This window comes from Synechococcus sp. ATX 2A4 (assembly GCF_024346375.1).
Classification (GTDB): domain Bacteria; phylum Cyanobacteriota; class Cyanobacteriia; order PCC-6307; family Cyanobiaceae; genus MW101C3.
Window position 1 is genome coordinate 340,552 of the sequence record NZ_JAGQCV010000001.1, and the last position, 52,163, is coordinate 392,714.

Annotated in this window: 47 protein-coding genes (2 of these 47 only partly in view); 24 read left to right on the forward strand and 23 right to left on the reverse strand. The window is 68.0% G+C overall.

What is annotated here, in order from left to right; translation table 11 throughout:
* Nucleotide 1, forward strand: a 1-nt sliver of a protein-coding gene (locus tag KBY97_RS01635) for a UvrD-helicase domain-containing protein (protein WP_255144892.1). It extends 3,923 nt beyond the left edge of the window; just 1 of its 3,924 coding nucleotides falls inside the window; its start codon lies beyond the left edge, outside the window; its stop codon straddles the left edge of the window (only 1 of its three bases is visible, at nucleotide 1).
* On the forward strand, nucleotides 1-1,704 hold the 3' portion of the coding sequence (locus tag KBY97_RS01640) for an AAA family ATPase (protein WP_255144893.1). 3 nt of this gene lie to the left of the window's left edge; 1,704 of the gene's 1,707 nt are visible here — the last part of the coding sequence; the start codon falls outside the window, past its left edge; its stop codon occupies nucleotides 1,702-1,704. Before KBY97_RS01635 ends, KBY97_RS01640 begins: the two co-directional genes overlap by 4 nt.
* Nucleotides 1,701-2,975, forward strand: a complete 1,275-nt coding sequence (locus KBY97_RS01645) for an MFS transporter (RefSeq protein WP_255144895.1) — start codon at nucleotides 1,701-1,703, stop codon at nucleotides 2,973-2,975. The genes KBY97_RS01640 and KBY97_RS01645 overlap by 4 nt, the downstream gene beginning before the upstream one ends.
* 173 nt (nucleotides 2,976-3,148) lie before the next feature.
* On the opposite strand, the gene KBY97_RS01650 is transcribed toward KBY97_RS01645, so the two are convergent.
* A complete protein-coding gene (locus tag KBY97_RS01650; RefSeq protein WP_255144896.1) occupies nucleotides 3,149-5,317 on the reverse strand; it encodes a glutamine synthetase III in 2,169 nt (722 codons plus the stop codon).
* Nucleotides 5,318-5,588: 271 nt separating this feature from the next.
* Here KBY97_RS01650 and KBY97_RS01655 point away from each other — a divergent pair, with 271 nt between their 5' ends.
* From KBY97_RS01655 to KBY97_RS01670, 4 genes are all read left to right on the forward strand, one after another.
* Nucleotides 5,589-5,813, forward strand: coding sequence for a hypothetical protein (locus KBY97_RS01655; protein WP_094511015.1), 225 nt, complete (start codon nucleotides 5,589-5,591; stop codon nucleotides 5,811-5,813).
* Nucleotides 5,806-6,213, forward strand: a complete 408-nt coding sequence (locus tag KBY97_RS01660) for a phosphomannose isomerase type II C-terminal cupin domain (RefSeq protein ID WP_255144897.1) — start codon at nucleotides 5,806-5,808, stop codon at nucleotides 6,211-6,213. The genes KBY97_RS01655 and KBY97_RS01660 overlap by 8 nt, the downstream gene beginning before the upstream one ends.
* Before the next feature lie 153 nt (nucleotides 6,214-6,366).
* On the forward strand, nucleotides 6,367-8,349 hold the full coding sequence (locus tag KBY97_RS01665) for a DEAD/DEAH box helicase (protein WP_255144898.1): 1,983 nt from the start codon (nucleotides 6,367-6,369) through the stop codon (nucleotides 8,347-8,349).
* 38 nt (nucleotides 8,350-8,387) lie between these two features.
* The gene (locus KBY97_RS01670; RefSeq protein WP_255144899.1) at nucleotides 8,388-8,672 is read left to right on the forward strand and encodes a hypothetical protein; all 285 of its coding nucleotides are present in this window, start codon (nucleotides 8,388-8,390) and stop codon (nucleotides 8,670-8,672) included.
* Between the two features lie 4 nt (nucleotides 8,673-8,676).
* On the opposite strand, the gene KBY97_RS01675 is transcribed toward KBY97_RS01670, so the two are convergent.
* The gene (locus KBY97_RS01675; protein ID WP_255144900.1) at nucleotides 8,677-8,877 is read right to left on the reverse strand and encodes a hypothetical protein; all 201 of its coding nucleotides are present in this window, start codon (nucleotides 8,875-8,877) and stop codon (nucleotides 8,677-8,679) included.
* Nucleotides 8,878-8,992: 115 nt separating this feature from the next.
* Between KBY97_RS01675 and KBY97_RS01680 the strand changes: the two genes are divergently transcribed.
* From KBY97_RS01680 to KBY97_RS01705, 6 genes are all read left to right on the forward strand, one after another.
* On the forward strand, nucleotides 8,993-10,825 hold the full coding sequence (locus tag KBY97_RS01680; protein WP_399217091.1) for an ABC transporter ATP-binding protein: 1,833 nt from the start codon (nucleotides 8,993-8,995) through the stop codon (nucleotides 10,823-10,825).
* A gap of 220 nt (nucleotides 10,826-11,045) precedes the next feature.
* Nucleotides 11,046-11,675, forward strand: coding sequence for a ParB/Srx family N-terminal domain-containing protein (locus KBY97_RS01685; protein ID WP_255144902.1), 630 nt, complete (start codon nucleotides 11,046-11,048; stop codon nucleotides 11,673-11,675).
* Nucleotides 11,676-11,879: 204 nt separating this feature from the next.
* Entirely contained in the window at nucleotides 11,880-12,725 is an 846-nt protein-coding gene (locus KBY97_RS01690; RefSeq protein WP_255144903.1) for an LCP family protein, read from the forward strand.
* Nucleotides 12,726-12,800: 75 nt separating this feature from the next.
* Nucleotides 12,801-13,805, forward strand: coding sequence for an aromatic acid exporter family protein (locus KBY97_RS01695; protein WP_255144904.1), 1,005 nt, complete (start codon nucleotides 12,801-12,803; stop codon nucleotides 13,803-13,805).
* Nucleotides 13,802-14,881, forward strand: coding sequence for an FUSC family protein (locus KBY97_RS01700; protein ID WP_255144905.1), 1,080 nt, complete (start codon nucleotides 13,802-13,804; stop codon nucleotides 14,879-14,881). The genes KBY97_RS01695 and KBY97_RS01700 overlap by 4 nt, the downstream gene beginning before the upstream one ends.
* Before the next feature lie 80 nt (nucleotides 14,882-14,961).
* The gene (locus KBY97_RS01705) at nucleotides 14,962-16,665 is read left to right on the forward strand and encodes a TolC family protein (RefSeq protein ID WP_255144906.1); all 1,704 of its coding nucleotides are present in this window, start codon (nucleotides 14,962-14,964) and stop codon (nucleotides 16,663-16,665) included.
* A gap of 50 nt (nucleotides 16,666-16,715) precedes the next feature.
* On the opposite strand, the gene KBY97_RS01710 is transcribed toward KBY97_RS01705, so the two are convergent.
* From KBY97_RS01710 to psbP, 4 genes are all read right to left on the reverse strand, one after another.
* Nucleotides 16,716-16,910, reverse strand: a complete 195-nt coding sequence (locus KBY97_RS01710) for a hypothetical protein (RefSeq protein ID WP_255144907.1) — start codon at nucleotides 16,908-16,910, stop codon at nucleotides 16,716-16,718.
* Complete coding sequence (locus KBY97_RS01715; protein WP_255144909.1) at nucleotides 16,907-18,307, reverse strand: NHLP bacteriocin system secretion protein; 1,401 nt, start codon at nucleotides 18,305-18,307, stop codon at nucleotides 16,907-16,909. Before KBY97_RS01715 ends, KBY97_RS01710 begins: the two co-directional genes overlap by 4 nt.
* A gap of 32 nt (nucleotides 18,308-18,339) precedes the next feature.
* The gene (locus KBY97_RS01720) at nucleotides 18,340-19,548 is read right to left on the reverse strand and encodes an FAD-dependent oxidoreductase (RefSeq protein ID WP_255144910.1); all 1,209 of its coding nucleotides are present in this window, start codon (nucleotides 19,546-19,548) and stop codon (nucleotides 18,340-18,342) included.
* A gap of 70 nt (nucleotides 19,549-19,618) precedes the next feature.
* Entirely contained in the window at nucleotides 19,619-20,203 is a 585-nt protein-coding gene (gene psbP, locus KBY97_RS01725) for a photosystem II reaction center PsbP (RefSeq protein WP_255144911.1), read from the reverse strand.
* Nucleotides 20,204-20,330: 127 nt separating this feature from the next.
* Here psbP and recR point away from each other — a divergent pair, with 127 nt between their 5' ends.
* Both recR and lipA read left to right on the forward strand, forming a co-directional pair.
* Complete coding sequence (gene recR, locus KBY97_RS01730; protein WP_255144971.1) at nucleotides 20,331-20,909, forward strand: recombination mediator RecR; 579 nt, start codon at nucleotides 20,331-20,333, stop codon at nucleotides 20,907-20,909.
* A gap of 75 nt (nucleotides 20,910-20,984) precedes the next feature.
* Nucleotides 20,985-21,893: a lipoyl synthase gene (gene lipA / locus KBY97_RS01735; RefSeq protein WP_255144972.1), complete on the forward strand. Its 909-nt coding sequence runs from the start codon at nucleotides 20,985-20,987 to the stop codon at nucleotides 21,891-21,893.
* A gap of 28 nt (nucleotides 21,894-21,921) precedes the next feature.
* On the opposite strand, the gene KBY97_RS01740 is transcribed toward lipA, so the two are convergent.
* The 4 genes from KBY97_RS01740 to KBY97_RS01755 all read right to left on the reverse strand — a co-directional run bounded on the left by KBY97_RS01740 (nucleotide 21,922) and on the right by KBY97_RS01755 (nucleotide 27,482).
* Nucleotides 21,922-23,079, reverse strand: a complete 1,158-nt coding sequence (locus tag KBY97_RS01740; RefSeq protein ID WP_255144912.1) for a diguanylate cyclase — start codon at nucleotides 23,077-23,079, stop codon at nucleotides 21,922-21,924.
* Complete coding sequence (locus KBY97_RS01745) at nucleotides 23,079-24,839, reverse strand: bifunctional diguanylate cyclase/phosphodiesterase (RefSeq protein ID WP_255144914.1); 1,761 nt, start codon at nucleotides 24,837-24,839, stop codon at nucleotides 23,079-23,081. Before KBY97_RS01745 ends, KBY97_RS01740 begins: the two co-directional genes overlap by 1 nt.
* A 262-nt stretch (nucleotides 24,840-25,101) precedes the next feature.
* Nucleotides 25,102-26,367 (reverse strand): pyridoxal phosphate-dependent aminotransferase, encoded by a 1,266-nt coding sequence (locus KBY97_RS01750; RefSeq protein WP_255144915.1) that lies wholly within the window; start codon nucleotides 26,365-26,367, stop codon nucleotides 25,102-25,104.
* A gap of 2 nt (nucleotides 26,368-26,369) precedes the next feature.
* Nucleotides 26,370-27,482, reverse strand: coding sequence for an NAD(P)/FAD-dependent oxidoreductase (locus KBY97_RS01755; protein ID WP_255144917.1), 1,113 nt, complete (start codon nucleotides 27,480-27,482; stop codon nucleotides 26,370-26,372).
* Between the two features lie 353 nt (nucleotides 27,483-27,835).
* Between KBY97_RS01755 and KBY97_RS01760 the strand changes: the two genes are divergently transcribed.
* Nucleotides 27,836-28,108, forward strand: a complete 273-nt coding sequence (locus tag KBY97_RS01760; protein ID WP_255144973.1) for a glyceraldehyde 3-phosphate dehydrogenase NAD-binding domain-containing protein — start codon at nucleotides 27,836-27,838, stop codon at nucleotides 28,106-28,108.
* Here the strand turns inward: KBY97_RS01760 and KBY97_RS01765 are convergent.
* From KBY97_RS01765 to lysA, 7 genes are all read right to left on the reverse strand, one after another.
* Complete coding sequence (locus KBY97_RS01765) at nucleotides 28,060-28,620, reverse strand: hypothetical protein (protein ID WP_255144919.1); 561 nt, start codon at nucleotides 28,618-28,620, stop codon at nucleotides 28,060-28,062. The genes KBY97_RS01760 and KBY97_RS01765 overlap by 49 nt on opposite strands.
* On the reverse strand, nucleotides 28,617-29,657 hold the full coding sequence (locus tag KBY97_RS01770) for a DUF952 domain-containing protein (RefSeq protein ID WP_255144920.1): 1,041 nt from the start codon (nucleotides 29,655-29,657) through the stop codon (nucleotides 28,617-28,619). Before KBY97_RS01770 ends, KBY97_RS01765 begins: the two co-directional genes overlap by 4 nt.
* Nucleotides 29,654-30,649, reverse strand: a complete 996-nt coding sequence (locus tag KBY97_RS01775; RefSeq protein ID WP_255144921.1) for a rhodanese-related sulfurtransferase — start codon at nucleotides 30,647-30,649, stop codon at nucleotides 29,654-29,656. The genes KBY97_RS01770 and KBY97_RS01775 overlap by 4 nt, the downstream gene beginning before the upstream one ends.
* Before the next feature lie 19 nt (nucleotides 30,650-30,668).
* The gene (gene bioB / locus KBY97_RS01780) at nucleotides 30,669-31,688 is read right to left on the reverse strand and encodes a biotin synthase BioB (protein ID WP_255144974.1); all 1,020 of its coding nucleotides are present in this window, start codon (nucleotides 31,686-31,688) and stop codon (nucleotides 30,669-30,671) included.
* Between the two features lie 125 nt (nucleotides 31,689-31,813).
* Nucleotides 31,814-32,608: an isoprenyl transferase gene (locus KBY97_RS01785; RefSeq protein WP_255144922.1), complete on the reverse strand. Its 795-nt coding sequence runs from the start codon at nucleotides 32,606-32,608 to the stop codon at nucleotides 31,814-31,816.
* Nucleotides 32,605-33,468 carry a diadenylate cyclase CdaA gene (cdaA, locus tag KBY97_RS01790; protein WP_255144923.1) on the reverse strand — a complete coding sequence of 288 codons (864 nt, stop codon included), beginning with the start codon at nucleotides 33,466-33,468 and terminating at the stop codon, nucleotides 32,605-32,607. The genes KBY97_RS01785 and cdaA overlap by 4 nt, the downstream gene beginning before the upstream one ends.
* Before the next feature lie 24 nt (nucleotides 33,469-33,492).
* Nucleotides 33,493-34,854 (reverse strand): diaminopimelate decarboxylase, encoded by a 1,362-nt coding sequence (gene lysA, locus KBY97_RS01795; RefSeq protein WP_255144925.1) that lies wholly within the window; start codon nucleotides 34,852-34,854, stop codon nucleotides 33,493-33,495.
* 35 nt (nucleotides 34,855-34,889) lie between these two features.
* On the opposite strand from lysA, the gene KBY97_RS01800 reads away from it, so the two are divergent.
* The 5 genes from KBY97_RS01800 (at nucleotide 34,890) to KBY97_RS01820 (ending at nucleotide 41,055) form a co-directional block, all read left to right on the forward strand.
* A complete protein-coding gene (locus KBY97_RS01800; RefSeq protein WP_255144927.1) occupies nucleotides 34,890-35,414 on the forward strand; it encodes a GNAT family N-acetyltransferase in 525 nt (174 codons plus the stop codon).
* Between the two features lie 186 nt (nucleotides 35,415-35,600).
* The gene (locus tag KBY97_RS01805) at nucleotides 35,601-38,153 is read left to right on the forward strand and encodes an ATP-dependent Clp protease ATP-binding subunit (RefSeq protein ID WP_255144928.1); all 2,553 of its coding nucleotides are present in this window, start codon (nucleotides 35,601-35,603) and stop codon (nucleotides 38,151-38,153) included.
* Nucleotides 38,154-38,356: 203 nt separating this feature from the next.
* Nucleotides 38,357-39,505 carry an iron-containing alcohol dehydrogenase family protein gene (locus KBY97_RS01810; RefSeq protein ID WP_255144929.1) on the forward strand — a complete coding sequence of 383 codons (1,149 nt, stop codon included), beginning with the start codon at nucleotides 38,357-38,359 and terminating at the stop codon, nucleotides 39,503-39,505.
* On the forward strand, nucleotides 39,502-40,389 hold the full coding sequence (locus KBY97_RS01815; protein ID WP_255144930.1) for an alpha/beta fold hydrolase: 888 nt from the start codon (nucleotides 39,502-39,504) through the stop codon (nucleotides 40,387-40,389). Before KBY97_RS01810 ends, KBY97_RS01815 begins: the two co-directional genes overlap by 4 nt.
* A 24-nt stretch (nucleotides 40,390-40,413) precedes the next feature.
* Complete coding sequence (locus tag KBY97_RS01820; RefSeq protein WP_255144931.1) at nucleotides 40,414-41,055, forward strand: DUF2993 domain-containing protein; 642 nt, start codon at nucleotides 40,414-40,416, stop codon at nucleotides 41,053-41,055.
* Nucleotides 41,056-41,155: 100 nt separating this feature from the next.
* On the opposite strand, the gene KBY97_RS01825 is transcribed toward KBY97_RS01820, so the two are convergent.
* Genes KBY97_RS01825 through KBY97_RS01835 form a run of 3 tightly spaced genes read right to left on the reverse strand, consistent with a single transcriptional unit; the run spans nucleotide 41,156 to nucleotide 44,064 of the window.
* Nucleotides 41,156-42,058, reverse strand: a complete 903-nt coding sequence (locus tag KBY97_RS01825; RefSeq protein ID WP_255144932.1) for a phosphatidate cytidylyltransferase — start codon at nucleotides 42,056-42,058, stop codon at nucleotides 41,156-41,158.
* Nucleotides 42,055-42,687 (reverse strand): precorrin-6Y C5,15-methyltransferase subunit CbiT, encoded by a 633-nt coding sequence (gene cbiT / locus KBY97_RS01830; RefSeq protein ID WP_255144933.1) that lies wholly within the window; start codon nucleotides 42,685-42,687, stop codon nucleotides 42,055-42,057. The genes KBY97_RS01825 and cbiT overlap by 4 nt, the downstream gene beginning before the upstream one ends.
* Nucleotides 42,688-42,699: 12 nt before the next feature.
* Entirely contained in the window at nucleotides 42,700-44,064 is a 1,365-nt protein-coding gene (locus tag KBY97_RS01835; RefSeq protein ID WP_255144935.1) for an aminotransferase class I/II-fold pyridoxal phosphate-dependent enzyme, read from the reverse strand.
* Nucleotides 44,065-44,282: 218 nt separating this feature from the next.
* On the opposite strand from KBY97_RS01835, the gene KBY97_RS01840 reads away from it, so the two are divergent.
* Together KBY97_RS01840 and KBY97_RS01845 are read left to right on the forward strand one after the other, a co-directional pair.
* Nucleotides 44,283-45,896 (forward strand): AarF/ABC1/UbiB kinase family protein, encoded by a 1,614-nt coding sequence (locus tag KBY97_RS01840; protein WP_261356236.1) that lies wholly within the window; start codon nucleotides 44,283-44,285, stop codon nucleotides 45,894-45,896.
* Nucleotides 45,897-45,959: 63 nt separating this feature from the next.
* Nucleotides 45,960-46,415: a hypothetical protein gene (locus tag KBY97_RS01845; RefSeq protein WP_255144936.1), complete on the forward strand. Its 456-nt coding sequence runs from the start codon at nucleotides 45,960-45,962 to the stop codon at nucleotides 46,413-46,415.
* Nucleotides 46,416-46,538: 123 nt separating this feature from the next.
* Here KBY97_RS01845 and KBY97_RS01850 read toward each other — a convergent pair whose 3' ends face one another.
* On the reverse strand, nucleotides 46,539-48,233 hold the full coding sequence (locus KBY97_RS01850; protein WP_255144937.1) for a PhnD/SsuA/transferrin family substrate-binding protein: 1,695 nt from the start codon (nucleotides 48,231-48,233) through the stop codon (nucleotides 46,539-46,541).
* Nucleotides 48,200-48,490: a hypothetical protein gene (locus tag KBY97_RS01855; RefSeq protein ID WP_255144939.1), complete on the reverse strand. Its 291-nt coding sequence runs from the start codon at nucleotides 48,488-48,490 to the stop codon at nucleotides 48,200-48,202. The genes KBY97_RS01850 and KBY97_RS01855 overlap by 34 nt, the downstream gene beginning before the upstream one ends.
* 169 nt (nucleotides 48,491-48,659) lie before the next feature.
* On the opposite strand from KBY97_RS01855, the gene KBY97_RS01860 reads away from it, so the two are divergent.
* Nucleotides 48,660-51,596 carry a hypothetical protein gene (locus KBY97_RS01860; protein WP_255144941.1) on the forward strand — a complete coding sequence of 979 codons (2,937 nt, stop codon included), beginning with the start codon at nucleotides 48,660-48,662 and terminating at the stop codon, nucleotides 51,594-51,596.
* A gap of 4 nt (nucleotides 51,597-51,600) precedes the next feature.
* Here KBY97_RS01860 and KBY97_RS01865 read toward each other — a convergent pair.
* Nucleotides 51,601-52,163 (reverse strand): sigma-70 family RNA polymerase sigma factor (locus tag KBY97_RS01865; RefSeq protein WP_255144943.1); only part of this gene is annotated, 563 nt, incomplete at its 5' end.

The following is a 52,163-nucleotide window of genomic DNA, read 5'->3' on the forward strand; positions in this document are numbered from 1 at the left end:
ACGCAACCCGCGGGAGGGGCACCGGGCACGGCGGCCAGCCCCGGCTGGACGCTGGGGATGGCCCTGGCCGAAGCCTTGCCCCGCCTCTATAGGGTGGAGCGCGATCCGTTGGTGGAGGAGCTGATCCTAGCGCTGGCGCTGGCGGTGCAGCGCGGCGAGCTGGAGCTGCCGCTCGCTGGACCAGCGCCGGAAGGGATCGGAACAGAGAGCTTGGCCGCCGGCCTCTGGCCGGAGGGCCACCGGGCGGCGCTGGAGCGCTCGCCCCTGCTCGACGTTGGCCGGGAACCACCGCAGGCGGGCCCGGCGCCGCTGGTGCACACGGCGGCCGGTGGCCTGGCCTGGCGCCGTTGGCGCGACCAGCTCGATGACGTGCTGGCCCAGCTGCGGCAACGGGCCCTGAGCCCGCTGGAGCCAGCGCTGCCGCTAGAGCATCGCCAACGCCTGCGCGATGTGGCCTGCCGCCGCGGAGCGCTCGATGCTCAGCAAGTGCGGGCGGTGGAGGCCCTGCTCTCCCAGCGGCTGGTGCTGCTCGGCGGTGGTCCGGGCACCGGCAAAACCACCACGGTGGTGCAGATGCTGGCCGCGGCGCTGGAGGCCCGCCCCGACCTGCGCGTGCACCTGGCGGCCCCCACCGGCAAGGCCGCCACGCGGCTGCGGCAGGCGATCCGTGAACGCGGGGACCGCCTGCCCGACGACCTGGCCGAACGCTGCATGGCCCTGCCCTGCACCACCTTGCACCGCTTGCTGGAAAGCCGCGGCGATGGCTTCGCCCGCAACCACCGCCACCCGCTCGCCCTCGATCTTCTGGTGATCGATGAGGTGTCGATGCTGGATCTGGCGCTGATGGCGGCCGTGCTCGACGCCCTGCCGCAGCAGGCCCAACTGCTGCTGGTGGGCGATCCCGCCCAGTTGCCGCCGGTGAGCCCCGGCGCCGTGCTGATCGCCCTTGAAGGGGACCACCGCCGGGCCTCCCTGGGGGACGCGATGGTGCAACTGGCCACGCCCTACCGCAACGAAGGGGCGATCGCCGCCGTGGCCGCCCAGCTGCGCAACGGCGCCGGTGCCCGGCTGCAGCGAAGCCTTGCCGCACTGACCCCCCGCGACAACCTGCACTGGCTGCGCTGCGAGCCGCCGCGGCTGCCCGAAGCACCGCTGGGGCGGCTGCGCGCCCATCAGGAACGGCTGGGCGCGCTGGCAGCGGCCTTCGATCCCAGCCAACCGGCGACGGCCCAGGCGCTGCTGAACGAGCTGGAGGCCTGCGTGCTGCTCACGCCCGTACGCAGCGGCAACTGGGGGGTGGAGGCCCTGCACCGCCGCCTGTTGGGAGAGGCCGCCGAGCGGGGCGCGGCAGCCTGGCCGCTCGGCACGCCGGTGCTGTGCAGCCGCAACCTGGCGGAACAGAACCTGGCCAATGGCGATGTGGGCGTGGTGGTGCGGCAGGGACGCGACACCCTGCTGCTGTTCGGCGACGACACGGCCGGCCCCCGGTTGCTCCATCCCGCCCGCCTGCCGGGCGCGGAACCGGCCCTGGCGCTCACGATCCATAAGTCGCAGGGCAGCCAATACCAGGAGGTGGTGGTGCTGCTGCCCAGGAGTGAGCGCTGGGATGGGCGCCTGCTGTACACCGCCCTCACCCGCGCCCGCCAGGAGGCCTGGCTGGTCACCCCAGCGGTTCCGCCCTGGGCGCCGGCGCCGGGCCCGTGATCTCTGGCGGCAGGCCCACCCTCACGGCTGCGGACTGGCGGATCTGGGCCCTCACCGCCGCCGGCAAATACCTGGAAGGGCTGGTGGTGTTCATGGGGGGCATCAGCCTGCCGCTGGTGCAACGGGAGCTGGCGCCGGCCACTGACCCGGCAGGTCTGCTGGCGGCCGCACCGCTGATCGGCATCCTCGTAGGCGCGCCCCTTCTGGGCACCCTGGCCGACCGCTGGGGCCGTCGGCCGGTGTTCCTGGCCGAGTTGTTGCTGCTGCTGGCGGGACTGCTGGGGGCCGCCGCCAGTCCGAATGTGACCTGTCTGGTGGCGGCGTTGCTGGTGATCGGGCTGGCGCTCGGCGCCGACTACCCCACCGGCCATCTGGTGATCTCCGAGCAGTTACCGGCGCCCTGGCGCGGCCCGCTGGTGCTGGGCGCCTTCGGCTGCCAGGCCGTAGGGGCACTGAGCGGCAGCCTGCTGGGGTTGCTGCTGGCCGCTGGCGGTGGCACGGGGCAGCTGGGCTGGCGCAGCCTTTATCTCTTGCCGGTGCTGCCGGTGCTGCTGCTCACCTGGGCGCGGCTGGGGGTGCCGGAAAGCCCAGGCTGGCGACCGCCGGGTTCTCTCCAGCGCCACGCCGCTGGAGACGGGGAATCGGCCAGCCCGTTGGCGCCCCCGTTGCTCCGCCCCCTGCTGCTGGCCGGGCTGCCCTGGTTTGTGCAGGACATCAGCACCTACGGGGTGGGCATCTTCCTGCCGCAGCTCCTGGTGGAGGGCGGCGTTGCACAGCACAGCCTGGGCTGGGCCACCGCCGCCGATGGGCTGTTCGTGGCCGGGATCGGCCTGGCGATCGTGCTGGTGGATCGGTGGGGGCGAATCGGGCTGCAGGTGGCCGGCTTCGCAGGCTGCGCCGCCGGGCTGGCGCTGGCGGCGTGGGGCTGCAGAAGCGCGGTGCAGGCCCCCAGCCTGGTGATCGCCGGGATGGGACTGTTCCTGTTCACGACCAACGCCGGCCCCAATGCCACCACCTATCTGCTGGCGGGGGAAGTGTTCCCAATGGCCCAGCGCGGCCAGGGGGCGGGCCTTGCGGCTGCCGCAGGCAAAGCCGGTGCGGTGCTCGCCGCCTTCACGTTGCCGGGGCTGCTGCACCGTTGGGGAGCCGGGCCGGTGCTGGCAGGCCTGGCGCTCAGCTCGATGATCGGTGGGCTGCTCACCGGCTGGTTGCAGCTCGACCCGGCGCTGGAGCATGCCCAAGCCGGCGCGGGCGCAGCGCAGGAGCGGTAAGCAGCCCGCGCAGGAGCGTTCCACAAAAAAGGGGCCTCGGCGCGCGTTGTAGCGGCCAGGACCCCAGACATGGACCATTCAGAACAACGTTCGGTGCAGCGCTGCGTGCAGTGCTGCGTGCAGTGCTCAGAACGCACAGGGGACAAGAGAGAGCCCGCCCCCCAACGCGCTGGCTACTTGATGAACAGCATCTCCTGGTAGGTGGGCAGGGGCCAGGCGTTGTCGTCCACCAGGGTTTCGAGCCCATCAACGGCTTCGCGGATCTTGTACATCAGCGGCAGCAGGGTGTCGGCGCAGTGGCGCATGTGGGCAGTCTCCCCATGGGGCGGGCTGGCCAGAGCGGATTCCAGGGCCACGGCGTTGGCCAGCAGCTCCTGGTTGAGGGTGGCGATGCGGCCCGCCATGGCCCGATCGGGCGGCAGACCCAAGGTTTCCTGGTAGTGGAGGGAATTGGCCAGCTGGCCGAGGTAGGTCATCACCGCCGGGTACACCTGGGTGCGGGCCATCTGCAGCACCAGCTTTGCCTCCACTTCCACCGCCAGCACGTACTGCTCTGCGTACACCTCGAAGCGGCTGTGCAGCTCCACCGGGGTGAGCACACCGGTGCGCTCAAACAACGCCTTGATGTCGTCGCGCTCAAGCACCAGCAGCGCATCGGCGGTGGTGGGGAGGTTCTCCAGGCCCCTTTCGCTCACGGCCTTTTCATGCCACTCGCTGGAGTAGCCATCGCCGCCAAACACCACATTGCCGTGCTGCTGCATGATCGTCTGCAGCACTTCAGCGGCTGCCGACTCCAGCGACGCACCGGCGCCCATTTTGGCCTCCAGTTCGTCAGACATGTACTTGAGCGAATCGGCCAGGATTGTGTTCATCGCCACCAGCGGGCCGGCCACGGATTGATTCGAACCCACCGCGCGGAACTCGAAACGGTTGCCGGTGAAGGCGAACGGGGAGGTGCGGTTGCGATCGCCCGGATCCTTGGGGAACTCGGGCAGGGTGTCGACACCGAGCTGCATCAATCCACCGTGGTCGGTGCTGCCGAGGTTGCCATTCTTGATCATCGTGAACACCTCTTCCAGCTGGCTGCCGAGATACATCGAAATGATCGCGGGAGGAGCTTCGTTGGCACCAAGGCGATGATCATTGCCGGCCGTGGCCACCACTGCACGCAGCAGCGGGCCATAGAGATGCACGCCGCGAATCACAGCGCCGCAGAAGAGCAGGAATTGCATGTTCTCCTCGGGGCTGCTGCCGGGATCCAGCAGGTTGCCCTGGGTGCCGTTGCCCACCGACCAGTTGACGTGCTTGCCGGAGCCGTTGATGCCTGCGAAGGGCTTCTCGTGCAGCAGGCAATTCATGCCGTGACGGCGCGCCGTATTCTTCAGCAGCGTCATGGTGAGCTGCTGGTGGTCGGTGGCCACATTGGCCGCCTCAAAGAAGGGTGCAATCTCGAACTGGCCTGGTGCCACTTCGTTGTGGCGTGTTTTGGCGGGAATGCCCAGCTTGTACATCTGGCGTTCCACGTCCTGCATGAACACCTGCACCCGCTGGGGGATCGCACCGAAGTAGTGGTCGTCGAACTGCTGACCCTTGGCAGAAGGATGGCCGAAAAGGGTGCGGCCCGCCAGCAGCAGGTCGGGGCGGAGCGTCACGAAGGCGCTGTCAACAAGGAAATATTCCTGCTCAGCACCACAGCTGGAATTGACCGGGGCGACCTCCGTGTTGCCGAGCAACTTGAGCAGCCGCTGGGCCTGCTTGTTCATTGCTGCGTTGGAGCGCAACAACGGTGTTTTCTTGTCGAGGGCTTCACCCGTCCACGAGACGAACACCGTGGGGATGCAGAGGGTGATGCCGTTGGGCGTCTCCATCAGGAAGGCCGGGCTGGTGATGTCCCAGGCCGTATAACCGCGGGCTTCGAAGGTGGAGCGGATGCCGCCGTTGGGGAAGGAGGAACCATCAGGCTCGCCCTGCACCAGCACCTTTCCGGTGAATTCGCAGATGGCCGAACCATCGCTCTGGGTGGAGATGAAGCCGTCGTGCTTCTCAGCGGTGGAGTTGGTCAGCGGATAGAACACGTGGGCGTAATAGAGGGCTCCACGGCCCACCGCCCAGTCCTTCATGGCCTGGGCCACCACATTGGCCACGGAAACATCAAGTTTGCCGCCTTCTTTGATCGTTTTCTGAACCGATTTGAAAATTTCCTTCGGCAAGGACGACTTCATCTTGGCCAGATCGAAGACGTCAGAGGCCCACAACTCCGAGAGGGGCGCAATGGGAGGAAACTCCGGTGCTGGCCGTTCCTGGATGCACTGGATGGCGGCGAGACGCTGCGAACTGGGCATGGGAAGCAGAAAAGATCCGCCCAGCATCCAACCCCTCAGCCTTGTCTGCAGGTGAATCCGTTGCTACAGATCATTTGGTGAGCACGTTCTCGGTCCTGAATTCCTCAAGGCTCGGGCCGTTCCCAGTCGAGGGTTGAGCAGCACCGAACCAACAGCCAACAAGCACCGAACCAGCAGCCAATGGCATCTGCGGCTCCTGCCGCTGCGGTCCTGCCGCCCTTGGCAGACCACGTGATGCGACAGACTGGAAACGCATTCCGCTGCAGCGTCGATGGTTCGCTACTACCTCCTGCTGCCGGATCCGAAAGCCGGCGCCGAGGCCACGCTCGGGCGCATGCTCGACGACCGATCCGAAGCTTGCTTCGACGCCACCACCACACCCCCGGGCTGGCAGAACTGCACGAATCAGATTCAGCGCCGGCTGCACGCCCACGACAAAATCGCCGAAATCAGCCTGGAGCGCGCCCAAGCCTGGCAACCCTCCGCCTTTGCCTGAGTCCGGCCACGAGCCTCCAACAGGCCTAGAGCCTGAGGCTGACGCCGGCGTCGGCCGGTGTGAGCGCCCGTGGGGCTGGTTCGAAACTCTCGCCGACGGCAACACCTACCGGGTGAAGCGGCTGCTGGTGCTGGCTCACCGGCGCATCAGCCTGCAGCGGCATCGCCACCGCTGCGAGCACTGGGTGGTGGTGGCCGGCAACGGTTGGCTGGAGCTGGAGGGGGAATCAATGCCTGCCCAACCGGGCGCCACCCTGTTCATCCCCGTGGGCGCGATGCACCGGCTCACTGCCGGCTCCAGCGATCTGGTGATCGTTGAGGTGCAGCGGGGCAGTCGCCTCGAAGAAAGCGACATCGAGCGGTGGCAGGACGATTACGGCCGAACTGTCAGCAGCACATGAGCGGGACTTCAGCCGTTCAGGTGTTACATTGTGGGTTCACCCTTTAATGAAGGGCAAGGCAGGCGTGCTACAGGCCATCAAGGCCATGAGCTTCGGGTTGCTGCCGGCCTGTGTTGAAGGAACTCCTCAGGCCCCAGCCACCCACCCAGATTCGTGACCCAGCCTTCTGCTTGCGAGAGCTTCGCGTGCTCCGTTGACACCAACGCGTCCCTCGCCGCCTCCGATTCCACCCCGACGAGCCCCCCCATCACCACCATTTCTCTCTCCGCTGACCCAACCGTCACCGATTCCTCCGAACTGCCGCTGACAAGCGTGGATCTCACTGCGCTGGAAACCTCCTGCAGCAGCAGCACCGTGGCGGAAGCCATCAATGAGGCCAGCACTTTGACCGTGCCGGTGAGCACCACCGAAGCTCCTGCTGAGCCGAAGAACGGCTTTGCCAGCTTCGGCTTCTCCGCCGAGTTGCTTGAAGCCGTCGAAGGCTGCGGCTACACCGAACCTTCCCCGATTCAGAAAGCCGCCATTCCCGAGCTGCTGCTGGGCCGCGATCTGGTGGGCCAAGCGCAGACCGGCACCGGCAAGACAGCCGCCTTCGCCCTCCCCCTGCTGGCCCGCCTCGATCCAGCCCAGCGCACCCCTCAGGTGCTGGTGCTCACCCCCACGCGCGAGCTGGCGCTGCAGGTGGCGGAATCCTTCAACAGCTACGCCACCAAACTCCCGCAGGTGCGGGTGCTCCCCATCTACGGCGGTGCCGATTTCCGCGACCAGATCGTGCGTTTGCGCCGTGGTGTGCAGGTGGTGGTGGGCACTCCTGGCCGGGTGATGGATCACATGCGCCAAGGCACCCTCGATCTTTCCGGCCTGCGCAGCCTCGTGCTCGACGAAGCCGATGAAATGCTGCGCATGGGCTTCATCGACGACGTGGAGTGGGTGCTGGGGCAGTTGCCGAGCGAGCGCCAGGTGATCCTGTTCTCTGCCACCATGCCGGCCGAAATTCGGCGGCTCTCAAAGAACTATCTCCGCAGCCCGGCGGAAGTGACGATCCGGCAGAAAGGGGCTGAATCCAGCTCCATTCGCCAGCGCCATCTGGTGGTGAACGGATCGCAGAAACTTGAAGCGCTCACCAGGGTGCTTGAGGCCGAAAGCAGCGAAGGTGTGATCATTTTCGCCCGCACCAAGGCCATCACCCTGGCGGTGTCTGAAGCCCTTGAACAGCAGGGCCACGATGTCGCCGTCCTCAACGGCGATGTGCCGCAGGCCCAGCGGGAGCGCACCGTGGAGCGGCTGCGCAGCGGCAAGGTGAATGTGCTGGTGGCCACCGACGTGGCCGCCCGCGGCCTCGACGTCGATCGCATCACCTTGGTGATCAACTTCGATATCCCCTTCGACAGCGAGGCCTATGTCCACCGTATCGGCCGCACCGGCCGGGCCGGTCGCAAGGGCGACGCGATCCTCTTCCTCACCCCACGGGAGCGCCGCTTCCTCTCAGGCCTTGAGCGCACCGTCGGCAAGCCGATCGACCTGATGGAGGTGCCCAGCAACGCCGATATCAACCAGAGCCGGCTCGACCGCCTGCGTCAGCGCCTCACCACTGCCGTGCAGGAACCTGCCAGTGAGCCCCAGGAGCTGGCCCTGCTGAGCGAAATCCTCTTGCGCGTCGGGCGCGAGATCGAAGCCACCCCTGAGCAGCTGGCCCTGGCCGCGCTGCAGCTTGCCGTGGGCGAGCGCCCGCTGCTGGCCCAAGGCGAAGAAAACTGGCAACAGAGCGGCGGCCGCGACCGTGACCGCCAACGGGACGGCGATGGCCGCCGCGGCGAACGCGGCGACCAACGGCGACCCCTCGGCCAGGGCCGCAGTGGCTCCGGGCTTCGCGATGAAGGCAGCGCCCCCCCCGACGACCAGATGGACCGCTTCCGCATCGAAGTGGGCTGGCGTGACCGGGTTAAGCCGGGCAACATCGTCGGAGCGATCGCCAATGAGGCCGGTCTCAACGGCCGCAGCATCGGCAGGATCCAGATCTTCGACACGCACAGCGTGATCGATTTGCCCAAGGGAATGCCTGAAGATGTGTTCGCTGCTCTCGCCCGGCTGCGGGTGATGAACAAGGAACTGCAGATCTCCCGCCACGAGGGCTGATCCCCTCGGCCCTTCCAGCCATCGCCTTGAGGCCCTCCATGCGCCAGGTCTTCGCCTTCACCTCGCTGGCCGCCCTCACGCTCTTCCCCGTTCCGGTGGAAGCCGAAACGCTGAGCGCGTCGGCTTCCAACCGTAACGACAGCGTCACGAGGTTCTGCCTGGCGGGGTTTCAAGCCGCGTTTCAGGCAGCCCGGATCGTGCCCCCGGACGGGATGGGGGCTTACACCTGCAGCTGCTTCGTGGAGCAGGTGAACAAAGGCTCCAGCATCCAGGGAGCCACTGACATCTGCCGGCAGCTCGCCACCACGAAATACCGACTCTGAGCGTTCAGCTCCAGAGGCTGGTCACGCCGTCGGTGCAGAGCAGGCTCACCTGCTCCAGGGCCAGCTTTTCAAGCGTGGCGATCAACGTGGCCTGCACCTCACTGGACTCGGTGAGCACGAGGGATTGCAGCAGATCGAAACGGTCCTGAGGGGCGAGCTCGCCGTTCTCGCACCAGGCCAGACTCCAGGGAACAGGGGCAGACATTGGTTCGGGATCGCTGGGTGTTGGTTCCGTGACAATCAGATGGCCTTCGCCCTTTTCCTCTCTTCTTCCCTTTTCCTTCTGTTCTGCTTCACGCTTTGCCACGCCTGCCCAGGCCATGCCGCCACTCGTTCCGCCCCCGTCACCATCCTTGCAAGCGCAACACCCCGCTTCCCCCGCGCTGAAGCGACTGTTGCGGGCCCTGCGGCCGCACCGCCGGAGGGTGTGGCAGGCATCGCTCTGTTCGGTGCTCAACAAAATCTTCGATCTGGCGCCCCCGGTGCTGATCGGCCTGGCGGTGGATGTGGTGGTCCGCCAGCAGACCTCCAGCCTCGCCTCGCTTGGCTTTCGCAGCGTGCCGAGCCAGCTGGGCCTGCTGGCCCTGCTCTCGTTTGTGATCTGGAGCGCTGAATCCGGCTTCGAATACCTCTACGGCGTGCTGTGGCGCAACCTCGCCCAGACTGTGCAGCACGAGCTGCGCCTCGAGGCCTACGGCCATCTCCAGCAGCTGGAGATGGCCTTCTTCGAGTCGAGCAGCAGCGGTCGGCTGATGGCGATCCTCAACGACGACATCAACCAGCTCGAGCGCTTCCTCGACCATGGCGCCAACGAGCTGCTGCAACTGGTGACGACCGTGTTGGCGGTAGGTACAGCCATGGCCGTGCTCTCCCCCAGTGTGGCGGGAGTGGCGTTTCTGCCGATCCCGGTGATCCTCTGGGGCTCCCTCAGTTTCCAGAAGCGGCTGGCTCCGCGCTACCGCGAGGTGCGTGATCGGGCCGGTGATCTCAACAGCAGCCTGGCCAACAACCTCGGCGGCATGCTCACGATCAAGAGCTTCGCCGCCGAAGCCTGGGAGCTGGAGCGCCTGCGCGGCGAAAGCGAGGCCTATCGGGTCAGCAATCGTCGGGCGATCCGCCTCTCAGCCGCCTTCATCCCACTGATCCGCTTCGCGATCCTGTTTGCCTTCCTGGCAATCCTGGTGATCGGCGGTCTGCAGGCGTGGCAGGGGGCGATCGCCGTAGGGAGCTACAGCTTCCTGGTGTTCATCACCCAGCGCCTGCTCTGGCCCCTCACCACCTTGGGCCGTACCCTCGACGACTACCAGCGGGCCATGGCCTCCACCACCCGGGTGCTGGATCTGCTTGAAACCCCGGTGAGCATTCCCGGCGGGTCCCGGCCGCTGCCGCTCCAGCAGGTGCAGGGCCGGCTGGAGTTCCGCGCTGTGGGCTTCGCGTACGGCGGCCGCGATCCCCTGCTGAGCGCTTTCGAGCTCACCGTGCCGGCCGGCAGCACCATAGGGATCGTGGGCGCCACGGGCTCGGGCAAAAGCACAATCGTGAAGCTGCTGCTAAGGCTTTATGAGGTGCAGGCCGGCGAAATCCTGCTCGATGGCCAGCCGATCCGAGAGCTGCGGCTTGGGGATCTGCGCCGGGCCATCGGGCTGGTGAGCCAGGAGGTGTTTCTGTTCCATGGCACCGTGGCCGAGAACATCGCCTACGGCAGCTTCGGGGCCAGCCGCAGCGCCATCGCCCGAGCCGCAGCCCTGGCCGAAGCCGCCGCTTTCATCGATGCCTTGCCTCAGGGCTACGACACCGTGGTGGGCGAGCGGGGCCAGCGGCTCTCGGGCGGTCAGCGGCAGCGGATCGCCCTGGCCAGGGCCATTCTCAAGAATCCCCCCGTGCTGATCCTCGATGAGGCCACCGCCGCGGTGGACAACGAAACCGAGGCGGCCATCCAGCGCTCCCTCGACCACATCACCGCCACCCGCACCACATTGGTGATCGCCCACCGGCTCAGCACCGTGCGCCACGCCGATCGGATCGTGGTGATGGACCAGGGCCGCATCGTCGAGACGGGGCGCCACGAGGAGCTGATCGTTCGCTCCGGCGCCTACGCCAACCTCTGGCGCGTCCAGGCCGGGCTGCGCCGCGAAGAACCGCTGTTGGCATGAAAGCAGGCCCAAAGCAAGCGGCTGGCATGAAAGCAGGCCCAAAGCAAGCGGCTGGCTTGAAGATGCCAGAACGAACGCTGCTGGCCTGATGCAACTTCGCCGCAGCCGCAGGACCACAAGAGAGGCAAATGTTCGGCCTTCGCTGGATCCGCCACGACGGGGCCGCCGGGAATGTTGCAGCATGGACAAAACATTCAGGGCCCCCTGCTGCCCCCTGACGATGGCGCAGAGCTCCGGACCCCACGAACTGCCGCCGACGTCCCAGACGGAACTGCTGGAGCTGCCGCTCGACCGCCTACAGCCCACCCAGCTCTGCCTCGGTCTGGCGGAAGTGCGGGCCCGGGCTTGTGATTTCCGCCTTGAATCCCCAGCCAGCCGCCGCCGCTACCTGCGCAGCCGTCCGGTGCCGGTGGCGGTCAGCAGCGCCGGGGAGCACTGGATGATCGACCGCCATCACCGGTTGCGGGCCCTGCTCGATGTCGACCCGGGCGTGAGCGTGTACTGCGCCGTCGTGCTGCGGCTGGAGGGCGCCAGCCGTGCCCACTGCCTCGAAGAGCTCAACCGCCGCGGTTGGCTGTATCTGCACGATGGCGAGGGGCGCGGACCGCACCCACCGGAGCGCTTGCCGAGGCGCTTGGAGGCGCTTGGCGACGACCCCTACCGCAGTCTGGTCTGGAAGCTCAAGCAGGAGGGGCTGATCCGCGCCCAACCAACCCTGCCCTTCCATGAGTTTCGCTGGGGCGCCTGGCTCCGCCAGCAACCGCTGCCACCGTTCAGTTCGATCGAGCTGGATCCGGCACTGCCGGCGGCGCGCGAATTGGTGCGCCAACGCCGCGATCAGGGCCGCTGAGCACACCAGCTCAGGAACTGACTCACCTTGCTGAACCTGGGGTAGAAATCCGCCGGCGGGATGAAATAAGGTTTCAATATGAAGACATCGGCAGCAAAGCGCCAGAGATCCACATCGGTTCCTTCGGCGCCTGTAGCCGGACGCCAGAGCGCTCCACCGCCCAAGCGACGTTCCGGCGGCCTTGGGCCGATCCTGGTCGCCGTCATGTGCGGGCTTGGCGGCGGGCTGGCCTTGGCGGTGCCGTTGGCCGATCTGATCAAGGGCAACACCACCGTGAAGCTGGAAGGCTTCCGCAATCCTTTCGGCAGCTGGGTTGACACCGACCGCGATCTGCTGGTGCTTGGATCTGATGTGGGCGGTGGCAACACCGATGTGATCTTTACCCTGCGGGTGGAGAACGGCAAAACCCAGATCACCCAGGTGCCGCGCGACACCTACATCGATTCCGCTCGCTTCGGCCCGATCAAGGCCAACGCCCTTTTCGCCTACGGCGGCATTGAGGCCGTGAAGGAGGAGCTTTCCGAGCGCCTCGGCCGGCCGATCGGTCACCACATCAGGGTGAACCTCAGCGCGATCCGGCGCATGGGCGATGTGCTGGGTGGCGTGGAAGTGGATGTGCCGAAGCGCATGTACTACGTGGACAACAGCCAGGGCCTCACCATCGACCTGCAGCCGGGCCTGCAGACGCTCAAGGGCCGCGATCTGGAAGGCTTTCTGCGCTGGCGCCACGACGAGAACGCGGATATCGGCCGCATCGAGCGGCAGCAGCTGGTTCTGGCGGCGGTGTTCCGCAAGCTGATCCGGCCGGACAACCTCATGCGCCTGCCCACCCTGCTCACTGCCGCTGGGGAAGACGTCAAGACCGATCTGGGACCCATGGAAATCGGTGGCCTGATCACCGCCATGGCCTCCACCCAGCTCAGCACCGAGCGACTCGGTGGCCGGCCGTTCGATCGCAACGGCATCAGCTACTGGGAGGCCGACTGGCCCAGCACCGCCAGCACCTCCCCAGAGCCGGCCGACAACGGCCGCTACCGCTTCCTCTTCTGAGCCACGGCGCCAAGACAGGAACCAGCCGCCATGGACGGGGCCGGTACCGTGCCGGCAATGCGCCGCAGCGCTGCTATGGCCCCACTCTCCCCTTTGCTTCAGCAGAGCCTCCGCCTTGGCCTGGCCAGCCTGATCACCGCCGCGATCGCGCTCTGGAGCGATCGGATCGCGTTCGTGTGGTACCCGCTGCTGGCCGTGATCTTCGTCATCGATGACAACGACGAGCTGACCGTGAAAGCGGCCATGGCCCGGGTGCTCGGCACCGCCAGCGGCGGCCTGGTGGCCTTTCTCGTGCACACGATCATGGACGGCTGGCCCGCGGTGCTGGTGTCCCTGCTGCTGACCGTGCCCCTGCTGCGCCTGCTGGGCTGGCAAGGGGGGCTGTCCACCGCCGTGACGATCAGCCTGATGTTCCTGCTGATCCCCCGGTACACCGAACTCAACTGGGATTACGTGTTCAACCGCATGGTGGACACCTCCGTGGGAATCGTGGTTGCACTGCTGACGGCCCTGCTGTTCTGGCCGAAGAACAGGCTGCAGCGCATCGGAGCCCTGGAGCGGCAGTTGCACACCAACTTGCAGTTGCAGCTCGTCGCCCTGGTGGCATGGACACAGCTGGGGCAGGCACGACCCGCGCCGCTCTCCCGAGCCGACTTCACCGCCCGCCTGCTCGCCCTGGAGCAACTGGTGCAGCAGGAACAGGCGGGCCATGCCCGGCACCTGCTGCGGCAGGCGCGCTGGCGGCAGCGGCTGCTGATCTGGCAGACCATTCACCACCACTGGGTGCAGTTCGAACGCCTGCTCGGCCAGCTCCCCGCCCACCTGGGCAATGAGCCGGCCGTCGCCGCGTTGGCGCCGCAGCTGCAACGGGCGCTTCAGCATCTGCAGTCGCCGGCGGCAGGCGGCGATGGTCCCCTGCACCTGCAGCCGGTCCAGGGGGTGCTGGCCCTGCCAGCGCTGCTGCTGCTCTCGCTGGAGGAGGAACACCGCCGGCTGCGGCGGGCGCTGCTGTCGCTGCAGTTCTGCGAACGGAGCACCCTGGCTCGGGCCGGCACCGCCAGCCTGGAGCCGGCCCGATGAAGCTGCCGCCGCGGCAGGAATGGCGCCTGGCGGTGGTGACCGGGCTGAGTACCGGCTTTGCGGTGCTGAGCCCGTTGCCGGATGGGTACTACATGCCGATGGCGATCACCGCCGTGATGGCCGGCAGCTACGGCGGCTCCTATGCCCTGGGCCGCCAGCGGCTGCTGGGCAGCCTGATGGGGGTGGCCATCCTGTTGGTGTGCCAGAGCGGCCTGCGCCTGCCCTTGCCCCTGGCCCTCGGCGTCGCCCTGACGCTCACCCGCCTGCTGGGCGGGGCGCTGGGTCTGCAGAGCGGCTACAAGGTGGCTGGCTTCATCGTGGTGATGGGCTGGCTGGTACACAGCTCCAACCTCTCCAGCTGGATTCCGTTGCGCCTGGGCTGGACCTGCCTGGGGATCGTGGTGGGGTTGCTGGCCGTGCGCTGGATCTGGCCCAGCAGGGCGATCCAGCAGCAGAACGACGGCTGCCGGTGCCTGATGGGCACGATCGCCGCAGGCTTGCGCGAGGAAGGCCAGCGGCTCAGCAGCCCGCTGGCCCCCGCCGCTTCGGTCGGCGAGCGGCGCCGGCGCCACCGCCAGGACCTGGCCCAGCTGGTGGCCCTGCGGCAAGGCCTGCCTGCGGCGATCACGGAGCTGGGACTCAATCCGGCCAGGCAGCCCCTGCATCACCTGTGGCAACTCTGCGATGCCACCTTTTCGCTGTTGCTTGGAACCCTCGACGGGCTGCGCAGCCTGCCGCCTCCACTGCTGTCACCGCCGGCGCTGGTAGAGCTGAGAATGGCGGAAGTGAGGCTGCTGGACGCCATGGCCCAGCGGCTGGAGGGATGGCAGACCTGCCGCTTCGAGCAGGACGAGGCGTTGCCGTCAGTGGCGGCCAGCGGCAGGGCGCAAAGCGCGCAGAGCCAGGCCCTGGCCGTCGCTGCCCTGCGGGCCTGCCGCGAGCTGCTGCACAGCCCGGCCTTCGAGCAGCTGCCGACCGTTCGCCAGCGCCACGTAGCCCGCCGTCTGGTGCTGCTGGAGCATGCGGCCGAGGGGCTCGAAGCGATGGAGCGGCGGTGGCAGGCGCTGCAGGCATGACCAGACCCACCGCCAGACTTGCGACCGTCGCCAGGCGTTCCATCACCAGGCGCTCCATCGCCGCCAGACTCGCTTTGAGCGTGGCGCTGCTGACCATCACGCTGGAGCATGGACGGGCCGTGGCGGGGGCGGCAGGCGGGCCTGGCGCAGCCCGCGCCGGCCAGCAACATGCCGCTGCCCTGGAGCGCTCCTGGAGCCGCCTGGACGCCGAGCTGCGCCTGCTAGATCAGCTGTTGCCTGGAACGGAAGACGGAGAAACCGGTGGCGCCGCTCCTGGCGTGACGCCACCGGCCCCACCCCCGCTTGCCCTACCGACGGCGGCGCAGCTGCGCGACCAGCAGGTGCAGGCACTCAGCCTCGAGCAGGCGGTGGTGATCGCGCTGGCCGAAAGTCCCCAGCTGCAGACCCGGCGCCTGGAGGTGGCCGCGGCCCTGGCCCAGCTGGAGAGCCGCCTGGGTACCTATTGGCCCCGCATCGCCGCCGTGGGCGGGCTGTCCTACGACCAGACGGCGACACGGTTCGGGGTGCCCGCCGGCAACGGCAGCCTGGGCCTCGGGCCCAACTTCGCCGCCGCCGGGCTGCGGGCCGCCGACGGCTCAACCACCGACGGCCCGTTCTTCGTCCCCAGCGGTGCCAACGCCACTTTGAACCAGGGGGTGCGCCAACTGGGCGGTGGCCTGGAGCTGGATCTGGCTGTGCTGGATTTCGCCCGCAGCCCCACAATTCAGGCGGCCCGGGCGCGGCTGCGGCAGGCGCGAGCCGCCTATGCCAACAGCCTGCGGCACCGACAGCTGGAGGTCAGTGAGGCCTACTACGGCCTGCAGCGGGCCGATCAGTTGGTGCGCATCCGCGAAGCAGACCTGCGCAACGACGGGGTGATCCTCGAAGAGGTGCTGGCGCTCAAGCAGGCGGGGCTGGTGCCCCGGCTCGACCTGCTGCGCCGCCAGGCCTTTGAAGCGGAAAGCGAGGAGCAGCTGATCCAGGCCCGCGCCGACCAGGCGGTGGCGCGCCGGCGGCTGGCGATCCTGCTGAATCTGCCGGCCAACCTCACCCCCCGCGCCGCGGACCCGATCCGGATCCAGCCCCGGTGGCCGTTTGGACTGGAGGAAAGCCTGCTGGCCGCCTACCACGACAATCCAGAGTTGGCGCTGGTGCTGGCCAGCCGCGACGCCCTGGCCCAGGACCGCCAGGCCCTGGCCGCCCAGCTGCTGCCCCGCCTGAGCCTGTTCGCGGCTGCCGCCGCCGGCAGCAGCCAGACCCAACAGTGGAACATCAGCGGCGACTGCTGTGGCGCAACGGTGATCCCCACCCAGAACAGCGCAGGCACGGACTGGTCGGTGGGGCTGGCCTTCCGCTGGCTGCTCTTCGACGGCGGCAGCACGGCGGCGGAGCTGCGGAGCCTGGCGCAGCAGGAGCAGGCCGAGGCGCAGCGCTATGCCGCCTCCCGCAACGACATCCGCCTGCGGCTGGAGCAGGCCTTCTTTGAACATGGAGCAAGCCTGGGCAGGCTGGCCTCCACCCAGCGGGGGGTGCGCGCCAGCCTGGAGGCCTACCGGGATGCCCGGCTCCGCTACCAGAGCGGCCTGACCAACGAAGTCACCCTGTCGCTGACCCAGGACCGACTGATCACCAGCCTGGTGCAGCGGCTGGAGGCCACCGTGGCCGTGAACATCACCTACGCCCGGCTGCTGCGGGAACTGCTGCCGATGCCCACCGACACCGAGGCCGTCGTGCCGGTGCGGCTCACCCTGCCGGAGGGCGCCCGTCAGAAGCTGGGGCCGTGATGAGCCCTGGCAGCGCAACGCTCCGGATCGGCAGCCTGCGGCTGCACCGATCAACGCTCGCCGCTGGAGACGAAGCGTTCGATGCGATAGGCGAGCACCACCACCAGCACCACCAACCAGAACCAGAGCTCCGGTGCATTGGCATTGAGCAGCACCACCAGCAGCACCACTTCGGCCACCAGCCAGGGCAGCTCCCGCCGCAGCGGGCTGGCTTCGCCGGAGGGTGGGGGCGGATTCGGGGTCATGGCCGCGCCCCTGGAGTAGCAGCGTTGGCGGCAGCGCTCGCAGCAGGGCCAGCGTTGGCGGCAGCGCTCGCAGCAGGGCCAGCGCTGGCGGCAGAGGTGGCCGCCGGAGTCTCCTGAAGCGGGCGGCTGCCCTGGCGCAGCTCTCCACGATCCCAGCGTCGATCGAAGCGGAAGGTGCGGAAGCCCCCCGTGAGCGAGCGCAGGCCCGGCAGCAGATAGGAGACCGGGGTGCGCCATTCCACGTAGGCATGGCCGGTGACGGTGAGACCTTCCCGCACCGGGAACACGCTGCTGCCCTGCGACAGGGTCCAGCGGAAGCCATCCAGGCTGGCGGGGTCGCGCTCCAGGCGGATCTCGGCGCGCATCACCGGCCCGCCTTCCACCAGCGAGCGGGCCAGCTGGGGGTTGCCGATCGTGGTGGAGATGTCCTCCTCAGTGGCGGGCAACACGTTGATCTGCCGGACCCGGCCCACGATGCCACCGAAGCGGCTGCGCTGATTCCAGTCGGGCACGATCTCCACAGGCAGATCGAGGCGCAGGCGGCGGGCATCGGCGGGGGGAAAGTAGGCCACGGCGATCAGGGGCCGTGAGCCGCCCCCACGGCCGATCGTGCCCAGCCGTTGGCCCACGGCCACGGTCTGCCCTGGGATCACCTGCAGATCCAGCACCTCGCCATCGCGATCGGCATGCAGGCGGCCGTTGAAGGCCAGCTGCGCCTCAGTGACACGCAACTGGCGGCGCAGATCATCAATGCGAAACCGCCGCTCGAGCGCCGCTGTTTCAAGATTGAGCTTCACCTGCTGAAAGGCGGTGAGCAGGTTCCGCTCCTCGATCGCCACCTGATCGAGGTTGACGGCTGTGGCGGTGAGGCCCTGCTCCACCATCACCACCTCGGAGGAGAGCGGCGCCACCACTTCCCGCTGGCTCAGCCACTCCAGCTGGTTGAGCTTGGCGGCGTAGGTGCTCTTGAGGGCACCGAAGCGGCTGCGGTCAGCGCCCAGCTTGGCAAGGGCAGTGGCAAGCGCCTGCCGTTCGGTGGCGAGGCGTTGGTCGTCGCGGGCGGTGAGCTGGTCGTTCTGCCGTTCGAGCTCCCGCAGGTTGGCCCGCTGCTGCTCGATCTCCCGCTCCAGCACCGGCAGATAGAGCTCCACCAGCACCTGACCGCGCCGCACCCGATCGCCCACGGCCACAGGCAGGCGCCGCACCTGGCCGCCGGCGCGGGCGTCGATCAGGCCGGCACTGCCGGGTAGCAGCAGCACCCCCTTGCCCATCACCTCGGTGGGCACGCGCCAGAAGCAGGCCCAGAGCCCCACCGCACCGACCACGCCACCCAGACACCACGCCACCTTGCGCCGCGGTGGCATCCGCTTCCAGTGGTGAGGCCGCAGCAGGTGCATGGCCGCCAGCTTGGTGGGTCACGGGGTTCCTGTCAGCCCCCGCCCACCCCGGGGGCGGCGCCGGGCAGCGCGGCCAGGGCCGCAGGATCACCGGCGATCGCGGCCGCCAGCAGAGGGGCCAGGGCCGGCACCAGCGCAAACGGCCCGCCGAAGCCGGCGAACACCCACAGTCCCGGGTCGCCCGCCACCGCTCCCACCAGCGGCAGGCCTGGATGCGTGAAGCTCACCGGCACCTGAACGAAGCGACCCGGCAGCTCCGCCAAGGCCGGCAGCAGCCCGGCGAGCGCCTGGCGCAGACACGCTTCGGTGTGGTGGGGGTCGGGGGGCGGGCCCTGGCCCGGGTCGGGGCGCACCAGGGAGCTCTGGCCCAGCAGCCAGCCGGAGCCGCTCGGCGCCCAGCCCACATCAACGCTCAGTTCAGGCGCCTGCAGCTGGGCGGAGCGGTGCTCCAGGCCCTGCCGCTGGCCCAGCAACGGCATCACGATGGTGTCGCCGGGGGGCAGCGCAAGCGGCGGTCGGTCCACCAGGAGCGCTCCGGCCCAGCTGACCCGCAGGCGCTGCGGCAACGACGGCCAGAGCGCGCGGCAACCGGCACCGGCGGCCAGCACCACCTGCCGGGCCGGCAGCGCGGCGCCACTGCCACCCACGCCCGCGCCCATGCGCAGGTTCCAGCCTGCGCGGGTGGGCTCGATCGCCGCCACCTGCTCGCGGAGCAGCCGCACCCCGGCGGCTCGCAACGCCCCGGGCAGGGCGGCAGCCAGCAGGCCCGGATCGACCCTGGCGTAGCTGAGGCGCAGGGTGCCTCCAGGGCCACTTGCGGCCGCCGCCGCCGGACCAGCCGCGCCCGCCAGCGGTGGGCCGTGCTGCAACTGATCGGCCCCGAGGTGCCGGCGGGCCAGGCCCTCCACCTGCTGAAGCACCCCGTCCTGCCGCTGCCGCGCGGCGGCGTCAGCGGCGGCGGGCCAATGCAGCACCAGATCGCAGGAGCGCAGGCCCAGGGGGCCATGGCGCGCCTCCAAGCGGCGCCAGCGGGACGGAGCGGCGGCCATCCAGCTGTCAAGCGGGCCCGGGGGCCCCGCCCACCAGGGGATTCCGCCGTAGCTGAGCGGTGTGGCGGCGGGGCCAGCCCCATCCACCACGATCACCGGCAGACCGAGACCCGCGAGTTCAAGGGCGAGGAGACCACCGGCCAACCCCGCACCGATCACCACCACCGGATCGGTGGCCTCAGAACTGTGCAAGGCCAAATCACCTTCCATGCCGCCAGACCCCTGGAGGCCTTCTCTCCCCCGATAGTGCTGCCTGGGCCCCTCAGATCTGCAGGGTGAAGGAGGTGATCACGTTGTGGAAGAGCTCCTTCACCTTCCCCCAGCGGGCCTCGTTGGTGCTCACCGCCAGGGTGTACAGGCGGCCCCGGTCGGCCACCACGGTGGCCAGTTCGTGGCGGTCGCGATCCACCAGGTGCACCGCGTACTCCAGGTCGTAGAAGGTGTGGCCACCGTCCTGGCGCTCCACCGCTTCCACCAGCTCCGCTTCACGGCCGCTGCCCGCCGGCGCGATCACCACACGCCGCAGCTTCTCGCCCACCGCCACGGCGCTGCCCAGATCACTGAGGTCGTTGGTGGGGTTCACATCGGAAATCACCAGGCTGAGTGTTTCATCGCTGTTGATCAGGTCGTGAAACACCACCTGGGGGCCATCGCTCACCACCACGCGCGTCCAGCCGGTGGGGTAGAGGAAGGCATAACGGCCATCAGGGCTCTGGAAGGCGTTCAGCCCGGCGGCCGCGGCGCTGCAGCCCGCCAGCCCACCCGCGGCGATCAGGGCCCCGAGCAGCACGGCCAGCAGGCGGCTGAACCAGGGCCGGACATCCGGCTGGAGAGAGCGGAGAGGCATGGCGGGAAGCAACGGCGGAATGGGAGAGCACCGGCGCCATTCTGTCGGCCGGCAGGCTGGGGACTGTTGGCAGCGTCTTTAGATTCGGGGTCTTCGCGTCAGTTCTCTGAGCGGCTTCACCCGTCCCCTGGCCCGGCTGATCGATCAGTTTGAGCGCCTGCCGGGCATCGGCCCCCGCACCGCCCAGCGCCTGGCCCTGCATCTGCTGCGCCAACCGGAAGAACAGATCCGCGCCTTCGCCGATGCCCTGCTCGCCGCCCGCAGCCAGGTGGGCCAGTGCCAGCGGTGCTTCCACCTCTCGGCTGAACCGCTTTGCGAGATCTGCCGCCAGCCGGAGCGCCAGAGCGGGCTGCTGTGCGTGGTGGCCGATTCCCGCGATCTGCTGGCGATCGAGCGCACCCGCGAATACAAGGGCAGCTACCACGTGCTTGGTGGCTTGATCTCGCCGATGGATGGCATCGGACCCGAGCTGCTGCACGTGCAACCGCTGGTGAACCGGGTGGATCAGGAAGGCATCAGCGAAGTGATCCTGGCGCTGACACCGAGCGTGGAGGGGGACACCACCAGCCTGTATCTGGCCCGGCTGCTGCGCCCCTTCACCAGCGTGAGCCGGATCGCCTATGGCCTGCCGGTGGGCAGCGAACTGGACTATGCCGATGAGGTCACCCTGGCCCGGGCGATGGAAGGCCGGCGGCGGATGGAGTGATGGATTGCAGGTGGCGGCTGGAGTGATGGAAGGCCAGCGGCGGATGGAAGCACCGCGCTCGATAGCCTGATGGCCATGGGTTCCCGCAGCCGTTACAGCGCCATCCCACCGGCCGAGCGGCTGCCCGCCTGGCTGCGGCGCCCATTGGGCAACGCCTCGGAACTGGAGCGGGTGCAGGCGGTGGTGAAGCAGGAGCGACTGCACACGATCTGCGAGGAGGGACGCTGCCCTAACCGGGGCGAGTGTTATGCAGCAGGAACAGCCACCTTCCTGCTGGGGGGCCCGATCTGCACCCGCAGCTGCGCCTTCTGCCAGGTGGAGAAAGGCCAGGCCCCTCTGCCGATCGACCCGGCCGAGGCCGAGCGGGTGGCGCAGGCGGTGGAGCGCATGGGCCTGCGCTACGTGGTGCTCACCGCCGTGGCCCGCGATGACCAGGCCGATCACGGCGCTTCGATGTTCACCGCCACCATGGCGGCGATCCGGCGGCGCCAGCCACTGATCGCGATCGAAGTGCTCACGCCCGATTTCTGGGGAGGGCACCGGCAGGAGCCCGACGGCCAGGCCGCCCAGCGGCACCGCCTGCAGCAGGTGCTGGCCGCCGGGCCCGCCTGCTTCAACCACAACCTGGAGACGGTGGAGCGGCTGCAGGGGGAGGTGCGGCGCGGCGCCACCTATGCCCGCTCCTTGAACCTGCTGGCGGCGGCGCGGGAGCTGGCGCCCCAGATCCCCACCAAATCCGGGTTGATGCTGGGGCTGGGCGAAACCAACGAGGAAGTGGTGGCCACGCTCCACGATCTCAGGGCCGTGGGCTGCCAGCGCCTGACGCTGGGGCAGTACCTGCGCCCCTCCCTGGCCCACCTGCCGGTGGCGCGCTACTGGACGCCGGCGGAGTTCGAGCGCCTGGGAGCGATCGCCACAACGCTGGGCTTCACCCAGGTGCGCAGCGGCCCCTTGGTGCGCAGCAGCTACCACGCCGTCAGCTGAGCGAGCAGGCCAGGCCGGCAACTGGCCATCAATGCAGGACCAGCTGGCAAGAACGCTTCGCCTGGCGGGCGCGGTTGAGCGCGATCTCAGCGCGGGCAAGCACTTCGGTGGCCTGGGCATCCTCGCGCTCCAACAGTGGCCAATGGGTTTCGATGCCCATGCTGGCGCTCATGAAGGGATCAAACGCCGCTGGATGGGCGATCCTCAGGCCCTGGATCTCGGCCCCCAGCTCTGCGGCCAGGCGATCAGCTTCGCCACCGGTGATTGAAGGCAGCAGCATGGCAAAGGCATCGGCACCGACCCGCGCCACCAAGGGGTTATCTGCACCCAGCCGCCGCGTGAGCAGGCGGGCGACGGCCTGTAGGCAGTCGTCGGCGCAGAAGTGGCCAAAGGTGTCGTTGTAGGCACCAAAGTCATCAAGATCCAGAAGCACCAGAGTGAACGGGTCTCCAGTGACCCGCGACAACGCAATCTGTTGACTGAGCTGCTGCTCGAAGCTGCCTCGATTGGAAAGCGCCGTGAGCGGATCCCGCCACCCCCATTGACGACCTTCATAACCAACGCAGGCCATGATGGCGGGAACCATCGTCACCACGAGCCGGTTAAGCGCCGCCAGTTCCCATAAAAGAAATCCTCCGGGACGTTGCGTGGCCATTGTGAGAATCAACTTGTGGGTCCCATCGCCTCCCAGGGGCACAGCCAGGTAGTCGGTATAACGCTCGCGACGCATATCCCTGGCAAGTGCATAGGGAATATTCTCAGGCTTAAGATTTTCAAGTCGCAGGCGTTGAGGCACTTTGCCTTCACACACCGCATGCAGAATGCTGGTGCGGTGATCCATACCAGCAAAGAACTCACTGCCCCTGAAGAACGAGCGCACCTCCTCAGGGTTCTCCACATCCCACCAATACTGAATGCCACCCTGACCGGTTTCGATCGGCACCAACGCCAAGGCAATGCGGTGCAGCGGGAAGCCTGCGGCCACCAAATGCCTGACGCCATGCAAGAGCAGATCGGCTGGATTGCGGTAAGGGGGAGGGAAGGTTTGATCCGCCTCTAACCAGATCGCCTTGAGTGCGCGAATGGCCTTAAGTTGCAGGTGATGACGGCGCGACGATCCAGAACCGATTAGGGGAGAAGATGACAGCTCATGACCAACATTGAGAAGCGGAAAAGAATCAAACATCAGACGCAGTCCACCAATGACGTGGAGCGTGACTGGATCAGCGCGAGCGTACTGGAAGCGTTTTTTGGCCTACCCACAAGATAACCCTGAATGTAGTCACAACCAAGCTTTTTCAGCACATCTAATTGCTCTTGCCGCTCCACGCCTTCAGCGATCGCATGAAGACCCAGTGCCTTGGCCATGCTGAGAACGGCTTTCACGATCACTTCATCTTCCTGGCTTCGACCCAGGCCTTCAATAAAGGAGCGATCAATTTTGAGAATTTCAACTGGCAACTGCTTGAGGTAACGCATGGAGGTATAGCCAGAGCCGAAGTCGTCAATGGCCAGGTTGGCACCCAACGCCTTGATCTGACGAAAGGCGCGGAGAGTGGCTTCAACATCTTCAATCAGCATTGTTTCTGTGATTTCGATGTAGAGGCGATCCGGTGGAAAGCCTGACTCAAACAACGCCATGGCAATCTGCTGAGGCGTGCCCGGATCGAGCAAGCTGCGCACAGAGAGATTCACCGACAGTCCCAGACTCTGATCTGGACAGACCGCATAACAACGGGCCATGTGCTTGCAGGCCAGTTGAAGCACGATCGTGTCAATCTGCACGATCAAACCACTCTCTTCAGCCACTGGAATGAATTCACCAGGCGTGATCAGGCCATGCATCGGATGCTTCCAACGTGCCAGCGCTTCAAAGCCAAGGATCCGCTGATCATGCACATGAAAGATTGGCTGGAAGTAGCAGACGATTTCGCCAGCTGCCAGAGCTCGCCTGAGGTCCTGCTCCATCGTTGCCGCTTTCAAGGCGGTGTTTCGCATCTGCTGGTCGAAGTACGCCAGGCAACCCCGGCCATTGGCCTTGGCCTTGTACATCGCCATATCGGCATTTTCGATGAGCACTTCGGCGCTGTCCTTGCCGTTCGCGATAGCCACCCCAATCGAGGCCGAATGGCTGAGCAACTTGTTGCCGATTGTCATCGGCCGGCCGATCAGATCAATAATGCGCGCCCCAAGCGCCTGCACCGACTCCTGGGAACAATTTGAACTCACGATGATGAACTCATCCCCGGAAAGACGCCCCACCAGATCGCCGGACCGCACGCACTGCCGCAGGCACTTGGCCACGGTGATCAGGAAACGATCTCCGGTGGTATGGCCATGGGCGTCATTGATCAGTTTGAAGCGATCGATGTCGATGAAAAGAACCGCCACGGCTCCTTTGGAGCCACTGCTGCGCAGGTTCATCTCCAGGCTGAGCGCCAGTTGGCTCAGAACGTGGGTGCGGTTCGGCAGCCCCGTGAGCATGTCGTAGCTCGACTGATCAAGGGCCGCCCGCGTAGCAGAGCGCTCCGCCAGCATCGACTTGCCGACCTGGGCACACAGCTGCAGGCTCTGGGCCAGGGCCTCCAGCAGCCAGCGCTCCTGCAGGTCGAATGGGGTCTGGAAGCGGGCGACCAACAACACGTCCAGGCCGGGAAGCTGGCACCAGTGCACCTGCCGCAGCCCGGTGGCCAGCCGGATTTCCGTGGGGCGATCCGCAGCCACCCGCAGCAGCAGTGCCTGATCCTCCGCACTCAGGCCAACAGAACAGCGAAAGGACTGATTGGTGATCAGCGCAGCGACATCGGCCTTAAGGGCGAGAGCCAGCTGGTCGACCACCTCATTGGTGGTGGAGGGATCTTCGATCGAGAAGGCAGCCAGGATCGCCGCGTGTGCCCTGAGCGACCAGGGAATGCCCGAGGCGGCGTGCTCGTTCTCGATCCTCATGGCACCCGCCTCATGGCACCCCAGCCGGCAGGGAAAGCCGGTGCCACGGACCCCGGCCCACTCGCCCAGCCCCTACCCAAGGCACGGAAGCTGATGGCAAAGGCCAGGAATAGAGGCGAAAAGCGGGCACAGCATCACCAAAGAGGATGTTGGCGGGGTGGCCTGGTGAAGCCGACGAGCCGGTGACATGACGGCGGCGAATCAGGCATACGCCGTGAACGCCCACAGGAATCACTGAAACTTCAGTGATAGAGGTCTGAGCCTAGCCAATGCTGTCCGATCGTTCTGGTGTGCATTGCGACAGAGTGGTTCTGGCTTCCTCAGCCTCCACTCCTTCCGCGCGGGGCCACTCCCGCAGGCCGCGGGCCAGCCGGTCAAGGCCTTCAGCCAACACCCCCGCCGAGGTGGCGAAGCAGAGGCGCACATGGCCGGCGGCACCGGCCCCGAACCAGCGCGGGCTGCCGGGCACCACGGCCAGAAGATGGCGCCGCAGCAACCAGTCCGTGAGCGGCTCCACGCCCCTCTCTCCCGCAGGAACGCGCACAAGCGCCACGTAGGTGGCATCGGGGGTTTCCACCTGGACGCCAGGCATGGCGCGCAGCAGTGTGATGGCCTGATTGCGCCGCTCCAGCAGATGCTGCTGAAAGGCCTGCAACCAACGCAGGCCCTCCGGGGAATAGGCCGCCTCCGCCGCCACCTGGCTGAGGGTGGCGACTCCCGCCACGGTGGCGGGCTGCTCACTGGCGGCCAGCATCCGGGCACTGGCGTCGGCGTCGGTCATGGCCACGTAGCCCACACGCAGACCTGCCAGGGCAAAGGATTTCGAGAAGCCATGCACCACGGCGCCCTGGGCCGCCAGCGCCGGCTCGAGCGCCAGCCAGCTGGTGAACACAGCCGGCGGGTACACCACCTCACTCCAGATCTCATCACTGAGCACGCGGATGCCGCGCTCCAGGCAGAAATGGCCCAGTGCCTCTAGCTCATCGCGCCGAAAACAGCGCCCCAGCGGGTTGTGGGGGTTGCACAGGCAAAGCATGCGGGTGCGTGGGCTGATCAGCCGCTCAAGCGCCTCCAGGTCGAGCGGGGCATGGCGATCCAGGCCCCAGAACAGGGGAATACCGCCAGCGGCCCGCACGGTGTGGGCGAAGAGAAAATCGGCCGGATCCCCCACCACCGCCTCCTCCCCCGGGCTGAGCCACTGGCGGGCCACCATGGCCAGCCCGGCGGCGGCGCTGTCGACGGCGATCACCCCTGCCGCGCTCACGTCAGCGCCCCGCTCCTGGCGCAGATAGGTGGCCACGCCAGCACGAAAGGAGGGCAACCCGCCTGGGGGGCCATAGCTGAACACCCCGCTGCTGGCGTAGCGGATCACGGCCTCTTTGATCACGGGAGCCGCGGGAAAATCGGGGTCTGCGGCCGTGAGCGGAATCACCCCTTCGGGCTGCTCCGCCCAGCGCATGTTGTAGGCCCGCTCTCGGAGCAGCTCAAAGGGAACGACGGCATCGTCGAAACAAAAGGGTTCACCCACCTTCACTTGGCCAGCGGTAAAGAGGCACTCTCAAGCTCGGTGGGGGGGCGCACGAACTGGGCCGCCATGGAGCGGCCCGCATGCAGATAGTGCTTCAGCGACGGGTGGCGCTTGTGGTGGTAGGTGCTCAAGGCCCGGTTGAGATGGGCAGGTTGGCGGCAGGCCAACAGCTGCTCGGAGAGGCAGACGGCATCCTCGAGCGCCGTGTTTGCTCCTTGGCTGGTGAAAGGCAACAGCGGATGGGCGGCATCACCTGCCAGCACCAGGTTGCCCCGCGCCAGACGGGGGGGAGGGTCGATGTCGAGCGGCTGCCAGAGATGGGGCAGGGAAGGATGGGTGGCTTCGATCGTTTCCCGCACGAACTGAGGAAAGCGGCACAGATGGATGTCAAGGAAGGCGGAGATGGCCCCGGGCTCCGGGGGGGCGAAGCGGTGGCTGTCGAACTGCACGAACCAGATCACACGCCCCTTGGTCAGGGGCACCAGCCCGACCGCAAACCCACCGCAGGGGTCAAGCACCTTGACGAAGCGATGGCCCAAGGTGGCAGCCACGGCGGGCAGGTGGACACAGGCGACAATCTCGTTGACCCGGGCGCGGCGCGGTGTCACGGCGGGGCGATCGGCGGTGAGGACGGCGCGGCAGCGGGAGTTGACCCCATCTGCGCCGACGAACACATCAGCGCGATGGCGCACGAGCGAGTCCTGGCCGCCACAGGAGAAGGAGGCCGAGAGCATGCGGTCGTGGTCGTGCTCGAAGGCTTCAAAGCGGTGGTTGAACTGAATCACCCCGGCAGGCAGACCCTCGGCCAGTGCACGCAGCAGCGAGGGACGGTCGACCGCGATCGTGTGGGTGACGGCGTGCTGGGCAATCGAACGCCCACAGGACGAAAGAATGGAGACCCGCTCAAGCGAATGGCCGATGCCACTGGCCAACACATCGATGCCAAGCGATTTCAAGGCGCGCTGGCCGTTTTCCAGCACCAGGAAGCCGAAGCCCTGGCGGTCCATGGTGGTGGAGCGCTCATAGACCTGCACGCGGTCGCCACCGCCGGCACCACCCCGGCAGAGCGAACGTGCCAGAGCAAGGCCGGCCACACCGCCGCCAATGACGGCCACCTTCAGCTCAGAAAGACCAAAGGCCCCCATCAGCCTTGACTCCGGTGAATTCAGATTTCAGAAACCAGATCTTGTCGTGAGCAACGGAAAGCGCATGCATCAAAGAACACGTTCACGATGCTTTTGGAGCCCACTAAGGCAAGCCAAAGGAATGATTCAGTGGGATTAAAATGTGAATCTGGCAAAAATTTCCTGAGAACTGCTTGACTTGACTCCCTCGGTGCCGACCAAGGCAGCCCCTAGAGCAACACCATTGGCATGGGCCGCGGCAGATGGCTTGATCGAGAGTCTCGCTTGCAGCTTGAGAAGCACCTGCCTGCCAAAGCAAACGGGGCGAGATTCAGGCCATCGGCATCAACGGATTCGGACGAATCGGCAGGCATGTGTTTCGCCGCGGCTTCGAAGTCGAAGGCATTCCTGTGGTCGGCATCAACAATCCCCTGGAGATCGATGACATCGCCTACAGGCTCCACTACGACTCCACCGATGGACGCTGCTTGGGGCAGGTAGGGATCGACGGCAACGACCTGAACGTGAACAGCCCGTCGGTGATAACCAGTGATCACAACGCGTGGGGCTATTCCTGCAAAGGCCTCGATTTCATTGGCCCCATCGCCAGCCGCTGAGCCAAGCGGGAGGAGCGCCGCAGGCCTTCGCTGCAGCGGCCTGACATCAACAGGCCGGAGCCGCCCCACACCAGCCGCAGGGGCAGGTCGCCCACGCGGGCGGCCAGCTCCCGTTGCGGCGTGAAGCCAAGCCGGCGGAAATAACGCACCAGGCGGCGATGCTGGCGCTCCTCATCGCGGATCGCCAGCAGGCGTGCGCGCCGGCAGGGGGTGGCCTCCAGCGCCCAGGCGAATGTGGCCGCCCAGATCAGCGGGCCCACCGCCGGTGGTGCCTGCACCACGCGCATGGTGTCGAGCTGCAGGCCGGCGGCGGTGGGCAGGGCCCAGCCCTTGAGCTCACCGACCAGGGCGGGTGGGCCTTCCGGCCGGACGCAAGCCACCCCGACCCGCAGCGTCCATACCCCCAGGCGCCGGTCCACCTGCAACCGCAGCAGCAGGCCGTTGGCCGCCGCCCAGCGCTCCAGATCGCCCAGCGACGGCAGCGGGCCGAGAGCAGGCACTGCACTGCTCATGCCGCCTGCCGCGCTGCCGTGAGTGGCTCCGCCGCCACCACCGCGTCGAGGGCCAGGGGGCCGTGGATGTGGGGGAACAGCTCCGCGCTGCCGGCTGGGGACTCCAGCCGCAGGGGCACCGCGAGCCGGGCAGGGTCAATCGAGAGCAGCACCAGATCGGGGCCATCGGCGTAGAAGCGGGCCTGGGTAGCCGCCAGCTGATGGGCAAAGCAGGCATGGATGAAGCCCACCTGCTCCAGGCTGCGGCCACGGGTGGAGCGGCAGTACACACCGGCGCGGATGGCTTCCTGCCAGTCGGCCGCCAGGGCCAGGTGGTGGATCAGGCGCCCGGTGGGGAAGGGTTGGCCGGGAGCTTCAGCGCTCCAGGGCTGCTGCAGGGCCATCACCGCCGCCAACGGGGCGCTGGCGAGGAACCGGCCCAGCCAGGACTGCAACGCCGCCAGTCCAGGGAGGGCGTCGAAGGCAGCGGGATCCGCCAGCCGGAACTGGCGCACGAAGGGCAGCAGAGCGACATCGGCCAGCGACGGCCTGGCCCCCAGCAGCCAGGCATCCCCGTGGGCGGGCGCCGCCTGCTCTTGCCGCCGGTTCCAGTCGCCGAGCACCTGCAGGGCCGCTTCGCGATGGGCCAATGGGTCGGCGCCGGGATGGCGGCTGGCGTATTTGTAGCGATCGAGATGGTGCTTGAACACCTCGTCGTTGCAGCGGATCAAGGCGGCCAGCTCCCGCTGCGCCTCCGCCGCAGGCCCAACTGGTTCACCGGAGGGGGTGTTGTCACGGCGCAGCAGCCAGTCGTCGGGATCGTGCTGCCGCAGCGCCCAGGCCATGATCTCCAGGCTTTGCTCGATCACCGGGCCATCCGGCAGCACCAGCACCGGCACCGTGCCCTTGGGCGAGGCCTGCAGCAGCTCCGGCGGCTTGGCCGCCAGCCGCACCTCACGCAACTCCACCAGCAGGCCGGCCCGCTCGATCGCCAGCCGTGCCCGGATCGCGTAGGGGCAGCGGCGGAAGCTGTAGAGCACCGGGAGAGAGCCGCTCATGGGCACGGGGAGCCGCCCGCCCGCCCGCCAAGACCAGCAGGCTCAGCATCAGCCGCGCCGGCTCCGGCACCGATGTGCCGGCCCCCGCGGCTGGCGGCCAGCACACTTTGCCGCTGGCGTTCAGCGAAACGGGCCCGGTCGGCGTCGCTGAAGCGATTGCGGCAGTGCCGGCAGCTCACCCCCTGCAGATAACTGTCGAGCTGGCGATCCGCTGGCGAGAGCGGCAGACCACACGCGTGGCAGAGGCTGAAGCCTCCGGGCTCAAGCCGGTGGTTCAGTGCCACCCGTTGGTCGAATACATAACACTCGCCCTGCCAATGGCTCTGCTCGGGAGGCACCTCCTCCAGATAGCGCAGGATGCCCCCCTGCAGGTGATGCACCCCCTCAAAGCCCTGCTGACGCAGATAGGCGGTGGCCTTTTCGCAGCGGATTCCGCCTGTGCAGAACAGGGCCAGCCGCTCGGGGCGGCGGGCGGCCACCAGGGGGGCCAACTCCTGATCCACCCACTGGGGGAACTCCCGGAAGCTCTCCAGGCCCGGATCGATCGCTCCGGCAAAGCTGCCGAGCGCCACCTCATAGCTGTTGCGGGTGTCGATCACCAGCGTGGTGGGATCGGCGATCAGCTCCTGCCAGGCCTGGGGCGGCACGGGGGTGCCGGGCCTGGAGGCCGGCTCCGCTGCCGGCGGGGGCGTCAGCTGCACAGAAGCGCAGCCCATCGTGACGATCTCCCGTTTCAGCCGCACTTTGAGGCGATGGAAGGCCTGGTCCCCACTCCAGGAGGTTCTGGCCTCCAGATCGGCCAGGCCGCTCTGGCGCCGCAGCAGCTCCAGCAGGCCTTCCACGCCGGCGGCGCTGCCGCAGATGGTGCCGTTGACCCCTTCGTCCGCCACCAGGACCGTGCCCCGCAGCCCAGCCGCCAGGCCGGCCTGCAGCAGTTCCTGGCGCAGCGCAACGGGCTGGTGGATGGGGGTGAAGCGGTAGAAGGCCGCCACCCGGAACGGCAGCGCAGGCTCAGCCAGAAGTCACCGCCCGGCCGGGGGCCTGCTTGGATTCCCCAGTCGACGGCTCGGACTCCTCAGCCGACAGCTCGCTCCATTGAGCGCGTACACCGGCCGCCGCCAGCAGGGCCCGATCGGCGTCCACGTCGGGGTTGCCAGTGGTGAGCAGGGTGTCGCCGTAGAAGATCGAATCGGCCCCGGCCTGCAGGCAGAGAATCTGCGCCTCGCGGCTGAGCGCCGTGCGACCGGCGCTCAGCCGCACCCGGCTGTGGGGCATGAGGATCCGGGCGGTGGCCACCATGCGCACCAGGTCGAGCGGATCCAGCGGCGGCTGCTCTTCCAGCGGGGTGCCCTCCACCGCCACCAGAGCGTTGATCGGCACGCTCTCGGGATGGGGATCGAGGCTGGCGAGCACCTGCAGCAGACCGGCCCGGTCGTTGCTGGTTTCGCCCATGCCGATGATGCCGCCGCAGCAGAGGGTGATGCCGGCCCGGCGCACCCGCTCCAGCGTTTCCAGCCGCTCCTGGTAGGTGCGGGTGGTGATGATCCGGTGGTAGTGCTCCGGGCTGGTGTCGAGGTTGTGGTTGTAGGCGGTGAGGCCCGCCTCCGCCAGCCGCGCCGCCTGGGCGTCGGTGAGCATGCCAGCGGTGACACAGGCCTCCAGGCCCAGCTGCCGCACGCCGCGCACCATGGCGAGCATCGCTTCAAACGGTGCCCCCTCGCGGATCTCGCGCCAGGCCCAGCCCATGCAGAAGCGATCGGCACCGGCCTGCTTCGCCGCCCGCGCCCGGGCCAGCACCAGCTCCACATCGCGCTCCGGCTGGCCGGTCACATCGGCGCTGTGGTGCATCGACTGGGGGCAATAGGCGCAGTCCTCCTCGCAGCCGCCGGTTTTGACGCTCAGCAGCGAGGCCAGCTGCACGTGATAGCCGGGGTTGGCACGGCGGTGCACCTGCTGGGCGCGCCAGAGCAGCTCCAGCAAGGGGGCTTCCAGCAGCGCCTGAATCTCGTCCCGGCTCCAGTCGTGGCGAATCGGAACCGGCGTGGTTTCAAGCGCAGCGTCGGGCGCAGGTGCCTGTGGGGAGGCTTCTGCCGCACGGGCGGTGCCGCTGGAGAGGGTGGGAGAAGCGATCAAGGCGACTGGGGAGGGAGGAAGGATCAGGCGGACAGCGGAGCGACGCCACCGAAGCGCCGCTGGCGACTTTGATAATCGTTCAAGGCCCGCAACAGGGCGTCTTCGTTGAAATCGGGCCAGAGCACATCGGTGATGTGGATCTCGGCGTAGGCGAGCTGCCAGAGCAGGAAGTTGCTGATCCGGTATTCGCCGCTGGTGCGGATCAGCAGATCGGGATCCACCTCATCGGCGGTCTGCAGTTCAGCGGCAAAGGCCTGCTCGTCGATGTTGGCCGGATCCAGTTCGCCGCGGGCCACCTGATCGGCCAGCCGTCGCGCCGCCTGCACCAGCTCGCGGCGGCCGCCGTAGTTGGTGCAGACGTTGAAGTGAATGCCGCTGTTCTCGGCCGTGCGCCGCGTGGCGGAGGCGATCAACTCCTGCAGGCCGGGTGGCAGTTGCTCAAGGTCGCCGAGGAAGCGGATGCGCACCTGTTCGCGGTCAAGGGCCTCAAGCTCGCGGGCCAGCACCCGCTCGAACAGGGTCATCAGGAAGCTCACCTCCTCGCCAGGGCGGTTCCAGTTCTCGGTGGAGAAGGCATAGGCCGTGAGGGCGCCGATGCCCCAGTCGCTGCAGAGGCGGAGGGTGCGCTTGAGGGCTTCGACCCCCTCGCGGTGCCCCATCACCCGTGGCAAGTTGCGCTGGCGGGCCCAGCGGCCATTGCCATCCATGATCACGGCCACGTGGGCCGGCAAACGGGTGGGATCCAGCTCGGACGGCACGGCCCTCAAGGGCTGCGGATGCGCCTGGATCAGGGGAGTGGTCGCCGGGGAGCGACTCATGCGCGTGACTCTGGCGTGTCCTTCGACACGCTACGTCCCGTGGGCAGCGCCACCACCGTGCCGTGCCCGGACTTCGGCGTGGGCTTGGTGGTGGGCTGGGCCAAGGCGAGGCTGAGCAGCTCCCGCAGGCGGCTGCTGGTGATCGGCCGCTCCAGCCGGCCATGGCGCGCCAGCGAGAGGGTGCCCGTTTCCTCCGACACCACGATGCAGAGGCAGCGGTCGAAGCGCTCGGTGATGCCGAGGGCTGCCAGGTGGCGGGTGCCGTAGCGGGTGAGGCCCTGCCGGGACAGGGGCAGGATCACCCCCGCCGAAAGGATGCGGTTGCCCCGCACCAACAGGGCGCCGTCGTGCAGCGGCGTATCAGCTGCAAACAGGTTGAGGATCAGATCCACCGACAGCACGGCGTCGAGATCGATGCCGGGATTGAGAAAATCTTCCGGACGGAGATCACTACCGAGATCCACGAGCATCAGTGCACCACGGCGATGCTGCGACAAGCAGCCTGCGGCTTCGGTGAGCACCGCCACAGAACCGGACACCGCCGCATCCGCCGCCTGGCTGCCGAGCAGCACATCAAGCCGGCCGGTGCCGAGCAGCTCCATCAGGCGGCGCAGTTCGCCTTGCCAGAGGATCGCCAGCGCCAGGCTGCACCCGAGCACCACCGCTTCCAACAGACGCGTGGTGAGCGGCAACACGGCGATGCGCTGCACCACCCACACCAGCGCCACCAGGAACAACCAGCCCCGCAGCAGCCACAGCGTGCGGGGCTCGCGCACCCTTGCCAGCAGCAACACCCCCAAGGAGGAGGCCAGCACGACATCGAGAATCAGGCGCACGTCGAGGAGCTTCAGCCAGATCACCCGCAGCCCCCAGCCAATCTGGGCTCAGGGTACCGGCGTCAACCGCTCTGGCAGGACGTCGTAGCGCAGCAGCTCGTCCGGTCGCTCCCGCCGCTGCACCAGTTCGGCCCGTCCTCCCTGCACCAGAACGGCGGCAGGGCGGGGAATGCGGTTGTAGTTGGAGGCCATCGAAGCGTTGTAGGCCCCGGTGGCGAACACCACCAGCACGTCACCGGGGGCGGAGGCGGGCAGGGCCAGCTCCTTGAGCAGCACGTCGCCGGATTCGCAGTGCTTGCCAGCCAGGGTGACCGTTTCAGCGGCGGTGGCGTTGGGGCGATCGGCCAGCACGGCGGTGTAGGCCGACTGATAAGTGATCGGCCGCGGGTTGTCGCTCATCCCCCCATCCACAGATACATAGGTGCGCAGGCCGGGAATCTCCTTGCGGCTGCCGATCGTGTAGAGGGTGAGGCCGGCGGTGGCCACCAGGGAACGGCCCGGTTCGCAGAGCAGCCGCGGCAGCTCCAGATCCCGCTCCAGGCAGGCGGCCGCCACGGCCTGGGCCACGCCCTGCACCCACGCCTGGATCGTGGGGGGATCATCGCCAGCCACATAGCGGATCCCCAGACCCCCACCCACATTCAGATCGGTGCAGGGATGGCCGAGCGAGCGGGCCAGGGCCAGCGCATCGGCCATCACGCCCGCCAGGTCGCGGTGGGGCTGCAGCTCGAAGATCTGGGAGCCAATGTGGGCATGCAGGCCAGTCAGCCGCGCCCAGGGACACTCCGCTAGATGGCGCAGCACCTGCTCAAGTTGGTCGGGGTCGAAGCCGAATTTGCTGTCGAGGTGGCCGGTGCGGATGTACTCGTGGGTGTGGCACTCGATGCCGGGCGTGAACCGCAGCATCAGCGCTGCCGGCCGCTCCGCCGTGGCGATCGTGGCGAGCAGCTCCAGATCACGCCAGTTGTCGGCCACCACGGTGACCCCGTGCTCCACCGCCAGCGCCAGCTCCTCCAGCGATTTGTTGTTGCCGTGCAGCACGATCCGCTCCGGTGGCATGCCACCACCGAGTGCCGTGAGCAGTTCACCGGACGAGACGGCATCCAGGCCAAGGCCCTCGGAGGCCACCAGGGCCGTGATCGCCAGGCTGCTGTTGGCCTTGGAGGCGTAGAGCGCCAGCGAGCGGCCGGGATAGCAGGCATCGAGCGCCTCACGGTAGGCGCGGCAGCTGGCCCGAAGCGTGTCCTCGTCGAGCACATAGAGCGGTGTGCCATAAGTGCGAGCCAGGTCGCTCAGGCGGCAGCCCCCCACCACCAGGGCCCCATCGGGCGCGCAGGTGGTGCTGATCGGCGTCAGGTTGCGGTTCGGGCTGGCCGCCTCGATGGCACCGATCGCACTGGTGGGGGGCATCCTTGAAAGGGTCCGGGTCAGCGCCAATCGTAAGGATGTCTCCGGAAGCTGCTGTCGACGGCACAGAAGCAGACGCGCAAGCGCCGCCGCGAAGGCTGGGGCCGGCCGATCTGGAGGCCTGCCTCAGCCTCGACCGACTGGCGCTGGGCGGGCTGTGGGACCGGGAGCAGTGGCAGGCCGAACTGAAGACCACAGGCCGGCTCTGCCTCGGCCTCGATGGCCCAGGGGGGCTGGAGGCAATGGCCAGCGGCTGGCTGGTGGTCGATGAACTGCAGATCATGGTGGTGGCGGTGCATCCCGCCTGCCGCCAGCGTGGCCGGGGCCAGCGCCTGCTCAGGGCCCTGCTGCAGGAGGCCCGCCAACGGGAAGCGCAGCGGGCCACCCTGGAGGTGGCCGCTGGCAACACCGCCGCCCAGGCCCTGTATGCCGCCCTGGGATTTCGCACCCAGGGACGGCGTTGCCGTTACTACCGCACTGGAGAGGATGCTCTGATCCAATGCCTGGGGCTGGCGGGGATGGTTGGAACGCCGCCTGCACCGCTGGGTTTCAGCGTTGAATGACTGCTTGATGAGGTACGGATTGCCGCCCTTCGTTGATGTGAAAGCACCAACAGTTTTGGGCGGCAAGGTATGCACATCTGCTGGCGTGATCCTTGGTGCGGCAATGGATCTGGACATGTCCAGCCGAAGATCACAAACACCCTCTCAGCCCTGATAGGTTGGATGCACTTGCATCAGGTCCCGCCCATGTTCGAGCGGTTTACCGAGAAAGCCATCAAGGTGATCATGCTGGCCCAGGAAGAGGCCCGCAGGTTGGGTCACAACTTCGTGGGCACCGAGCAGATCCTGCTGGGCCTGATCGGCGAAGGCACCGGCGTGGCGGCCAAGGTCCTGAAATCCATGGGGGTCAACCTCAAGGACGCCCGCGTGGAGGTTGAAAAAATCATCGGCCGCGGCTCCGGCTTCGTGGCCGTGGAGATTCCCTTCACGCCCCGCGCCAAGCGGGTGCTTGAGCTTTCGCTTGAAGAAGCCCGCCAGTTGGGCCACAACTACATCGGCACCGAGCACCTGCTGCTCGGTCTGATCCGGGAGGGTGAAGGAGTCGCCGCCCGGGTGCTTGAAAACCTCGGCGTGGACCTCGCCAAGGTGCGCACCCAGGTGATCCGCATGCTTGGCGAAACCGCCGAGGTGGCTGCCGGCAGCGGCAGCAAGGGGTCCACCAAAACCCCCACCCTCGATGAATTCGGCAGCAACCTCACCCAGCTGGCCACCGAAGGCAAGCTGGATCCGGTGGTGGGCCGTCACAACGAAATCGACCGGGTGGTGCAGATCCTCGGCCGCCGCACCAAAAACAACCCGGTGCTGATCGGCGAACCCGGCGTGGGCAAAACCGCCATCGCCGAAGGGCTCGCCCAACGCATCATTCTCGGCGAAGTCCCCGACATCCTCGAGGACAAGCGCGTGCTCACGCTTGACATCGGCCTGCTGGTGGCAGGCACGAAGTACCGAGGTGAGTTTGAAGAGCGGCTCAAAAAGATCATGGAAGAGATCAGGAGCGCCGGCAACGTCATCCTTGTGATCGACGAAGTCCACACCCTGATCGGTGCCGGCGCTGCCGAGGGCGCGATCGATGCCGCCAACATCCTCAAACCTGCCCTCGCCCGTGGCGAGCTGCAGTGCATCGGCGCCACCACCCTGGACGAATACCGGAAGCACATCGAGCGCGATGCGGCCCTTGAGCGCCGCTTCCAGCCGGTGATGGTGGGCGAACCCACCGTGCTCGATACCATCGAGATCCTGCGCGGCCTGCGTGAGCGCTACGAACAGCATCACCGCCTGAAGATCAGCGATGAGGCTCTCGTGGCCGCCGCCACCTTGGGCGACCGCTACATCTCCGATCGTTTCCTGCCCGACAAGGCGATTGACCTCGTCGATGAAGCCGGCAGCCGCGTGCGCCTGCTCAACTCGAAGCTGCCGCCGGCTGCCAAGGAGCTCGACAAGCAACTGCGCTCGGTGCAGAAGCAGAAAGAAGATTCCGTCCGCGAGCAGGATTTCACCAAGGCGGGTGAACTGCGTGACAAGGAAGTGGAGCTGCGCGAGCAGATCCGCTCCATTCTTCAGGCCCGCCGCGACGAACAACCAGCTGCCTCTGAGGGCGGCGATGCTGCCGGCTCCGAAAACGCCGGCTCCATTGAGCTGCCCCTGGCCGGTGCCGGCGGCGACCGCAGCCCTGTGGTCACCGAGGAAGACATCGCCCAGATTGTGGCCTCCTGGACCGGCGTACCGGTGCAGAAGCTCACCGAAAGCGAATCGGTGAAGCTGCTCAACATGGAGGAGACCCTCCACCAGCGCCTGATCGGCCAGGACGAAGCCGTCAAGGCGGTGTCCAAGGCGATCCGCCGCGCCCGGGTGGGCCTCAAGAACCCCAACCGCCCGATCGCCAGCTTCATCTTCTCCGGCCCTACGGGCGTGGGCAAAACCGAGCTCACCAAGGCATTGGCGGCTTACTTCTTCGGCAGCGAGGAGTCGATGATCCGGCTCGACATGTCGGAGTTCATGGAGCGGCACACCGTCAGCAAGCTGATCGGCTCCCCTCCGGGCTATGTCGGCTTCAACGAAGGCGGCCAGCTCACCGAAGCGGTGCGGCGCCGGCCGTACACCGTGGTGCTCTTCGACGAAATCGAGAAGGCCCACCCCGATGTGTTCAACCTGTTGCTTCAGCTGCTGGAAGATGGCCGCCTCACCGACTCCAAAGGCCGTACGGTTGACTTCAAGAACACCCTGATCATCATGACCTCGAACATCGGTTCGAAGGTGATTGAGAAAGGCGGTGGTGGTCTGGGCTTCGAATTCTCCGGCGCCGCCGCTGAAGAAACCCAGTACAACCGCATCCGCTCGCTGGTGAACGAAGAGCTGAAGCAGTACTTCCGCCCTGAATTCCTCAACCGTCTCGATGAGATCATCGTCTTCCGTCAACTCACCCGCGACGAGGTGAAGGTGATCGCCGACATCATGTTGCGCGAAGTGTTCGGCAGGATGCAGGAGAAAGGCATCGGACTTTCTGTCACCGAAGCCTTCAAGGAGCGCCTGGTGGAAGAGGGCTACAACCCCAGTTACGGGGCTCGTCCGCTGCGCCGTGCCGTGATGCGCCTGCTGGAGGATTCGCTGGCCGAGGAATTCCTCTCCGGTCGCCTCAAGGATGGCGATACGGCGATCGTCGATGTCGACGACAACAAACAGGTGGTGATCCGCCACCAGGCGATCGTGCCCGAGCCCGAACTGGCTGCCGCCAGCGCCTGATCACCCGCGCTTAGGTCCTTTCATTCATCAGCGGGAGTTCATCGGACTCCCGCTTTTTTCTTACCTTGCCACCGCCATTAAAGGTGCTTTTGGCTAACATCCAAACGTTGCCGAATCTCTGGCCCCGTGCCACTGAACTGAGTGCAGCGGCAGGGGGCGGCGTCGCCGTTCTACGACCAAAAGCCGCCGACTAGATTGTGGGGATGAGCATCAGCTTGAGCGAACATCTGATCGCCCCTGCCCGCGTGGTGCGGGGTGAAGGCGCCTGGGAAGCCTGCCTGCCGGCCATCGGTGCCCTCTGCCGTCGCCCCCTGCTGCTGGGCCGCAGCTGCGCCACCGAAGCCCTGCGTGAAGGGCTGGCGGCGGACCTACGCCGGCTGGGGCTTGATCCCCTGGTCGCCCAGCTGCAGTTCGATTGCTGCGAAGAGGATCTGCGGCGGCTGCAGCAAGCCGTGATAGCGGCGAACGCTGAACCGATGGCGGCGGGCCCCATTGACGCGGTGCTGGCGGCCGGTGGCGGCAAGGTGATGGATGCGGGCAAGCTGTTGGCCGATCGGCTCGGCCTGCCCTGCATCACCGTGCCCACCAGCGCCGCCACCTGCGCGGGCTGGACCGCCCTGGCGAACCTCTATTCCCCCGCCGGAGCCTTCATTGGCGATGTGAGCCTTCAGCGGTCTCCCGCGTTGCTGGTGTTCGATCACCGCCTGATCCTGCAGGCGCCGCCCCGCACCCTGGCCAGCGGCCTCGCCGATGCCATGGCCAAGTGGTATGAGGCGGCGGTGAGCAGCGCCTACAGCACCGATGGCCTCGTGCACCAGGCGGTGCAGATGGCCCGGGTGCTCCGCGATCAGCTCCTGTTGGAGGGCCAGGAGGCCATGGCCCAGCCGGGCGGTGACGCCTGGGCGCGGGTGGCTGAGGCCTGCGGGCTGACCGCCGGCGTGATCGGCGGCCTGGGCGGCGCCCGCTGCCGCACCGTGGGCGCCCATGCGGTGCACAACGGTCTTACCCAGCTAGCGGCCAGCCATGGCCGCCTGCATGGCGAAAAGGTGGGGTTCGGCATCCTGGTGCAACTGCGCCTGGAGGAGCTGGTGGGCAGCAACCGCCTCGCGTCCCAGGCGCGGCGCCAGTTGCTGGGTTTCTTCCGCCAGTTGTCGCTGCCGGTCACCCTGGCGGAGCTGGGTCTAGCGGAGGCGCCGCTCAACGATCTGCAACGGGTGTGCAGCTTCGCCTGCCAGCCGGGATCGGATCTGCACAGGCTGCCGTTTGCCGTGAGCCCGGCTGATCTACTGGGCGCGCTGGTGAGCACCGATGCGGCCATCGAGCAGCCGGCCAACGCCGACGCCAACCGTTGAGCAGCCCACGGCCTGACGGCAGGGCGCTGGTGGAAGCCGCAGCCAGGAACCTGCTGGATCCGCAGGGGCGTCAGCTGGCGGCGGCGGTGCAGTGGTGGGATCTGCCGGGCTCGGCCGGGCCTTTCCCGGTGGCGGTACTGGGGAAGGGCCCGCCGGTACTGCTGCTGCACGGCTTCGACAGCAGTTTCCTGGAATTTCGGCGGCTCGCCCCCCTGCTGGCCAGCCGCGCCACGCTGCTGATTCCCGATCTGTTCGGCTTCGGCTTCACGCCGCGGCCCGCCGATGGCGATTTCAGCCCCAGCGGCGTGCTCACCCACCTCGATGCCCTGCTCGCAGAAGCCGCAGCACGGCTTGGCCCCCAACCGCTCGGCCTGATCGGGGCCTCGATGGGCGGAGCGGTGGCGGTGGAACTGAGCCGGCGCCAACCCACCCACATCCACAGGTTGTTGCTGCTGGCCCCCGCCGGCCTCACCGGCCGGCCCATGCCCCTGCCGCCGCTGCTCGACGCCCTCGGCGTGCGTTTCCTCGGCCTGCCAAGCGTGCGCCGCAGCCTCTGCCGCACGGCCTTCGCCGACCCCGCCGCCAGCGTGGGGCCGGCGGAAGAGGAGATCGCCTCCCTGCACCTGGCCACACCGGGCTGGGCCGATTCTCTGCGTCGTTTCGCCCGCAGCGGTGGCTTCGCCGGCTGCGGCGAACCGCTGCCCAGCCAGCCGCTGGAGGTGCTCTGGGGCGCCGACGACCGCATCCTGCGGGCCCCGCAGAAAAAAGCCGCGCTGGCGTTGCTGGGGGAGCGGGTGCAGGAGCTGGCTGAGTGCGGTCACCTGCCCCACCTCGACCAGAGCGAACGGGTGGCTGCCGCCTGGTTCACGCCCGGCCTCTGTTAGAGAAGCCATCCCCCTGCCGGCACCATGACCAGCTCCGACTCCCAACCCCCCAGCGGACCGGTGCTGCAGCTGCTCGCCACCGGTCTGCAGTTCTGGATCCGCAGCCAATGCGAGGCGGTGGAAAGCCTGGAGCTGCAGCTGCACGGCAGTGCTCTGCAACTGCTGCGGGGCCAGCTGGAGGGGGTGACGCTGATGGCGCGGCGGGTGGTCTACGACGGACTGCAGTTCGAACTGGTGGAACTGCGCAGTGATCCGCTGCAGCTGAAGCTGGGGCGGCTGGTGCGCGCCCAGTCGCTCACCCTCGACCACCCCTTCGGCATTCGCGGACGGGTGGCCTTTACCGCCGCCGGGCTCACCCGCTCGCTGAACAAGCCGCGCTGGCGTGAGCTCAGCGATCTGCTGGGGGAGCAACTGCTGGGGCTCGGGCCGCTGGTGGAGCTACGCATCGCCCGCGACACCTTGATCCTGGCGGCACGGGCGATGGGAGAGAACCGCCTGATGGAGCTCGAAACCAGGCCCGTGGCCGTGGATGGGCGGGTGGAGATCCATGCCGTGGATAGCGAGTTGCGGGCCAGCCTGCCGATGGACCCGAACATCCGTATCACCACCGCCAACCTTGAGGGCGGCATGCTTCAACTGCAGGGAGAAGCCCGCGTGCAGCCCTGAAGCCGCAGCGGGCAGGCGGCGCAGCCTGGCTCAAGGCACACGCTCAAGGCATCGGTTGTGGGTGAGGCTGCCGCTCAGGGCCGCGGCTCAGGACAACCGGTCAGGGCAGCGGTGCCGGGCGGTTGAGCAGGGGCACCACCAGGGTCACGTAATAGAAGACCACCGCCGGGGTGAACAGATAGCTGTCGATGCGATCGAGGATGCCGCCGTGGCCGGGGATCGCATCGCCGGAATCCTTCACCCCCGCATCCCGCTTCATCATCGATTCGGTGAGATCACCGACGAGCGCGAACAGCGACACGATCGCGCCGAGCCCGCCGCCCACGGCCCAGCCCCAGGGCCAGCCCAGCCAAAGCCCGCCGATCACTCCCACCAGCAACGAGCAGACCACCCCACCCAATGCCCCTTCCACGGTCTTGCCGGGGGAGATCGGCGAGAGCGGATGCCGGCCCAGGCGCCGACCTATCACGTAGGAGCCGATGTCGGTGGCCACCACCATCAGGCAGGCGATCAAGGTGAGCGCCATGCCCGAGGAGAACGGCCAGCCGGCGCCCACCAGATGGGGCGCCAGCACGGCATCGCTGAGATCACGCAGCCGCAGCCAGTGACTGGGAAGGAAGCCGAGGTAGAAGAGCCCGAAGATCGACGCGGCAATGTCGGCGATCGTGCCCGTGATCGGCTGCAGCAGCAGCCAGCCGCAGATGGCCGCCCCCGACACCGGCAGCACCGCCGCCGCCAGATCTGACGCCAGCCCGCCGCCGCTGGCCCACTGGGTGGCCACCAGCAGCACCTGGCAGACCACCAGTGTGGTTTTGGTGGCAGGGCGGATGCCCTTGAACTGAGCCAGGCGGAAGAACTCCAGCAGGCCCAGGTGCACGATCACGCCCACCGCCAGGGTGAACCACCAGCCGCCGAGTGCCACCACCACCAGGCCGAACGCGCCCGCAGCGAGTCCGCTGAGCAGGCGCCGCTTCGAGGTGGGAGGACGGGACGACGCGTTCACCCGAGACGCTCGGCGGCGATCACGAACAGCGGCTCGGCCGCCGCCAGCCGCGCCTGGCTGCCACGGCGCTGCATGCGGTGCACCGTGGCCTGTACCACCTGCACATCGCGCGCCTTCAGCTGGCTGAGCGTGTCGGTGGCATCCACCAGGCCCTCCAGGCTGGTGGTGCTGATCACCAGGCGCCCTCCCGGCTGCAGCGCCGTCCAGACGGCCTGGAGCACGGCGGCCAGCGGCCGGCCCACCTCCAGCAGCACCCGGTCGGGGTGGGGGGGCAGCAGGCCGAGGTCCTGGGGAGCCTGGCCGGCATGGATGTGGAGGTTGGGGATGCCGAAGCGACGCCGGTTGCACTCCAGCAACTCAATCGCCTCCGGATCGCGCTCCAGGGTGTGCACCTCACCGGCGGGCATCAGGCGGGCAATCTCCAGCGCCAGGGCGCCCGTGCCACCGCCCACATCCCACACCACCGAGTGGGTGCGGGGGCGCAGATGGGCCAGCAGCATCACGCGCAGCTCCATCGGCGTGGGGCTGAAGCCTGGCGCCCCTTCGAACACGCTGTCGGGAAGGCCGGGGGTGACGAAATCCCACTGGAAGCCAGCACCCGCGGCATGCTCCTGCTCCCCAGCGCCCATTCGCAGCGCCCTTCAGGCCACAACGTTCACGCTATCAGCGATCTGGTCGGGCCACAGGAGACGCTGCCGGCCCAGCCACTCCGCCCTGGCGGCATCGATGCGCTCGCCGGGAATCAGCAGGGGGATGCCGGGCGGATAGGGGCACAACGGTTCAGCCGCCAGACGACCGGCCGCCGCCGCCAGCGGCACCGCCTGCCGGGGCGCGCGCCAGGCGTCCCCCACCGGCAGTTCGGGTTCGGCCACCAGGGGCAGCGGCGGCGGCGTGAAGGGCCGCAGCGGCGCCCCCCCGAGTGCCGCCCGCAGGGCGAGCAGGTGGCGGGACAAGCGCCACACCACGGCCGGCGGCGGCACCAGACCGAGGCAGAAGGTGAGCGCGCCAGGTTCGGGCAACTCGGCGATCACCCCACGGGCCATCAACCAGTGGTCAGCGTCGAGCCCATTGATCCCCATGGCGGCGGTGTGGAGCACCAGCCGCAACGGATCCTGGTTGGCCACCAGCGGCAGGGCCGCCGCCTGCAGCCTCTGGCGCAGCCGCGCCGCCGCCGCCAGCGCCCGCTGGCGGCAACGGCGCTCAGCCGGGCTGGGCGCGTGGAGCTGGCGCAGGGCCGCCTCCGCCGAAGCCAGCAGCAGGGCGCTGGGGCTGGAGGTCTGCAGCCAGCCCAGGGAGCGCTCCAGCGCCAGGGCAGACACCCGCTCGCCCTGCAGCAGGATCACGGCGCTCTGGGCCAGGCCGGCCGCACCCTTGTGCAACGACTGCACCACCAGGTCGGCGCCGGCGGCCAGGGCAGCGGCGCGATCAGCGCCGTGGCATTCATCCACCAGCACCGGCAGCCCCTGGCGGTGGGCCACGGCGACCAGACCGGCCAGATCCCCCTCCAGCCCCTGGTAGGTGGGGTGCACCAGCACCACCGCCGCCAGGGGGCCCGCCTGCCGCAAGATCCGCTCCAGGCCGGCCGGCGTGGGGGCCTGCCAGAGGCCGGTGGCGGCCTCGAAGGGCAGATCAAACAGCACCGGCTGCAGCTGGCCGAGCACGCAGCCGTGCAGCAGGCTGCGGTGCAGGTTGCGGGGCAGCAACACCCGACCGCCCGGCGGAGCCAACGCCAGCAGGGCGGCCTGCAGCAGTCCACTGGCGCCGTTGACGCCGAACCAGCAGCGCGCGGCGCCACAGAGCGCGGCGCTGCGGGCCTGGGCGACGGCCACCGCCCCCTCCGCTTCAAGCGGACCGCCGATGGCCGGTAGCTCGGGCAGGTCCCAGCGGCCGGGGCGGTCGCGCAACAGGCGCGCCAGATCGGGGGCCAGTCCACGGCCGCGCCCATGGGCCGGCAGGTGCAGCGCCAGGGCGGAGGCCTGCCCGCGCAGGGCAGCGATCAGTGTCATGAAGGGCTGAAAACTGTTCCTAGAGTGGGCGGTCGACACCCCCCTGCCGCGCAGGAGCACCGGCCATCACTTCCACTTCGCTCGCTCCCGCCACCGCTGCGGCCCCAATCGGCACCGCTGCGCCAGCGGCCAACGGGGCCACCACCTCCGCCGTTCCCGGCCGTCCGCAGGACCCCGGGCCGCCGCTCCGTTACGACCCCAGGAGCGACCGCCGCTGGCTGCTGAGCAGGCCGTGGATCCTGATCGCGCGGCTGGTGGGGGTGCTGTGGCAACTGCTGGGTCTGGCGGTGGTGCTCACGGTGCAAGGCAACAGCAACGACCGGGAGGTGCAGCAGCGGCTCGGCCACCGCATCCTCACCACGCTCACCTCGCTTGGTCCCTGCTTCATCAAAGTGGGGCAGGCCCTCTCCACCCGGCCCGACCTGGTGCGACGCGACTGGCTCGATCAACTGAGCCAGCTGCAGGACAACCTGCCCCCCTTCTCCCATGCGGTGGCCCTGGCCCTGATCGAGGAGGAGCTGGGAGCTCCAGCCGACCAGCTGTTCACCACGTTTCCGTCCTACCCGGTGGCCGCCGCCAGCCTGGGCCAGGTTTATAAGGCCGAACTCCCGGACGGGCACTGGGTGGCCGTGAAGGTGCAACGCCCGAATCTCGCCTATCAGCTGCGCCGCGACCTGGTGATCATCCGCAGCCTTGGCGTGCTGGCGGCCCCGTTCCTGCCGCTGAACCTGGGCTTCGGCCTCGGCGACATCATCGATGAATTCGGCCGCAGCCTGTTCGAGGAGATCGACTACCGCTGCGAGGCCGACAACGCCGAGCGTTTCGCTGATCTGTTCGCCTCCAATCCAGCCGTGACGGTGCCAAAGGTGGAGCGGCAGCTCTCCAGCCGGCGCGTACTCACCACCAGCTGGATCAACGGCATCAAGCTGCAGAACCGGCTGGAACTGGAAGCCCACCACCTCGATCCCACCGCCCTGATCCGCACCGGCGTCACGGCGGGGTTGCAGCAACTGCTCGAATTCGGCTATTTCCACGCCGATCCCCATCCCGGCAACCTGTTCGCGCTCACCGGCAAAACCGGAGCCATGGGCCATGTGGCCTATGTCGACTTCGGCATGATGGATTCGATCAGCGACGCCGACCGGCTCACGCTCACCGCCGCCGTGGTGCACCTGATCAACCGCGATTTCCTGGCGCTGGCCCGCGATTTCCAGGCCCTCGGCTTCCTGCGGCCTGATGCCGACCTCACGCCAATCGTGCCGGCCCTGGAAGCGGTGCTTGGCGGCCAGCTGGGCGAAAACGTGGGCTCCTTCAACTTCAAGGCGATCACCGATCGCTTCTCGGAACTGATGTTCGATTACCCGTTCCGGGTGCCGGCCCGCTTCGCCCTGATCATCCGCGCGGTGGTCAGCCAGGAGGGTCTGGCGCTGCGGCTGAACCCCGACTTCAAGATCATCCGCGTGGCCTATCCCTATGTGGCGAGGCGCCTGCTGGCCGGCGACACCAGCGAATTGCGCGAAAAGCTGCTGGAGGTGCTGTTCGATGCCAGTGGCCGCCTGCAGCTGGAGCGGCTGGAAAGCCTGCTGGCGGTGGTGGAGCAGGACGACGCCAACCCCAACCTGCTGCCGGTGGCCGGCGCCGGTCTGCGCCTGCTGCTCGGCCCGCGGGGCAGCAGCCTGCGCCAGCGCCTGCTGCTGATGCTGGTGCGGGACAACCGCCTGCACACGGAGGATCTTCAGGCGCTGCTGCGGCTGCTGCGGCGCACTTTCTCCCCACGCAAGCTGGCGGAGGGCATGCTGCAACGGTTCAACCCGCTGGCGGCAGCCGCGTGAGCATGGGGCGGGGAGGCGCGGGCCAATCGCTAGGGTCGGGCCATCTGCCGCTGGCCCGTTGCTGTGACCCTCGCGCCCATTGATCCGAGCGAAGCGGCGCTGGCCCTGGGCAGCGACCTGGAGGCCCAGGACCTTCTGCTCCAATACGCCGCCTACGGCCAGCCGCCCTTTTTCCTGGCGGGGGTGGGGCTGGCGGTCAGCATCCTTTGCGGGCTCACCTTCTCGCGCCAGGTGCAGGACAAGCTGGAGGGCTGGAAGCAGGACCGGCTGGCGCTGCTGCCGCTGGGCTCCGGTGAGGTGGTGGCCTCCTACAGCGGGCTGGTGATCGGCGTCACCTTGTTCATCGGCGGGGCCCTGCAGGTGTTCGGCTTCGGCAGCGGCATCGCCCTGCTGGTGGCGCTGCTGCTCTCCCTGCTCACCGCTGGAGCGCTCTGGGTCCAGCTGGTGCGATTGATGGAGCAGGTGGAAGACGGCAGCTTCAAGGCCGTCGATTTTGACAACTTCGATCAGTTTTTCTGATCGGATCTGGCGACTGTGGAGCCGATAACGGGAGCGGGATCCGTGATCAGGGGTCCGGATCGGGCAGCTCAGTGGCTTGGGCCGTTCCTGGGTGCCCGACCCAACAAGAACCCGCTGGCCAGATCAGTTGAGCAGCTCGATCTGGTTGGGGTGCAGGATCGGGTGAGGTCCGCGCCCGGCCGTGGCGGGCAGCAACACCTGCAGGTGCCTGCCTTTGAGCTCGGAGAGCGCTTCCACCGTCACCAGCTGCTGGAGCAGGGAGCGTTCGATGCGGAGGGCCATCGGCCGGCGGCTGATGCTGGTGGCCTTGAGCAACACGTTCGTGCCCGCCATCGTCACGTCATCGATCCAGAGGTCGTGGGCCACGATCGTGAGCCCCGGCGGGCAGGCGATCGACAGCACACTCCCATCCAACTTCAGGCAAGCGCTGATGGCACGCACTTCCGCCACCAGGCGCTGCATGGGGCCGTAATCCGGAATCACGCCCGGGCCGTAGTTGGCCTGATCGCGCCTGCGCACCGCCACGGGCAGGTCCATCAGCAGCTGGCCCAGAACCCGCCGGTCGCCGTCGTCGAGCCTGGGCGAGAGGGCCACGACCGAAGCCGGCAGGGGGAGGCCACGGGCGATCACCCGGAATCCCTCCTCAGCGCGGCCGGGGCTGAACTCATCAGCGGGCTGCCCCTGCTCGAAGCTGCGGGCCGCCACACCCACATCGGCCTTGCCTTCGCGTACCAGATCAAAGATTTCAGCCACCTCGAGATTGGGGAGCAGGGTCACGCGCCGGCCCTTCAGCAACGACATCGGCACGAAGTACTTGGTGGCGGAGTAGTAATCGCCCAGGGCCACGGTCGATTCGGGCTGGAGGTCCGAGAGCGATCGGATGGGGCTGTCCTTACGCGTGAACATCACACCGGTGTACCCCTGGCTATCTGGGAACATCACGCCGATCGGCCGATAGCCGTACTCCAGCGTCGACATCGAAACGATCGGAGAATAAGCAAGGGCCACATCCCAGTGGAGCCGCTTCAGCTCCGCCACCGCCTTGGGGTAGCTGGCTGCATTGGTGAGAATCACATCGATGCGCCGGCCGCGCAGATGATCGATCAGGCTGTAAGGCTTGAGCCGCCGTTCCAGTTCCGTTTCCAGGGAGCGGTAGCCATCAAGGCGCTGATGGGGGGTGCCGATCACCAGGCGCTCGGCGCGGATTCTCGGGGATCGGTAGTAATCGACCAGCACCGCCGTAAGCCCGGCTGCGCCCAGCAGCGCCACCCAGAAGCGCTTCGCGCCAGGGGACTTGAAGGTCACCAGTCGCCTGAACCTCTCGATCGGGCCCGGCGCGATCTGACGGCTGATCGCCTGCACCTTGGCCAGGCCATCCTTCGCCGCATCCTTCGCCGCAGGCCGCTCAGCCTCAGCCGCGCTGCTGACAGCCTGCAGCAGGATCTCCATGCTTTCGATCAGGCCGAGCGCGGATTGCGGGCTCTGGAACAGGGGGTCATCGCCCTGGTCGTGGGCGATGCGATTGCGCAGGTCACGCAGGCTGTCGATGCGCCAGCGGTTTCGGGCCCTGAAGGTGTTGCAGAACAGCAGATTCCAGTAATAGGAATCCACCAGCAACTTCAACAGCAGCGCGGCATCCAGGGTGGGTCCCTCCTGGCCATAGGGAGGGGCGAGCACCATCCGCCGCACCTTCGGGTGCTGATGCCAGGTGCTGCCGAACTGACGCGCCAGGCTGCCTGCCACGAACGGACGCAGACCATCGCGGGTGGCATCGAGGGCAGCGCTCAGCGGCGCTTTGTAAACAGAGCCCGAAGCCACCCGATCCCGCCAGGGCCGCTGCACTGTACGGAGACCTGCCGGGACGCCACCGCTGCCTGCGCGGGAGCGGTGGCAGCGGCACAACCGACGGAAACCGGCACGTTTGTGTCCTCCCACAGCTGCTCAAGCAGGTGATCAAGAGCCTCGCCCCGGTGGGGCATCCCCCAGGCACGGGTGAGCGCGTCGAGGCGCTCCAGGTTGCGCCTGGCCAGCCGCAGCCGAATGCCGACGGCAGGAGAAGGAAGGGGGGAGGTCATGAACCTGAAGCAGGCGGTCACAGCAGGATTCCCATTCGCAACAGCATTGGCCCCCACCTCCAGCCTGCCCACTGAAGCCAGCCTGGCGGTGCCACCCCACCGGAATCGCCACAGCACAGGACACCCCGGGACGGCAGGGTTAGAAACCACAGCAGTCGCCGGTTTCATCGTGAGCGTTCTGCTCCTCCTGCTGGCGATCGTGCTGATCGGGCTGTGGCTGCACAGCAACTCGCTGCAGCGGGGCCAGCTGAAAACGTTGGAACGCCGGCTCCGGCAGCTGGAAGCCCGGTTGGGCGTCCTGCCACCAACCCCAGCGGGGCGGCCTGGGAGCGAGCGGCACGAGGCGGACACCAGCACGCCGGTTCTGCCGGCGGCGGTGGCAGTGGAGGCAGCCCCAGTCAGCCCCGAATCCCCAGCCGCTTCCCCACCCCAGCCGCTCCTCCCACCGCGCACGCCGTCGCGCCTGCCACCGACCACGGCCCCGCGAACGGTGCCACCCCGCCCAGGGCCCAGAACGCCCGGGAAGCTGGAGCGGCTGTTGGTCGAGAACTGGACCGGGATCCTCGGCGTGGTGGTGGTGGTGGCCGGTGTCACCTTCATCGTGGTGAATGTGGGCCTGCAGCTGGGGGGCTTCGAGCGCTTCTTGATCGCCGTGGCCATGGCCGCCGCGCTGGCGGCTCCGTCGCTGCTGCTCGGCCGCCCCAGCCCCTGGCGCGAACTGAGCCTGTGGATGCGCAGCGGCGGTGGCGCCTTGCTGCTGTTCGCCTGCGCCGCCTCCGGCTCCCTGCCGGAGCTGGGGCTGCGCTGGATTGAGGCACCCGGGCCGGCCGTGCTGCTGCTGGCGGTGGGCATGGCCGTGAATCTGGCGCTGGCACGGGTGGCCCCCAGCCAGTCGGTGGCTTCCCTGCACGTGGTGGTGAACCTGGTGCCGCTGCTGATCGCCAGCCAGAACCCGTTCAGCCTCGCCCTTGCCACGCTGGTCACGGTGGCGGGGCTGGCGGTGACGTTGCCCCAGCGGCGAGAGCACCATCAGCTGGTGGTTACCTGGGCCTATGCCGCCTTTCAGCTCTGGTGGCTCCCCGCCAGCGGGGCGCTGCTGGCGGCCGCAGACCCGGAGCGCAGCTTCGCCCTGATCGGCGCCCTGGTGGTGTTCGGCGGTGGGGCGCTGTGGCAGCACCATCCACGCGGCAGAACACCGGAGCTGCGCCCCTTGCCCCTGCTGCTGCTGCTCAGCCGCTGGGGCGGCGTGGGTCTGGCTCTGCTGGTGACGCCAAGCCAGCCGGCCACGCGGATCATCGGCCTGGCCCTGGCTGCGACCCTCGCCTACGGCCTGGGCAAGGGGGCCGGCCAGGCGAGGGTGCGCTGGCTGCGCCGCTGCGATCTGCTGGTGGCCCAGATTCTGGCGATGGCGGCGGTGCTGAGCCTGCAGCCGCTGGTGGTGAATGGGCCGCTGCTGGTGGCCTGCCTCTGGCTGGAGACGGTGCTGTTCCTGGGCCTGGCCGTGAGCGAAAACGATGCGGTGCTGCGGCGCATGGGCTGGGCGGCCGTGAATCTGGTGGCCGTGGCCCTGGTGTTCACCGGGCTGATCACCGCCGCCATCGATGCTCTGACCACCTCACCGACAGCACTGGAGCAGGGCCAGAACGCCGCCGTGCTGATCGGTGCCGGCCTGCTGGCGGCCTTGCTGCAGCTGCTGCTGCAGCGCCGCGCCGTGTCGCTTCCCTGGCCAGCGGCCTTGGGTTGGATCAGCGGCTTGCTGGTGGCGGTGGGTACCTCGATCAGTGCACCCGCTCCCTGGCGCGAAACCCTGGCGCTGGTGGTGATGGGAGCCCTGCTGCTGCTCGCCCGCCGGCAACGGCCGCCTGGCCTGCTCGGCGGCTGCGGGCTGGCGATCCTGATGGCGCATCTGATCAGCTGGCCCCTGCTGCTGCTAAGGGCCCCCTGGTCGCTGGCTCCCCTGCTGAGCCAGCTTCTACCCCTCGCGGCGCTCTCGATGCTGCTGGCAGGTGCGGGGGGCAGGCCGGCGCTTCGGGCCACCGGCCTGCATCTGTTCGGAGTCACCGCCGCCCTGGGGGGGGTTCTGGCCCTGGCGCCGATCTCGGAGCTGTTGCCCGGGGTCGCCTGGTTGGCCCTGGCTGCGCTGGCTCTGGAGCTCGCCCGCCGCCAACCGCGCGCCGCCGCGCTTCAGCTGTTGGTGATGGCGTTCGGCTATCTGGCGCTGTTCCTCACGGCCTACCTGCTGGTGATCCTGCCCAGCCCAGAGCTGATCGACCTGGGCAGCTGGAGCCCCAGCGCCCGCCTGCCGATTCAGCTGTTCGCTCTGGCGGTCGCGCTGCGGGGCTGGTTCCTGCGCCCTGGCGCGGGCCTGGCGGCGCTGCCGCTCTGGCGGGGCGTGCAACCGTTGGCACTGGAAGCGGTCGTGCTGGTTTCGGTGCTGGCCGTCTCGGTGGAGGTCGGCCCGCTGTGGCGGCCGGTGGCCTGGTCACTGTTGGCGGTGCTGCTGGTGATCCCGAAGCTGCAGCGCCTGTTTGCGCCGCGGCTGGCTGTGTACGCGGTGCTGGTGTACTGGCGCGGCATCCTCGGCCTGCTGGCGATGCTGGAAACATTGACACCGGCGCCTGAGCGCTTGCTGGGGCAGCCGCAGGCCGTGGGGGTGCTGGCGATCGCCCTGGAGGTGCTCTTCATCCTGCTGGCGCACAAGACACTGGAGGCTCCATTACGGGCGGCCTCGCAGGGGTTGCCGTTGCTGAGCTGGATCGCCAGGCGCGTCGCCGCCGCGCCCAACCGCTGGCTGTATGACCCGATGTTCGTGGCCGTGGCCTGGAGCCTGGCGTTCCGCTACGACCGGGCCCTGCTCACCCTGCTGTGGGCCCTGCTGGCGTTCGTGATCTACCTGCTGAGCGCCGTGCTGCGCGATCAGCAGTTCCGCTGGTTGGCCCTGCTGGGGCTGGGGGCCTGCCTGGTGCGGCTGGTGGCCGTTGACATGGCCCAGGCGGATCTGGGGCTGCGGGGCGTGGTGTTCATTGGGGTGGGGCTGCTGATGCTGGCGATGAATGCCATCTACAACCGCTTCCGGGCCCGCTTTGATTCAGGCCGACGAGGGTGAGCGTTCAGGCCACCAGGTAGCCCTCCAGGCGCCGGGAGTGGGAGCGGATGCCGTCAAGGGCGCGGCGTTCAAGATTGCGGGTCTTGTCGCGGCTCATGCCGAGGGAGCGGGCGATACCGGTGAGGCTCATCGGTTCTTCGCCATCAAGCCCGAAGCGCATCTTCAGCACATCGCGCTGCAGCTCCGGCAGTTGCTCCAGCAGTGCCAGCATGTCCCCCCGCAGGCATTCGCTGTCCACGCTCTCCTCCGGCAGCGTGCCATCCCCCTGCAGCAGGTCCAGCAGTTCCGTGTCTTCCCCGTCGCCCACCTTCGTTTCCAGGCTCACCGGCTGCCGCGCCCGGCACAGCAGGTCCTTCACCTCCTCCTCCGGCAACTCCACTGCCACCGCCAGCTCACTCAGCGTGGGCGTACGACCCAGCTCCTGGCTTAACTCTCGCTGACCCTTCTTCAGTTTGTTCAGCGTTTCGGTGATATGGATCGGCAGACGGATCGTGCGGCTCTTCTCCGCAATCGCCCGCGTGATCCCCTGCCGAATCCACCAGTACGCATACGTTGAAAACTTGTAGC

What these genes read in the sequence shown, in the direction of transcription:
- KBY97_RS01650 (WP_255144896.1), bottom strand. Translation starts at nt 5,317, where the DNA reads ATGCCCAGTTCGCAGCGTCTCGCCGCCATCCAGTGCATCCAGGAACGG.
- KBY97_RS01655 (WP_094511015.1), top strand. Translation starts at nt 5,589, where the DNA reads ATGGTTCGCTACTACCTCCTGCTGCCGGATCCGAAAGCCGGCGCCGAG.
- KBY97_RS01670 (WP_255144899.1), top strand. Translation starts at nt 8,388, where the DNA reads ATGCGCCAGGTCTTCGCCTTCACCTCGCTGGCCGCCCTCACGCTCTTC.
- KBY97_RS01675 (WP_255144900.1), bottom strand. Translation starts at nt 8,877, where the DNA reads ATGTCTGCCCCTGTTCCCTGGAGTCTGGCCTGGTGCGAGAACGGCGAG.
- KBY97_RS01680 (WP_399217091.1), top strand. Translation starts at nt 8,993, where the DNA reads ATGCCGCCACTCGTTCCGCCCCCGTCACCATCCTTGCAAGCGCAACAC.
- KBY97_RS01685 (WP_255144902.1), top strand. Translation starts at nt 11,046, where the DNA reads ATGGCGCAGAGCTCCGGACCCCACGAACTGCCGCCGACGTCCCAGACG.
- KBY97_RS01690 (WP_255144903.1), top strand. Translation starts at nt 11,880, where the DNA reads ATGTGCGGGCTTGGCGGCGGGCTGGCCTTGGCGGTGCCGTTGGCCGAT.
- KBY97_RS01695 (WP_255144904.1), top strand. Translation starts at nt 12,801, where the DNA reads ATGGCCCCACTCTCCCCTTTGCTTCAGCAGAGCCTCCGCCTTGGCCTG.
- KBY97_RS01700 (WP_255144905.1), top strand. Translation starts at nt 13,802, where the DNA reads ATGAAGCTGCCGCCGCGGCAGGAATGGCGCCTGGCGGTGGTGACCGGG.
- KBY97_RS01710 (WP_255144907.1), bottom strand. Translation starts at nt 16,910, where the DNA reads ATGACCCCGAATCCGCCCCCACCCTCCGGCGAAGCCAGCCCGCTGCGG.
- KBY97_RS01715 (WP_255144909.1), bottom strand. Translation starts at nt 18,307, where the DNA reads ATGCACCTGCTGCGGCCTCACCACTGGAAGCGGATGCCACCGCGGCGC.
- psbP (WP_255144911.1), bottom strand. Translation starts at nt 20,203, where the DNA reads ATGCCTCTCCGCTCTCTCCAGCCGGATGTCCGGCCCTGGTTCAGCCGC.
- lipA (WP_255144972.1), top strand. Translation starts at nt 20,985, where the DNA reads ATGGGTTCCCGCAGCCGTTACAGCGCCATCCCACCGGCCGAGCGGCTG.
- KBY97_RS01740 (WP_255144912.1), bottom strand. Translation starts at nt 23,079, where the DNA reads ATGTTTGATTCTTTTCCGCTTCTCAATGTTGGTCATGAGCTGTCATCT.
- KBY97_RS01745 (WP_255144914.1), bottom strand. Translation starts at nt 24,839, where the DNA reads ATGAGGATCGAGAACGAGCACGCCGCCTCGGGCATTCCCTGGTCGCTC.
- KBY97_RS01765 (WP_255144919.1), bottom strand. Translation starts at nt 28,620, where the DNA reads ATGAGCAGTGCAGTGCCTGCTCTCGGCCCGCTGCCGTCGCTGGGCGAT.
- KBY97_RS01770 (WP_255144920.1), bottom strand. Translation starts at nt 29,657, where the DNA reads ATGAGCGGCTCTCTCCCGGTGCTCTACAGCTTCCGCCGCTGCCCCTAC.
- KBY97_RS01785 (WP_255144922.1), bottom strand. Translation starts at nt 32,608, where the DNA reads ATGAGTCGCTCCCCGGCGACCACTCCCCTGATCCAGGCGCATCCGCAG.
- lysA (WP_255144925.1), bottom strand. Translation starts at nt 34,854, where the DNA reads ATGCCCCCCACCAGTGCGATCGGTGCCATCGAGGCGGCCAGCCCGAAC.
- KBY97_RS01800 (WP_255144927.1), top strand. Translation starts at nt 34,890, where the DNA reads ATGTCTCCGGAAGCTGCTGTCGACGGCACAGAAGCAGACGCGCAAGCG.
- KBY97_RS01805 (WP_255144928.1), top strand. Translation starts at nt 35,601, where the DNA reads ATGTTCGAGCGGTTTACCGAGAAAGCCATCAAGGTGATCATGCTGGCC.
- KBY97_RS01810 (WP_255144929.1), top strand. Translation starts at nt 38,357, where the DNA reads ATGAGCATCAGCTTGAGCGAACATCTGATCGCCCCTGCCCGCGTGGTG.
- KBY97_RS01820 (WP_255144931.1), top strand. Translation starts at nt 40,414, where the DNA reads ATGACCAGCTCCGACTCCCAACCCCCCAGCGGACCGGTGCTGCAGCTG.
- cbiT (WP_255144933.1), bottom strand. Translation starts at nt 42,687, where the DNA reads ATGGGCGCTGGGGAGCAGGAGCATGCCGCGGGTGCTGGCTTCCAGTGG.
- KBY97_RS01835 (WP_255144935.1), bottom strand. Translation starts at nt 44,064, where the DNA reads ATGACACTGATCGCTGCCCTGCGCGGGCAGGCCTCCGCCCTGGCGCTG.
- KBY97_RS01855 (WP_255144939.1), bottom strand. Translation starts at nt 48,490, where the DNA reads ATGACCTCCCCCCTTCCTTCTCCTGCCGTCGGCATTCGGCTGCGGCTG.